General features: G+C 64.9%; 57 protein-coding genes, 1 tRNA gene and 1 riboswitch (2 of these 59 running past the window's edge). Of the genes, 26 read left to right on the top strand and 32 right to left on the bottom strand.

Going from position 1 to position 55,740, the window contains the following annotated elements; all coding sequences use genetic code 11:
- Window positions 1-1,170, bottom strand: partial view of a magnesium transporter gene (mgtE, locus tag K0P03_RS08765; RefSeq protein WP_023514263.1) — the 5' portion only. It extends 261 nt beyond the left edge of the window; 1,170 of the gene's 1,431 nt are visible here — the first part of the coding sequence; its start codon is at window positions 1,168-1,170; its stop codon lies off the left edge, out of view.
- Between the two features lie 304 nt (window positions 1,171-1,474).
- Here mgtE and K0P03_RS08760 point away from each other — a divergent pair, with 304 nt between their 5' ends.
- A complete protein-coding gene (locus tag K0P03_RS08760; RefSeq protein WP_272789380.1) occupies window positions 1,475-1,969 on the top strand; it encodes a peptide deformylase in 495 nt (164 codons plus the stop codon).
- Between the two features lie 34 nt (window positions 1,970-2,003).
- Here the strand turns inward: K0P03_RS08760 and K0P03_RS08755 are convergent, their stop codons facing one another.
- Window positions 2,004-2,627: a hypothetical protein gene (locus K0P03_RS08755; protein ID WP_024271054.1), complete on the bottom strand. Its 624-nt coding sequence runs from the start codon at window positions 2,625-2,627 to the stop codon at window positions 2,004-2,006.
- 264 nt (window positions 2,628-2,891) lie between these two features.
- A tRNA-Leu gene (locus K0P03_RS08750) sits at window positions 2,892-2,976 on the bottom strand.
- Window positions 2,977-3,169: 193 nt separating this feature from the next.
- On the opposite strand from K0P03_RS08750, the gene lipB reads away from it, so the two are divergent.
- The gene (gene lipB / locus K0P03_RS08745) at window positions 3,170-3,916 is read left to right on the top strand and encodes a lipoyl(octanoyl) transferase LipB (RefSeq protein ID WP_023515314.1); all 747 of its coding nucleotides are present in this window, start codon (window positions 3,170-3,172) and stop codon (window positions 3,914-3,916) included.
- On the opposite strand, the gene K0P03_RS08740 is transcribed toward lipB, so the two are convergent.
- Both K0P03_RS08740 and K0P03_RS08735 read right to left on the bottom strand, forming a co-directional pair.
- Entirely contained in the window at window positions 3,889-5,133 is a 1,245-nt protein-coding gene (locus K0P03_RS08740; protein ID WP_272789379.1) for a hypothetical protein, read from the bottom strand. The two genes, lipB and K0P03_RS08740, sit on opposite strands and share 28 nt — an antisense overlap.
- 89 nt (window positions 5,134-5,222) lie before the next feature.
- Window positions 5,223-6,173 carry a DMT family transporter gene (locus K0P03_RS08735; protein WP_272789378.1) on the bottom strand — a complete coding sequence of 317 codons (951 nt, stop codon included), beginning with the start codon at window positions 6,171-6,173 and terminating at the stop codon, window positions 5,223-5,225.
- A gap of 142 nt (window positions 6,174-6,315) precedes the next feature.
- Between K0P03_RS08735 and K0P03_RS08730 the strand changes: the two genes are divergently transcribed.
- From K0P03_RS08730 to K0P03_RS08700, 7 genes are all read left to right on the top strand, one after another.
- Window positions 6,316-6,720, top strand: a complete 405-nt coding sequence (locus tag K0P03_RS08730; protein ID WP_023515310.1) for a helix-turn-helix domain-containing protein — start codon at window positions 6,316-6,318, stop codon at window positions 6,718-6,720.
- Window positions 6,721-6,803: 83 nt separating this feature from the next.
- Complete coding sequence (locus K0P03_RS08725; RefSeq protein ID WP_023515309.1) at window positions 6,804-7,931, top strand: S-(hydroxymethyl)glutathione dehydrogenase/class III alcohol dehydrogenase; 1,128 nt, start codon at window positions 6,804-6,806, stop codon at window positions 7,929-7,931.
- Window positions 7,932-7,966: 35 nt separating this feature from the next.
- Window positions 7,967-8,392: a GNAT family N-acetyltransferase gene (locus K0P03_RS08720; protein WP_272789377.1), complete on the top strand. Its 426-nt coding sequence runs from the start codon at window positions 7,967-7,969 to the stop codon at window positions 8,390-8,392.
- Window positions 8,393-8,432: 40 nt separating this feature from the next.
- Window positions 8,433-8,894 (top strand): YaiI/YqxD family protein, encoded by a 462-nt coding sequence (locus K0P03_RS08715; protein WP_272789376.1) that lies wholly within the window; start codon window positions 8,433-8,435, stop codon window positions 8,892-8,894.
- Complete coding sequence (locus K0P03_RS08710) at window positions 8,891-9,535, top strand: DUF1345 domain-containing protein (RefSeq protein WP_023515306.1); 645 nt, start codon at window positions 8,891-8,893, stop codon at window positions 9,533-9,535. The genes K0P03_RS08715 and K0P03_RS08710 overlap by 4 nt, the downstream gene beginning before the upstream one ends.
- Before the next feature lie 18 nt (window positions 9,536-9,553).
- On the top strand, window positions 9,554-10,387 hold the full coding sequence (gene fghA, locus K0P03_RS08705; RefSeq protein ID WP_272789375.1) for an S-formylglutathione hydrolase: 834 nt from the start codon (window positions 9,554-9,556) through the stop codon (window positions 10,385-10,387).
- Between the two features lie 153 nt (window positions 10,388-10,540).
- The gene (locus K0P03_RS08700; RefSeq protein ID WP_050743953.1) at window positions 10,541-10,855 is read left to right on the top strand and encodes a DMT family transporter; all 315 of its coding nucleotides are present in this window, start codon (window positions 10,541-10,543) and stop codon (window positions 10,853-10,855) included.
- Here the strand turns inward: K0P03_RS08700 and K0P03_RS08695 are convergent.
- The 6 genes from K0P03_RS08695 to K0P03_RS08670 all read right to left on the bottom strand — a co-directional run bounded on the left by K0P03_RS08695 (window position 10,852) and on the right by K0P03_RS08670 (window position 14,777).
- Window positions 10,852-11,235, bottom strand: coding sequence for a DoxX family protein (locus K0P03_RS08695; protein ID WP_023515303.1), 384 nt, complete (start codon window positions 11,233-11,235; stop codon window positions 10,852-10,854). The two genes, K0P03_RS08700 and K0P03_RS08695, sit on opposite strands and share 4 nt — an antisense overlap.
- 90 nt (window positions 11,236-11,325) lie before the next feature.
- A complete protein-coding gene (locus tag K0P03_RS08690) occupies window positions 11,326-11,976 on the bottom strand; it encodes a hypothetical protein (protein WP_272789374.1) in 651 nt (216 codons plus the stop codon).
- A gap of 71 nt (window positions 11,977-12,047) precedes the next feature.
- On the bottom strand, window positions 12,048-12,833 hold the full coding sequence (locus K0P03_RS08685; RefSeq protein ID WP_023515301.1) for an ATP12 family chaperone protein: 786 nt from the start codon (window positions 12,831-12,833) through the stop codon (window positions 12,048-12,050).
- Window positions 12,826-13,491, bottom strand: coding sequence for an HAD-IA family hydrolase (locus K0P03_RS08680; RefSeq protein WP_272789373.1), 666 nt, complete (start codon window positions 13,489-13,491; stop codon window positions 12,826-12,828). The genes K0P03_RS08685 and K0P03_RS08680 overlap by 8 nt, the downstream gene beginning before the upstream one ends.
- Window positions 13,491-14,483 carry an RluA family pseudouridine synthase gene (locus tag K0P03_RS08675; protein WP_050743949.1) on the bottom strand — a complete coding sequence of 331 codons (993 nt, stop codon included), beginning with the start codon at window positions 14,481-14,483 and terminating at the stop codon, window positions 13,491-13,493. The genes K0P03_RS08680 and K0P03_RS08675 overlap by 1 nt, the downstream gene beginning before the upstream one ends.
- A 57-nt stretch (window positions 14,484-14,540) precedes the next feature.
- Window positions 14,541-14,777, bottom strand: a complete 237-nt coding sequence (locus K0P03_RS08670; RefSeq protein WP_024271053.1) for an Lrp/AsnC ligand binding domain-containing protein — start codon at window positions 14,775-14,777, stop codon at window positions 14,541-14,543.
- A 211-nt stretch (window positions 14,778-14,988) separates the two neighbouring features.
- On the opposite strand from K0P03_RS08670, the gene K0P03_RS08665 reads away from it, so the two are divergent.
- From K0P03_RS08665 to gcvP, 4 genes are all read left to right on the top strand, one after another.
- Complete coding sequence (locus K0P03_RS08665; RefSeq protein WP_023516894.1) at window positions 14,989-15,276, top strand: hypothetical protein; 288 nt, start codon at window positions 14,989-14,991, stop codon at window positions 15,274-15,276.
- A gap of 153 nt (window positions 15,277-15,429) precedes the next feature.
- Window positions 15,430-15,531, top strand: a riboswitch (glycine riboswitch).
- Between the two features lie 158 nt (window positions 15,532-15,689).
- Window positions 15,690-16,829 (top strand): glycine cleavage system aminomethyltransferase GcvT, encoded by a 1,140-nt coding sequence (gcvT, locus tag K0P03_RS08660; protein ID WP_023516893.1) that lies wholly within the window; start codon window positions 15,690-15,692, stop codon window positions 16,827-16,829.
- Between the two features lie 34 nt (window positions 16,830-16,863).
- A complete protein-coding gene (gene gcvH / locus K0P03_RS08655) occupies window positions 16,864-17,226 on the top strand; it encodes a glycine cleavage system protein GcvH (RefSeq protein WP_050743947.1) in 363 nt (120 codons plus the stop codon).
- Window positions 17,226-20,096 (top strand): aminomethyl-transferring glycine dehydrogenase, encoded by a 2,871-nt coding sequence (gene gcvP, locus K0P03_RS08650; protein WP_272789372.1) that lies wholly within the window; start codon window positions 17,226-17,228, stop codon window positions 20,094-20,096. Before gcvH ends, gcvP begins: the two co-directional genes overlap by 1 nt.
- Window positions 20,097-20,183: 87 nt before the next feature.
- On the opposite strand, the gene K0P03_RS08645 is transcribed toward gcvP, so the two are convergent.
- From K0P03_RS08645 to K0P03_RS08600, 10 genes are all read right to left on the bottom strand, one after another.
- Window positions 20,184-20,591, bottom strand: a complete 408-nt coding sequence (locus tag K0P03_RS08645; protein WP_023513104.1) for a response regulator — start codon at window positions 20,589-20,591, stop codon at window positions 20,184-20,186.
- Window positions 20,575-22,440: an ATP-binding protein gene (locus K0P03_RS08640; protein ID WP_272789371.1), complete on the bottom strand. Its 1,866-nt coding sequence runs from the start codon at window positions 22,438-22,440 to the stop codon at window positions 20,575-20,577. The genes K0P03_RS08645 and K0P03_RS08640 overlap by 17 nt, the downstream gene beginning before the upstream one ends.
- Window positions 22,441-22,568: 128 nt before the next feature.
- Window positions 22,569-22,961, bottom strand: a complete 393-nt coding sequence (sufA, locus tag K0P03_RS08635) for a Fe-S cluster assembly scaffold SufA (RefSeq protein ID WP_050743944.1) — start codon at window positions 22,959-22,961, stop codon at window positions 22,569-22,571.
- A gap of 130 nt (window positions 22,962-23,091) precedes the next feature.
- Complete coding sequence (locus K0P03_RS08630; protein WP_023513107.1) at window positions 23,092-23,472, bottom strand: SUF system Fe-S cluster assembly protein; 381 nt, start codon at window positions 23,470-23,472, stop codon at window positions 23,092-23,094.
- Between the two features lie 11 nt (window positions 23,473-23,483).
- The gene (locus tag K0P03_RS08625; protein WP_272789370.1) at window positions 23,484-24,722 is read right to left on the bottom strand and encodes a cysteine desulfurase; all 1,239 of its coding nucleotides are present in this window, start codon (window positions 24,720-24,722) and stop codon (window positions 23,484-23,486) included.
- A 124-nt stretch (window positions 24,723-24,846) separates the two neighbouring features.
- Window positions 24,847-26,121, bottom strand: coding sequence for a Fe-S cluster assembly protein SufD (gene sufD, locus K0P03_RS08620; RefSeq protein ID WP_272789369.1), 1,275 nt, complete (start codon window positions 26,119-26,121; stop codon window positions 24,847-24,849).
- A 23-nt stretch (window positions 26,122-26,144) separates the two neighbouring features.
- Window positions 26,145-26,900 (bottom strand): Fe-S cluster assembly ATPase SufC, encoded by a 756-nt coding sequence (gene sufC / locus K0P03_RS08615; protein WP_023513110.1) that lies wholly within the window; start codon window positions 26,898-26,900, stop codon window positions 26,145-26,147.
- A 48-nt stretch (window positions 26,901-26,948) separates the two neighbouring features.
- Complete coding sequence (locus tag K0P03_RS08610; RefSeq protein WP_023513111.1) at window positions 26,949-27,110, bottom strand: hypothetical protein; 162 nt, start codon at window positions 27,108-27,110, stop codon at window positions 26,949-26,951.
- 115 nt (window positions 27,111-27,225) lie between these two features.
- Complete coding sequence (gene sufB / locus K0P03_RS08605; protein WP_023513112.1) at window positions 27,226-28,695, bottom strand: Fe-S cluster assembly protein SufB; 1,470 nt, start codon at window positions 28,693-28,695, stop codon at window positions 27,226-27,228.
- Between the two features lie 139 nt (window positions 28,696-28,834).
- Window positions 28,835-29,992 (bottom strand): cysteine desulfurase family protein, encoded by a 1,158-nt coding sequence (locus K0P03_RS08600; RefSeq protein WP_272789368.1) that lies wholly within the window; start codon window positions 29,990-29,992, stop codon window positions 28,835-28,837.
- Between the two features lie 213 nt (window positions 29,993-30,205).
- On the opposite strand from K0P03_RS08600, the gene K0P03_RS08595 reads away from it, so the two are divergent.
- The gene (locus K0P03_RS08595) at window positions 30,206-30,883 is read left to right on the top strand and encodes an alpha/beta hydrolase (RefSeq protein ID WP_023516508.1); all 678 of its coding nucleotides are present in this window, start codon (window positions 30,206-30,208) and stop codon (window positions 30,881-30,883) included.
- Between the two features lie 73 nt (window positions 30,884-30,956).
- Here the strand turns inward: K0P03_RS08595 and K0P03_RS08590 are convergent, their stop codons facing one another.
- Together K0P03_RS08590 and K0P03_RS08585 are read right to left on the bottom strand one after the other, a co-directional pair.
- Window positions 30,957-32,078 (bottom strand): GGDEF domain-containing protein, encoded by a 1,122-nt coding sequence (locus K0P03_RS08590; protein WP_336314285.1) that lies wholly within the window; start codon window positions 32,076-32,078, stop codon window positions 30,957-30,959.
- A gap of 149 nt (window positions 32,079-32,227) precedes the next feature.
- Window positions 32,228-33,361 carry an anhydro-N-acetylmuramic acid kinase gene (locus K0P03_RS08585; RefSeq protein WP_272789366.1) on the bottom strand — a complete coding sequence of 378 codons (1,134 nt, stop codon included), beginning with the start codon at window positions 33,359-33,361 and terminating at the stop codon, window positions 32,228-32,230.
- Between the two features lie 128 nt (window positions 33,362-33,489).
- On the opposite strand from K0P03_RS08585, the gene tyrS reads away from it, so the two are divergent.
- Window positions 33,490-34,743 carry a tyrosine--tRNA ligase gene (tyrS, locus tag K0P03_RS08580; RefSeq protein WP_023516511.1) on the top strand — a complete coding sequence of 418 codons (1,254 nt, stop codon included), beginning with the start codon at window positions 33,490-33,492 and terminating at the stop codon, window positions 34,741-34,743.
- 48 nt (window positions 34,744-34,791) lie between these two features.
- Here tyrS and K0P03_RS08575 read toward each other — a convergent pair whose 3' ends face one another.
- The gene (locus K0P03_RS08575) at window positions 34,792-38,178 is read right to left on the bottom strand and encodes a YhdP family protein (RefSeq protein ID WP_023516512.1); all 3,387 of its coding nucleotides are present in this window, start codon (window positions 38,176-38,178) and stop codon (window positions 34,792-34,794) included.
- A gap of 149 nt (window positions 38,179-38,327) precedes the next feature.
- On the opposite strand from K0P03_RS08575, the gene K0P03_RS08570 reads away from it, so the two are divergent.
- The 5 genes from K0P03_RS08570 (at window position 38,328) to K0P03_RS08550 (ending at window position 43,127) form a co-directional block, all read left to right on the top strand.
- On the top strand, window positions 38,328-38,795 hold the full coding sequence (locus K0P03_RS08570; RefSeq protein ID WP_024271050.1) for a peroxiredoxin: 468 nt from the start codon (window positions 38,328-38,330) through the stop codon (window positions 38,793-38,795).
- A 22-nt stretch (window positions 38,796-38,817) separates the two neighbouring features.
- On the top strand, window positions 38,818-39,645 hold the full coding sequence (locus K0P03_RS08565) for a ferritin-like domain-containing protein (protein ID WP_050743936.1): 828 nt from the start codon (window positions 38,818-38,820) through the stop codon (window positions 39,643-39,645).
- A 95-nt stretch (window positions 39,646-39,740) separates the two neighbouring features.
- A complete protein-coding gene (locus tag K0P03_RS08560; RefSeq protein WP_272789365.1) occupies window positions 39,741-41,027 on the top strand; it encodes a peptidoglycan DD-metalloendopeptidase family protein in 1,287 nt (428 codons plus the stop codon).
- A gap of 192 nt (window positions 41,028-41,219) precedes the next feature.
- A complete protein-coding gene (locus K0P03_RS08555) occupies window positions 41,220-42,707 on the top strand; it encodes a DEAD/DEAH box helicase (protein ID WP_023514218.1) in 1,488 nt (495 codons plus the stop codon).
- Window positions 42,708-42,716: 9 nt separating this feature from the next.
- Complete coding sequence (locus K0P03_RS08550; RefSeq protein ID WP_023514217.1) at window positions 42,717-43,127, top strand: NUDIX hydrolase; 411 nt, start codon at window positions 42,717-42,719, stop codon at window positions 43,125-43,127.
- A 30-nt stretch (window positions 43,128-43,157) separates the two neighbouring features.
- Here the strand turns inward: K0P03_RS08550 and K0P03_RS08545 are convergent, their stop codons facing one another.
- The 8 genes from K0P03_RS08545 to K0P03_RS08510 form a co-directional block, all read right to left on the bottom strand.
- A complete protein-coding gene (locus tag K0P03_RS08545; RefSeq protein ID WP_272789364.1) occupies window positions 43,158-45,272 on the bottom strand; it encodes a TonB-dependent receptor domain-containing protein in 2,115 nt (704 codons plus the stop codon).
- Window positions 45,273-45,380: 108 nt separating this feature from the next.
- Entirely contained in the window at window positions 45,381-45,698 is a 318-nt protein-coding gene (locus K0P03_RS08540; RefSeq protein WP_272789363.1) for a TfoX/Sxy family protein, read from the bottom strand.
- Window positions 45,699-45,701: 3 nt separating this feature from the next.
- A complete protein-coding gene (locus K0P03_RS08535) occupies window positions 45,702-47,312 on the bottom strand; it encodes a molybdopterin-binding/glycosyltransferase family 2 protein (protein ID WP_272789362.1) in 1,611 nt (536 codons plus the stop codon).
- Entirely contained in the window at window positions 47,309-48,007 is a 699-nt protein-coding gene (locus K0P03_RS08530) for an XdhC family protein (RefSeq protein WP_272789361.1), read from the bottom strand. The genes K0P03_RS08535 and K0P03_RS08530 overlap by 4 nt, the downstream gene beginning before the upstream one ends.
- The gene (locus tag K0P03_RS08525) at window positions 48,007-48,333 is read right to left on the bottom strand and encodes an XdhC family protein (RefSeq protein WP_023516916.1); all 327 of its coding nucleotides are present in this window, start codon (window positions 48,331-48,333) and stop codon (window positions 48,007-48,009) included. The genes K0P03_RS08530 and K0P03_RS08525 overlap by 1 nt, the downstream gene beginning before the upstream one ends.
- Window positions 48,334-48,343: 10 nt before the next feature.
- Window positions 48,344-49,582: a vWA domain-containing protein gene (locus K0P03_RS08520; RefSeq protein ID WP_272789360.1), complete on the bottom strand. Its 1,239-nt coding sequence runs from the start codon at window positions 49,580-49,582 to the stop codon at window positions 48,344-48,346.
- Between the two features lie 3 nt (window positions 49,583-49,585).
- Complete coding sequence (locus tag K0P03_RS08515; protein ID WP_443020575.1) at window positions 49,586-50,461, bottom strand: AAA family ATPase; 876 nt, start codon at window positions 50,459-50,461, stop codon at window positions 49,586-49,588.
- A 78-nt stretch (window positions 50,462-50,539) separates the two neighbouring features.
- Entirely contained in the window at window positions 50,540-51,022 is a 483-nt protein-coding gene (locus K0P03_RS08510; protein ID WP_081870678.1) for a flavin reductase family protein, read from the bottom strand.
- A 187-nt stretch (window positions 51,023-51,209) separates the two neighbouring features.
- On the opposite strand from K0P03_RS08510, the gene K0P03_RS08505 reads away from it, so the two are divergent.
- The 6 genes from K0P03_RS08505 to purB all read left to right on the top strand — a co-directional run.
- Complete coding sequence (locus K0P03_RS08505; RefSeq protein WP_443020538.1) at window positions 51,210-52,286, top strand: ABC transporter substrate-binding protein; 1,077 nt, start codon at window positions 51,210-51,212, stop codon at window positions 52,284-52,286.
- On the top strand, window positions 52,283-53,287 hold the full coding sequence (locus tag K0P03_RS08500; RefSeq protein WP_272789358.1) for a P1 family peptidase: 1,005 nt from the start codon (window positions 52,283-52,285) through the stop codon (window positions 53,285-53,287). Before K0P03_RS08505 ends, K0P03_RS08500 begins: the two co-directional genes overlap by 4 nt.
- A gap of 69 nt (window positions 53,288-53,356) precedes the next feature.
- Window positions 53,357-54,034, top strand: a complete 678-nt coding sequence (gene rpe / locus K0P03_RS08495) for a ribulose-phosphate 3-epimerase (RefSeq protein WP_023516398.1) — start codon at window positions 53,357-53,359, stop codon at window positions 54,032-54,034.
- Entirely contained in the window at window positions 54,031-54,765 is a 735-nt protein-coding gene (locus K0P03_RS08490) for a DUF2259 domain-containing protein (protein WP_130515995.1), read from the top strand. Before rpe ends, K0P03_RS08490 begins: the two co-directional genes overlap by 4 nt.
- A gap of 2 nt (window positions 54,766-54,767) precedes the next feature.
- Window positions 54,768-55,298, top strand: a complete 531-nt coding sequence (locus K0P03_RS08485; RefSeq protein WP_272789357.1) for a hypothetical protein — start codon at window positions 54,768-54,770, stop codon at window positions 55,296-55,298.
- 64 nt (window positions 55,299-55,362) lie between these two features.
- Window positions 55,363-55,740, top strand: partial view of an adenylosuccinate lyase gene (purB, locus tag K0P03_RS08480; protein WP_023516395.1) — the beginning only. 930 nt of this gene lie beyond the right edge of the window; only the first 378 of its 1,308 coding nucleotides appear in the window; the start codon lies at window positions 55,363-55,365; its stop codon lies off the right edge, out of view.

Raw genomic sequence — 55,740 nt, 5'->3', positions numbered from 1 at the left:
CAGCAGGCCGACACCCGCCTCGCGCCGCACGACACGCCAGGCATTGTGGATGTCGAGGTTGCGCGTGGCGAGCGCCCGCACGGTGACGGTCATCGTCTGCGATCCCGCATTGCCGCCCATGCCGGCGACGATCGGCATCAGCACGGCGAGCGCGACGATCTCCTCGATCGTCGCCTCGAAGAGCGAGATGACCGAGGCGGCGATAAAGGCCGTCAGGAGATTGACGAGCAGCCAGGGCGCGCGCGAGCGCACCGTCTCGATGGTCGTGTCGGAGAGTTCTTCGTCGCCGACGCCGCCGAGGCGCATAAGGTCCTCCTCGGCCTCTTCCTGGATGACGTCGACCACGTCGTCGATGGTCAGGACGCCGACGAGGCGGCCGTTCTCGTCGACGACGGCCGCGGAAAGAAGGTCGTACTGCTCGAAGAGCTGGGCCGCCTCTTCCTGGTCCATCTCGGCCGGGATCGGATGGTTCGTCTCGCGCATGATCGCTTCGATCTTCTCGCCGCGCTTGGCGCGCAGCACGCGGTCAAGATCGATGGCGCCAAGCAGACGGAAGGTCGGGTCGATGACGAAAATCTGCGAAAAACTCTCCGGCAGGTCCGCGTCCTCCCGCAGGTAGTCGATCGTCTGGCCCACCGTCCAGAACGGCGGCACGGCGACGAACTCGGTCTGCATGCGGCGCCCGGCCGTGCTTTCGGGATAATCCAGCGAGCGGCGCAGGCGGATCCGTTCGGTGAACGGCAGCTTGGAAAGGATCTCTTCCTGGTCTTCCTGGTCGAGGTCCTCAAGGATGTAGACGGCGTCGTCCGAATCCATCTCGCCGAGTGCGGCGGCGATCTGCTCGTTCGGCATGTGCTCGACGATGTCGAGACGGATCGCCTCGTCGACCTCGGTCAGCGCCGCAAGGTCGAAATCGTCGCCGAGCAGGGAGACGAGCTGGCGGCGCTGCTCCGGCTGGATCGCCTCCAGCAGGTCGCCCATTTCCGATTCATGCAGCCGCGCCACATGCCTGCGCAGGAACAGGAGGTCGCGATCGGCGATCGCCGCGCCGACATGCATGAGGAAGTCCGAGCGGATCGAACCGTCCTCGGCATAGATGTCCTCGCCATCGAAGGTACTGTGGTCTGTCTGCCCCTGATGGATACGGTCATCGTCGCCGGTGTTGTCCATCGGGCCGCTCCTTGTATCGGGCTCGTCCCGCCCGGCATGTAGGCGGCGCTGGGACGGCAGGGATTGCGTAGAGGATTCGGGCGCAACGCCCCCTCTGGGGGGCGCGTTGTCTTACCTCGTGCTAACGCAAAGAGCGCAGCCGGTCCATCGCCGAACGCGGCAAAAGCCGGCCGGATGCAAAAAATTCGCAAGCTGTTGCAACATCACGATAATAACGCGATTCGCGATATCCCGGACGGACCCGGCATTTTCCCCCTGCCGCAAACAGGCTAGGAAGGACGCACAACCGGCACCCGGAGGCCCCATGGCGATCCTTCCCATTCTCAGCTACCCCGATCCGCGCCTGCGCCAGCCCTGCCGGGCGGTCGAAGTCTTCGATACGCGGCTTGCCACGCTCGCCGAGGATCTCGCCTCCACGATGCGGGCCGCCCCGGGCATCGGCATTACCGCCGCCCATGTCGGTATCCTCGAGCGGTTGACGGTGATCGAGCTCGACGGGCCGGGGTCGCTGAGGGTCTTTGTGAACCCGCATATCGAATGGTTTTCGCCGGAAGGGCAGCGCCACGCCGAAGGCAGCGTCTCCATGCCGGGCGTGACCGACGAGGTGGAGCGCCCTGCCCGTATCCGCCTCACCTACCAGGATCTTTCCGGCGCCCGGAAGACCGAAGAGGCCGACGGGCTGCTTTCGGTCTGCCTGCAGCACGAGATCGATCAGCTCGACGGCATCTTCTGGATCGACCGCCTTTCGCGGCTGAAGCGCGAGCGCATCGTCAAGAAGTACAACAAGAGCAAGGCCTGAACCGCGCAAGCTCTTCTGCGCGAAGCGGAATCGCCTATTTTTTGCGGACGGCAACGCACAGGCCCGTGAACACGTAGCTGTGCTTGCCTGAATTTGCCTTGTCCAGGCGCTTCCAGCCGTGATTGTTCATCGTCCACACCGGCTTGGTTTCGTTCGAATTGTAATAGTAGACTTGGCCGCCGCTGCTGGTGACGAGGATATTGTGAAGCCCGTCCAGACCGGAACTGGAGGGATCGCCACCATCCATCATCATATAGCTGCAGTTGTAGTAGACGTCGTCGGCAGGAAGAAGCGTTTCGGTCTGGCTCTGTCCTTTTATGAGGTTGTAGAGCCCCTCCAGTCCCCGTTTAACGTCATTGTCCGGAAGGTAGGCCAGCGCGTTCGCCTTCTCGGTATCGTCGAATTTGATGACGGCGGACAGGTTTGTCGCATAGTTTTTCTCGACATATTTCAGGATTCTTCGTGGGTCCGAATTCTTCTTTGCCACAAGTGCTTTGATAGCCTTGCTTCCGTCATCCTTGAAAAGGATCTTGTTCCAAATGGTGCTCTCCGCGTCCTTTTGAGTGATCGTCGAGCCTGTCAGCTCCATGATCGTGATCGCGGTGCAGTGTGCGGCACACGAATTTCCGGTTTGCGTCGGCAATGTTTTAAGCGGCATCACATCCCCCTGTCTTTGGGTAGTTGTCTACCGCAGAACTAACCCAAAAGTTGTTTCGCATTCAACTGCAACAAGGGGATATCAAGCGGCCGGGACCAGCTATCGTTAAACGCTCCTAGCGCTCGTCCGGATCTGAAACGATCTTCGGCGTCAGACAAGGTTACGAGATGAACGCAAACAGCCCAACGTTTGGTCTGAACGTGGAGTGGCTCGAAACGCTCAATGCCTGAAAACAAAAAACCCGGCTTTTCAGCCGGGTTTTTTTGGTGCGGTCGAGAAGACTCGAACTTCCACGGGTTGCCCCACAGCGACCTCAACGCTGCGCGTCTACCAATTCCGCCACGACCGCATCGTGGTAGGTGTCGTCTTGCGGCGACGGGGGTCATGTAGCAAAAGGATTTTGGGTGCACAAGGCCGTTGCGAAAGAAAAATGACGAAAAGCGAACTATTTCAACAGCGCCTGTGCAAACACACTGAAACCCCTGAAATCCTTGCAGGATCGCGCCTATATCTGGCACAACGGAACGAAAAGGACGGCCCTCATGCAGCGTCAGGACATTTCCACCTCTCTTCACGCCCTCCCCGGCTCGCCGCCGGTGCGCTGGCGCGTTGCACAGGACCTCGTCGGCTACGATGAAGCCGTCGAAACCATGGAAAAAGAGGCCACGGCGATCGCCAACGGCGAGGCAGACGAGCTTGTCTGGCTGGTCGAACATCCCCCGCTCTACACGGCCGGTACCAGCGCGGATGCAGCCGACCTCATGACGCCGGATCGCTTCCCGGTGTTTTCCACAGGCCGCGGCGGCGAATACACCTATCACGGCCCCGGCCAGCGGGTCGTCTATGTCATGCTGGATCTCAAGCGGCGGCGCCAGGACGTGCGCGCCTTCGTGGCGGCACTTGAAGAGGTCGTCATCGATACGCTGTCCTCGATGAACGTGCGCGGCGAGCGGCGCGAGGACCGGGTCGGCGTGTGGGTGCGCCGACCGAACCGTCCGCCGCTGCCGGACGGTTCACCGGCGGAGGACAAGGTGGCGGCCATCGGCATCCGCCTGCGACGCTGGGTGAGCTTTCACGGCTTCTCGCTCAATGTCGATCCGGATCTCGACCATTTTTCCGGCATCGTGCCCTGTGGTATCCGTGGTTACGGGGTGACCAGCCTCGTCGATCTCGGCCTGCCCGTCATGATGAGCGATGTGGATGTGCGCATCCGCGATTCCTTCGAGCACGTGTTCGGACCCACCGTTTCGGATGCGCACTGTCAGCCGAGCAGCCTGTCGCAGGCATAGACGATCGCATAGCCGTGCAGGACGATGGCGGCGTAGAGGCCGAATCCGGCGAGCAGGCGCTGCGGCGCAGTCATCGGGTCGAGCGCCGCCTTGGGCTTCACTCCGCCTGCGCCGATGAGGCTCAAGGCCGTGAAGACCGCAAGGCCGGCCATCAGCAGGCCGACCGGCAACCCGATCCGCCAGCCCACCCAGACAATCGCGAGCGTCACCAGGAAACTCGCTGCCAGAAGGCTGCGCCGGGTCGAAAAGACCTGCCGCAGCACCTGTCCACCGTCGAAACGGTGCATGGGCAGGAGGTTCAGGAGATTGAAGGCTCCGAGAATCAGCAGGAAGATCAACAGTATCGCGCCCGTGGGGCGACCCGCCGCATCGTGCAGCGCAATGAGCGGCGGCACGAGAAAGGCCGGCATGCCGGCGCCCATCAGGGCGCACACCGCGACCTCGAAGCGCGAATTGTACGGCCGCCCGCCGACGGCGATGCCGCCGAGCAGCGGTACGAAGATCATGCGCACCCGCTGGTGCCCGAAGGCGCGGTAGGCGGCCATGTGGCCAAGCTCGTGGAGCACGATCACCACCGTCAAGAGGGTCGATAGCAGGAGGCCACGGGCATTCAGCCCGAAGAACGGCCAGAGCAGCAGTGTGGAAAGCACCGCAAGCCCCGCCTGCGTCACCGGTCGCTCCAGCACGCCGCGCACCTCGCCGCTCCCCGTCTCCAGCCACTGTTCGAGTGCCTTCATCTCCCGGCGGAGCTGGATGTAGCGGTAAAGCAGGAAGGCGACACCGCGATAGCGGTCGGTCTGCTCGACGGTCAGGGCCGTACCGCCCGCCACCGGACGTAGCGTGCGCCGCTCCACAAAATGGTGCCAGAAGGCGGCGTCGAGCGCACTGTCCTCGATCACCCGTGTTTCGCAAGCGATGGTTTCCGCCTCCGCCGCCTCGTTCACCGCCAGCATGCGGGTGATCGGGTTTCCGCGGCGGTCGGGATGGGAGAAGGTCTGCCGGACCCGTTCGGCCGACAGCCGCTCGCTGGAGAGGATCGAGGGATGCCAGTCCGCCTCTCTGCCGAGCGGACTGACGAGCGCGGCGATCCGCGGCGGGGAAGCCTTGAAGGTGCGGGTGATCTGCAGCGTCCGGCGACCGATTGGCGCCGCGATCAGCAGCCAGATCAGGCCGAGGTTGATCGCAAGAAGCAGGATGACCGAAACCGATGTCGACATGCCGTCCTCCCCGGCCGTCATGGCAGGCAGGATCAGGCTAGTGGCAATATCCTAACAAATATTAAGGTTCGGCCCGCATCGAAGAACCATCACTCGAAGGCGATGTCGGCCTTGAGCTTGCGGCTCCTGTGCTCGCGCCAGATGATGAAGAGGCCGGAGGCGACGATGATCGCGATGCCGAGCCATTTCGACGGCGTCGGGAAGTCGCCGAAAATGGCGTAGCCGAGCACGGTGGCGGAGATGATCTCGAAATACTGGAACGGGGCGAGCAGCGAGAGCGGTGCCATGCGGAAAGCGCGCACGACCAGCATATGGGCATAGCCGGAGAGCGCACCGAGGATGACGAGCAGGATAAGGGCGAAGAGCGACCCCGGCAGCGAGAGCTCGAAATCGGCGATGCCGGCGGAATTGCCGAGGAACAACGCCGCGCCCATGAAGATCGTGCCGCCGAAGCCGGCGATGGTCTGCATGGTCAAGGGCGAATCGGCATCGCCGATCGCCCGGTTCATGAAAAGATAGATGGAGTAGAGGAAGGCGCAGGCGACCGGCAGCAGCGCCGTCCAGCCGAACAGCACGAAGCTCGGCTGGATGACGATCAGCGCGCCGCCAAAGCCGACGACGATGGCGAGCCAGCGCCGCCAGCCGACCTTGTCGCCGAGGAAGGCCGCGGACATGGCGGTCAGGATGAAGGGCTCGACGAAGTAGATCGCGAAGACGTCGGCAAGCGGCATGTATTTCACCGCCGCGAAGAACAGGAGGCTTGCCGCCCCGTGGATCGCGCCGCGCAACAGGTTGAGCCAGGGCCGCTTCGGCCGCAGCATGGCGCCGCCGGCGACCGTGAAGATCAGCGGGATCGTGCAGACCACCTGGAAGAAGAAGCGGTAGAACGTCACCTGGCCCGGCGACATGCCCGCGAAGGTCGACATATATTTGGCGATGGCGTCCATGCAGGGGAGCAGCAGCATGGCGACGGCCATCAGTGCCACGCCCTGCATCGTGCCGGCGCCGGGCTGGTCGTTGGTGCTGGTCGTGGTGTTCATCCGCGTCTCCTTCGTTCGCCCTTGCATATTCCTTTTCCGCACGCTGGCAATGCCGGAAATCGCGTCATCGGCGCGGCGCATTTGGGGCAGCCTGCCGGCACGCCTTGCCTGTAGACTGGCGGCAAAGACAATGGAGGCCGCGATGACCTTTCCCGGCGAGAGCAACACCATCCCCTTCCCTTCGGGCCGCGCCGACGGCGATACGCTTGGTGGGCGCATCTGGCGGGCGCGTGATGCGCTGGGGCTCAGCCTGGAAGACCTCGCCTCCCGCCTCGGTCTGCCGGAGGGCACGGTGAGCGGCTGGGAGCGCGACCATGCCGAGCCCGAGACGAAGGCGCTGTTCATGCTGGCCGGCGTCCTCTCGGTCTCACCCTCCTGGCTGATCGCCGGCATCGGCGAGGCGCCGGCGGACCCTTCCGGCGAGGAGCACCTGCATCCGCTGCTGCGCCAGCTGCAGGAAATCCACCAGCTGCACGACCAGACGGGCAAGGCGATCGCCGCGCTCGAAACCGAGGTCGCAAAATTGATCAAAAAAGATCAAGGCTGACATTTTTCCATATACCGCACTTGAGAGGCCGGACCCGCTCTGCAATGGTCGGCCCGACACAGAATCCGCATAGGGAGACGAAGATGGACGTACGCGCCGCCGTTGCCGTTCAGGCTGGAAAACCACTTGAGATCATGACCGTACAGCTCGAAGGCCCGCGTGCCGGCGAGGTTCTGGTCGAGGTGAAGGCGACGGGCATCTGCCATACGGACGACTTCACCCTGTCGGGCGCCGATCCGGAAGGCCTCTTCCCGGCCATCCTCGGCCATGAGGGTGCCGGCGTGGTCGTCGATGTCGGCCCGGGCGTCACCTCCGTGAAGAAGGGCGACCATGTCATCCCGCTCTACACGCCCGAATGCCGCGAATGTTACTCCTGCCTGTCGCGCAAGACGAACCTGTGCACGGCCATCCGTTCGACCCAGGGTCAGGGCCTGATGCCCGATGGCACCTCGCGCTTCTCCATCGGCAAGGACAAGATCCACCACTATATGGGCTGCTCCACCTTCGCCAATTACACGGTCCTGCCGGAGATCGCGCTGGCCAAGGTCAATCCGGACGCGCCCTTCGACAAGATCTGCTACATCGGCTGCGGCGTGACCACCGGCATCGGCGCCGTCATCAACACGGCCAAGGTCGAAATCGGCTCGACGGCCATCGTCTTCGGCCTCGGCGGCATCGGCCTCAACGTGCTGCAGGGCCTGCGCCTTGCCGGCGCGGACATGATCGTCGGCGTCGACATCAATCCCGACCGCAAGGCATGGGGCGAAAAATTCGGCATGACGCATTTCGTCAATCCGAAGGAGGTCGAGGGCGACATCGTGCCCTATCTCGTCAACCTGACGAAGCGGAACGGCGACCTGATCGGCGGGGCGGACTATACGTTCGACTGCACGGGCAACACGAAGGTGATGCGTCAGGCGCTGGAATCGGCCCATCGCGGCTGGGGCAAGTCGGTCATCATCGGCGTTGCCGGCGCGGGACAGGAGATCTCGACGCGTCCGTTCCAGCTCGTCACCGGCCGCCAGTGGATGGGCACGGCCTTCGGCGGCGCGCGCGGGCGTACCGACGTTCCGAAGATCGTCGACTGGTACATGGACGGCAAGATCCAGATCGACCCGATGATCACCCACACCATGCCGCTCGACGAGATCAACACAGGCTTCGACCTCATGCATGCCGGTACGTCCATCCGCGGCGTCGTCGTCTATTGACGGGCATGGCACCCTATCTGATCGACGTGCGGAGGATGGCAGCATTCTCCGCCGTCGAGCTTTATGCCCTCCTGAAACTGCGTGTCGACGTCTTCGTCGTCGAGCAGGCCTGCGTCTATCCCGAACTCGACGGCAAGGACGAAGATGCCCGGCATCTGCGGCTGCTGATCGACGGCGAGACGGCCGCCTATGCCCGCCTGTGGCAACCGGAAAACGGGGCGCCGCGCATCGGCCGCGTCCTCGTTTCGCCTAAGCATCGCGGCAGGGGCATCGGCGAGGCCCTGATGCGCGAAGCGATATCGGCCTGCGAGGCGCATTTCCCCGGGCAACCGATCGCCCTGTCCGCGCAAAGCCATCTGGAACGCTTCTACCGGTCCTTCGGTTTCGTGCCGACATCGGGAGAATATGTCGAGGACGGCATTGCCCATATCGACATGCAGCGTCCCGCCGGCCATTCTTGAACCTGCGCAGAGCCACCGAAATACAGGAAATTGCGGCGCCATGATCTACGTTGACGCGGATGCGTGCCCGGTAAAGGCCGAAATCCTCAAGGTGGCGGAACGCCATGGCATGGAGGTGACCTTCGTCGCCAATTCGGGCCTGCGCCCCTCGCGCGACCCGATGGTGCGCAACATCATCGTCTCCGGCGCCTTCGACGCCGCGGACAACTGGATCGCCGATCATGTTGGTGCAGACGACATCGTCGTGACGGCCGACGTGCCGCTTGCCGTGCGCTGCGTCGAGAAGGGCGCGCATGTCACCGGCCCCACCGGCCGGCTCTTCGACAAGACGAATATCGGCATGGCGAGCGCGATGCGCGATCTCGGCGCGCACCTGCGCGAAACCGGCGAGAGCAAGGGCTACAACGCCGCCTTCTCCCCGCGCGACCGGTCCGCCTTCCTCGAAATGCTTGACCGGCTTTGCCGCCGGGCGAAGAGCGCGCAGGCTGGGCCCTCCCCATGACACGTTCGCCGGGGCCGAGGATCTACGGCAGGCACCTGCCCTTCTATGTCGGCGCCGGCGCAGCCGCTGTCAGCCTTCTCGTTGCACTCTGGTTCAAGCCGGATTTTTCGATCGACATCGCGGCTGTCGTCTTCTTCCTCTGCTATCTCCTCCTGACCGCATGGCGCGTGCCGCGCCTGACCGCCGCCCATCTCGAACATTATGCGACGGACACCGACGAGCCGATCGCGGTCATCTTCGCGGTCACCGTTGCAGCCGTCGCCGTTTCCACGGGCTCGCTCTTCGTGGTGCTCAACCGACCGGCCGCCTCCCTCGGGGAGTTCGCACTCGCCTTCGCCTCCGTCGCGCTCGGCTGGCTGACCATCCACACCATGGCGGCCATGCACTATGCCCATCTCTACTGGCGTCCCGGCAATCTTGACGAAGGGAACGGCCTCGATTTTCCCGGCAAGGCCGAGCCCGGCGCCTACGACTTCCTCTATTTCGCCTTCGTCATCGGCATGACGGCACAGACCTCGGATGTCGCGATCACCTCCACGGCGATGCGCAAGGTCAACCTGCTGCACGCGGTCGTTTCCTTCTTCTTCAATACGGTGCTGGTCGCCGCCGCAGTCAATGCGGCGGTGTCGCTCGCGTCCTGAACCATACGGAGTTTCCAGATGAAAGTGCTTTCCCAGAACACGGCCTTCGGCGGCATGCAGGGTGTGTTCGCCCATGATTCGGAGGCCTGCAAATGCGAGATGACCTTTGCCGTCTTCGTGCCGCCGCAGGCGATCCGGGAGCCGCGCCCGGTGCTCTGGTATCTGTCCGGTCTGACCTGCAGCCACGCCAATGTCATGGAAAAGGGCGAATACCGGCGCATGGCCGCCGAACTCGGCCTCATCGTCGTGTGCCCGGACACCAGCCCGCGCGGCAATGACGTGCCGGACGAGATCACCAACTGGCAGATGGGCAAGGGCGCCGGCTTCTATCTCGACGCCACCGAAGCGCCCTGGGCAGAGCACTACCAGATGTACAGCTACGTGACGGAGGAACTGCCGAACTTCGTCAGCCAGCATTTCCGCATGGACATGACACGCCAGGGCATTTTCGGCCATTCGATGGGTGGCCATGGCGCCATGACGATCGCGCTCAAGAACCCGGACCGCTTCAGGAGCTGCTCGGCCTTCGCGCCGATCGTCGAGCCTTCCACCGCCGACTGGTCGGTCCCGGCCTTCGAAAAGTATCTCGGCGCCGACAAGGCGGCATGGCGGGAATACGATGCCTGCGCCCTTGTCGCCGATGGTGCCCGCTTCCCGGAATTCCTCATCGACCAGGGCAAGGCGGACGGTTTTCTGGAAAACGGCCTGCGCCCCTGGCTGTTCGAGGATGCGGTCAAGGATACGGACATCGGGCTGACGCTGCGCATGCACGAGCGCTACGACCATTCCTATTACTTCATCTCGACCTTCATGGACGACCATCTGAAGTGGCATGCCGAACGCCTCGGCTGAGCCGGCGTCATGGCGGGGGCGCATGGCTGGCATGCCGCCCCCAACCTTGCCCTTCGCTGTCCCCCGCGTATAGTCCGCACCGGTAGACGGCTGCCGCCGGAGCCATCCGGTCACGGCTGCGGGGACGGCCTCGCTCCCTTCATGGAGTGGGCTATGCCCTGGATCTATCTCACGCTCGCCGGCCTGTTCGAAATCGGCTGGGCGATTGGCCTCAAATACACTGACGGCTTCACCAAGCCGCTGCCCACCGCGCTCACCGCCGGCTCGATGATCATCTCCATCGTGCTGCTCGGCCTTGCCGTGAAGACACTGCCGATCGGCACCGCCTATGCGATCTGGACCGGCATCGGCACGGTCGGCACCGTGATGCTCGGCATCATCCTCTTCGCCGAGCCGGTAACCGCCGTTCGCATGGGCTGCATCGCCCTCATCGTCACCGGCATCCTCGGCCTGAAATTTGCGGCCTAACGGCGGTTGTCGAGGGCGAAGGCGCCCGGCCCCGCGGCTGTCAGATACAGGAAGACGAAGCAGAACAGGATCGCGGCATCGCCGCGATTGTTGACGGGGAAGAAGTCCTGCGGCGCATGCGCCATGAAATAGGCGACCGCCATGAAGCCGCAGAGCACGAAAGCCACCGGCCGCGTGAAGAGGCCGAGAAGGATGAGAACCCCGCCGACGATCTCCAATGCGCCGGCCGCGCCGATCAGGTTCATGAGGTCGCCGAAAGGCTGTTCGGCTGGCGGAAAATTGAAGAATTTCTGCGTGCCGTGCTCGATGAAGAGCAGCGCCGTCATGATGCGCAGCGCCGCCAGCGCTTGCGGCCGGTAGGCGGATAGTCCGTCGAGCATGCGGTTCACCCCTCTACATTTTTCCGAGAGAGGGAGGCTAGCATGCTTTGTCCGTGGTTTCGCCTGGCGGATGGACCTTTTGCCTTGGGATCAGTCGCAGCTGATCGCCTGCGTGACGACGCAGGGCGCGATCTTCTTCGTGGAGCCCTCCGGCAAAGCGCGCGAGCGCACGCTGAGCGCCGCTTCGGTGGGAATGACGAGCGGTCGCTTCTGTCCACCCGAATAGGCCTGGACGGAGGTCGTCGCCGCCGTGCGCCGCTTGCCGCCGGCATATTTGCGGCCCTTGCCGGGACGCTTGCCATGCGGCGCCTTGGCGTTTGCGACGGGTGCGAGGTGATAGGCCAGCGCCACGCGTTTGGCGATCGCATCGCCCAGCGCCGCCTCGCGGCCCTTGCGTTCCGGCATGAAGCTGTTGATCGTCAGCGTCCGGCTCGCTGCAGCCCCGGGCCCGCTCAGCGTGACCGTGACACGCGCCGTGCTCTCTCCGTCGCGGCCCTGCCTGACGCCGGAAACCCGCACATCCATCGTCGCGCGGTCGATCGCGACAGCGCGGCGCGTAGCCCTAGCGGCCCGTTTCAGGTGCTCGCCGGTGCGCTTCAGCACCGTGGCGGATGCACTGTCGTCACCGCTGACGACGACCTTGCGGATATCGCGGACCGGAAAAGCCTCATCGGCGCTTGCGGCAAGGGGCATGGAAAAGAGAAAGCTTGCGGAAAGAAGCGTGCGAACGAGGAACTGCATGAAAATACCGGTATGCGATGTCGGATTTCGGCCGCGTGCCAAAATGGTGCGAACCTCTTAACAAAGTCTTTTCAGCGCGGAATTTCCGCAAGAACGGCGGCGGCGACGTCCATTTCCGCCCGGCGCAGTTCACGGCGGCGGAAGGCTTCCTCGTCCGTGCCCCAATGTTCGATCTGCCAGTCCTCGTCGACATGGGCGAGCGCCCAGGCCCTGTCGGCGTCGATGACACCCTCCGCAAGCGCCAGCGCCAGAAGCGCCGAACCGGTAAGCGTCGTCACGGTGTGCAGGCAGGCAAGCGCCAATGGATCGCGGAAGCTGGAAAGCGCCTCGGAAAAGGCCTCGATCGCCGGCGCTGGCTGTTCCTGGTGCATCACGCCTTCGATGAGAATGAAGCGCGCGCCCCGGTTATCGGCCGCCCAGCGGAGGATCGGATCCCAGCCCTCGCGCTGCCGTTCGACGAGCCCGGCCGGTGAATCCGCGCGATAGCAGAGCATGTCCGTGCCGGCAAAGCGCACGATCTCGTCGAAGACCGCGTCGAAGTTCTCCGCGACACCGTCGACGGCCGTGTTGACGAGGCGGGTCACCGGCATCTTCGCCGGATCGATCTCCTCGCCCTGCCCGTCCCATTCGGCGACGAGACGCGTAGCGATCGGTTGTGTCGGCACGGCAAGGAGTTTCTTACCGGGCGTACGCACCGGGCGGCCGTCGAGCAGGATGCGATGGCCCTCCTCCACTTTGTCGGTCGAGACCTCCTTGTAGAAGCGCTTCGGCAAAGGGCGCTTCATCTGGATCTGCGCGCGGCGCACCGGATCGGGATCGCTCATCGCATCGGAAAGGTCGCTCAGAATGTCACGCATCGGAAATCTCCAGCCATTCGAGGAGGTCGGCGGGCGTGCGCAGGATATGGTCCGCGCCGGCCTCGACCAGTTCGGGCACACTGGCATAGCCCCAGGAAACGCCGATCGCCTTCGCGCCCGCCGCTTTCGCCATCTGCATATCGTAAATCGCGTCGCCGATGACAACCGTGCGGGTCGCATCGATGCCCGCCTCGCTGCAGCATTCGGTCACCATGGCCGGGTGCGGCTTGGAGGGGCAGTCGTCCGCCGTGCGCGAGACGAAGAAGGTCTTGTCGAAGCCGTGCGCGGCGCGGATGAGGTCGAGGCCGCGGCGGGATTTGCCGGTGACGGCACCAAGGATCAGGTCGTCTTGCCGTTCGAGGCGCGCCATCATGGCGGCGATGCCGGGAAAGAGCGGCTCCTGGAAACCGGGTTCGGCGCGCACGCCGGAATAGGCCGCCTTGTAGTGTGCGGTCATCGCCAGCGCCTCGTCGTCGACATGCGGCTTGCCCTGCATGCGGGCAATGGCGATGTCGAGCGTCAGGCCGATGATCGCCTTGGTCTCGGAAACATCCGGCCGCGCATGGCCGAAATCGACGAAGGTGCGCGCCATGACCTCATGGATCAGGTTGACGCTGTCGACCAGCGTGCCGTCGCAATCAAAGAGAACGAGCCGCATCAGTCTTCCTCGTCCGCCGCGTTCTGGTCGAAGCCGAAGAGGTTCCAGGTCTGCACCATATGCGGCGGCAGCGGCGCGGTGACGCGCAGGCGCCCGCCATTGGGGTGCGGAATGTCGATGCGGCGGGCATGGAGGTGCAGGCGGTTCTGTACGCCGCCGGGGAAATTCCAGTTGATGTCGGCCTCGAAATATTTGGGATCGCCGAGGATCGGGTGACCGATATGGGCAGCGTGGACGCGCAGCTGGTGCGTACGGCCGGTATAGGGCTCCATTTCCAGCCAGGCAAAATTCTGGGCGGCCTGCTCGATGACCCGATAGAAGGACACGGCATGATCGGCGCCGTCCTCGCCGTGTTTGGCGATGCGCATCCGGTCGCCATCCGGCGTTTGCTCCTTGACGAGCCAGGTCGAGATCTTGTCCTCATGCTTCTTCGGCACGCCCATCACCAGCGACCAGTAGGTCTTCTTGGTATCGCGCTCGCGGAAGGCGGCCGTCAGCTTCTGCGCCGCACCGCGCGTGCGGGCTATGACGAGCACGCCCGACGTGTCGCGGTCGAGCCGGTGCACGAGGCGCGGCTTTTCGCCCTTCTGGTTGGTCCAGGCCTCGAGCATCTGGTCGATATGGCGATTGACGCCGGAACCACCCTGCACGGCGATGCCGGCCGGCTTGTTGAGCACGATGACCTTGTCGTCCTCATGCAGCAACATGCGAGAGAGCAGTTCGTGATCGGAGGAATGCTTTAGATCGCGGCCGGCTATGGGTCCGCCCTTCGCAGCCTTGGCATCGACCTCCATCGGGGGGATGCGGATCATCTGTCCCGGCTGTACGCGGGTATCGCTCTTGACGCGGCCGCCATCGATGCGCACCTGGCCGGAGCGCAGCAATTTCTGGAGCGGGCCGAAGCCGAGGCCCGGATAGTGGATCTTGAACCACCGGTCGAGCCGCATGCCCGCCTCGTCGTTCTCCACCTGCTTGTGTTCGATGCCTGCCATGTCAGCCTTCTTTCGTTGCGCCGTGCTTTAGCGCAAGAACCGGCTGAGGGGAACCGTCTAGAATGCGCGGAAGGTCAGCGTCGTCAGCGAGCGCACGATGCCCGGAATGGAGGCGACGTGATCGTTGATGAACTTGCCGATATCCTCCTCGCTGTCGACATAGATTTTCAGGAGCAGATCGTAGTCGCCACTCGTCGAATAGAGCTCCGAAATGAGTTCCGTAGCGTAAAGCGCATCGGCAACTTCGTAGGTTTTGCCCGGAGCGCATTGCAATTGCACGAAAATCGGCTTCATCGGTCCTCCCGCGCCATCGGCGGCATGCTTGTTGCCGCCCGATTCCGGCGGCCTACAGTGCTTCTTATGACGGAATTCCGCCGGCAAAGGCAAGGCCGGCCGAAATTCGTACAGACCGTTAAAATTCGATGAAAATGCAACCCTTGCGGTTCATGTCTCGGAAAGGCGCAACTGTTAAATTGCGAGAACGAAACCAACACCGTAGAACGCCATGACACAGATCGTGACAGTTTCGCCGGCAACGGCCGCCTATGCATCACAAGGGATGCGGCTGCAGACGCGCGCGAACACGCTTTTCGAGGAACGCATCCACGCCTGGAGCCAGGACGCCAAGGTTCGGGGTGACGCCCGCGCGATCGCCGCGCTCAATGTCATCCAGCCGCCGGCCCTCGCGCTCGCGCTGATCACGGCGCCCGGAGGCACGCCGCAGGTAACGGTCGCCGAGGCGCAACGCCTCTATGACGAGAACGAACTGCCCGCCCTCCCGGAATCCGCCTGATCCTCCCCACAGAAACAGCCGTCCTCCGACCTCTGGCCCCCTCGGGGGCCTTTTCTTTGCAGCCCTCTCCCGGCCCTTTCCCGCTACGACAAAAATTCGCTTGGGAGCGACGCAACGCTCTTGCCAAAGCGCAGGCAACGCCGTTATCTGGAGGCAACCTCGCTGGGAGAAGCTGGCCGTCCGACCACGGGCATGGCCGGTGCCGAAGGAGCAACCGCCCCGGAAACTCTCAGGCAAAAGGACCAGCAAGGTGCCGTCGTAACTCTGGAGAGAAGCGTTTTTCGAGCGCTCGCCGAAGGGATAACAATCTCAGGCGAAGGGACAGAGGGGGCTCAGGAGAGCGGCGCGAGAGCGCCGGGATTGTGAGCCGGTGCCCGTTAAATCGTGGGCGCCACAAGACTGGAGGGCGCCTTTTGGACGAAACGTCTGAACTCAAGAAAACCCCGCTTCATGCGCTGAACGTTTCGCTCGGCGGACGCATGGTGCCGTTCGCCGGCTATGAGATGCCGGTGCAATACGCTGCCGGCGTGATGAAGGAGCATCTGCACACCCGCGGGGCCGCCGGCCTCTTCGACGTGTCCCATATGGGCCAGGTGACTGTGCGCGCCCGCTCCGGCGACAATGCCGACGCCGCTCGCGCGCTGGAGACGCTGGTGCCGGTCGACGTGCTCGGCCTCGGCGAAGGCCGCCAGCGCTATGCCCTTTTCACCAATGACGAAGGCGGCATCCAGGACGACCTGATGATCGCCAACCGCGGCGACCATTTCTACGTCGTCGTCAATGCTGCCTGCAAGGACGCGGATTTCGCCCATATGCAGGCGAAGATCGGCGATGTCTGCGAACTGACATTGCATGACGACCGCGCCCTCATCGCCCTGCAGGGCCCGCATGCCGAGGCCGTGCTTGCCGAACTCTGGGCGGACGTCTCCTCGATGCGCTTCATGGACGTGCGCGCCTGCGACCTGCACGATGCCGACTGCATCGTCTCGCGCTCGGGCTATACGGGTGAGGACGGTTTCGAGATTTCCATCCCCGCCAGCCTCGCCGAAGCGGTCTGTCGCCGCCTGCTCGACCATCCGGACGTGTTGCCGATCGGCCTTGGCGCGCGCGATTCGCTGCGTCTTGAAGCCGGCCTCTGCCTCTACGGCAACGACATCGACACGACGACGACGCCGGTGGAAGCCGGTCTCGAATGGGCGATCCAGAAGGTGCGCCGCACGGGTGGCGAGCGCGCCGGCGGTTTTCCGGGCGCCGCTGTTATCCTCGACCAGCTTGAGAACGGTGCCTCGCGCCGTCGTGTCGGCCTGAGGGCGGAAGGCCGGGCGCCGGTGCGCGGCGGTGCGGTGCTTGCCACCGACGCCGAGGGCGAGGATGTCGTCGGCACCGTCACGTCTGGCGGCTTCGGCCCGAATGCCGACGGCCCGGTGGCCATGGGTTACGTCACCAAGTCCGCGATCGCGCCCGGCACCCAGCTCTATGCCGGCGTGCGCGGAAAATTCCTGCCCGTCACCGTCGCGGCGATGCCCTTCGTCAAGAACACCTTCAAACGCTGACCAGCGAACAGATTTTCCCAGGAGAGGAACGAACATGCTGAAATTCACCGAAGAACACGAGTGGCTGAAGATCGAGGGCGGCGTCGCGACCGTCGGCATCACGCAGCACGCAGCCGAACAGCTCGGCGATCTCGTCTTCGTGGAACTGCCCGAGGTCGGCGCGACCTTCGAAAAAGGTGGCGATGCCGCGACCGTCGAAAGCGTCAAGGCCGCCTCCGACGTCTATTGTCCGCTTGACGGCGAGATCGTCGAGGTCAACGAAGCAATCACCGCCGATCCCTCTCTCGTCAACAGCGACCCGCAGGGCGCCGGCTGGTTCTTCAAGCTGAAGCTCGCCAACCCGTCCGATGCGGATGCGCTGCTCGACGAAGCCGCCTACAAGGAGCTTGTCGGCTGATGTCTCTCCCCAAGGATTTCGCCTTTACCGATTACCAGCCCTACGATTTCGCCAACCGTCGCCATATCGGCCCCTCGCCGAAGGAGATGGAGGCGATGCTGAAGGTGATCGGCTATGACAGCCTCGACGCGCTGATCGACGACACCGTGCCGAAATCGATCCGGCAGGAAAAGCCGCTCGAATGGGGCGCGGCGATGACCGAGCGCGAAGCGCTCGACAAGCTGCGCGAGACCGCCAACCGCAACAAGAAGCTCGTCTCGCTGATCGGCCAGGGCTACTACGGCACGATCACCCCGCCGGTCGTCCAGCGCAACATCCTGGAGAACCCCGCCTGGTACACGGCCTATACGCCCTACCAGCCGGAAATCAGCCAGGGCCGTCTTGAAGCGCTGCTCAACTATCAGACCATGGTCTGCGACCTGACCGGCCTCGATGTCGCCAACGCCTCGCTGCTCGATGAAGCGACGGCCGCCGCCGAAGCCATGGCCATGGCCGAGCGCGTCTCGAAGTCGAAGGCAAAGGCCTTCTTCGTCGACGAGAACTGCCACCCGCAGACCATCGCGCTCCTGAAGACCCGTTCCGAGCCACTTGGCTGGAGCGTCATCGTCGGCGACCCCTTCACCGATCTCGACCCCGTCGACGTGTTCGGCGCGATCTTCCAGTATCCCGGCACCTACGGTCATGTGCGTGACTTCTCGGGCCTCATCTCGCGTCTGCACCAGACCGGCGCCATCGCCGTCGTCGCGGCCGATCCGCTGGCCCTCGCCCTCCTGAAATCGCCCGGCGACATGGATGCGGATATCGCCATCGGCTGCACCCAGCGTTTCGGCGTGCCGGTCGGTTACGGCGGGCCGCATGCGGCCTATATGGCGGTCAAGGACGCCTACAAGCGCTCCATGCCCGGTCGCCTCGTCGGCGTTTCCATCGACGCGCGCGGCAACCGCGCCTACCGCCTGTCGCTGCAGACCCGCGAACAGCACATCCGCCGCGAGAAGGCGACGTCGAACATCTGCACCGCGCAGGTGCTGCTCGCCGTCATGGCCTCCATGTATGCCGTCTTCCACGGCCCGCAGGGCCTGAAGGCGATCGCGCAGAGCGTGCACCAGAAGACCGTGCGCCTCGCCAAGGGCCTCGAGAAGCTGGGTTACACGGTCGATCCCGAGGTCTTCTTCGACACGATCACCGTGCATGTCGGCAAGTTGCAGGGCATCATCCTGAAGACCGCTGTCGCGGAAGAGGTCAACCTTCGCAAGATCGGTGACGACCGCATCGGCATCAGTCTCGACGAGCGCTCGCGCCCCGTCACGCTGGAAGCCGTCTGGCGCGCCTTCGGCGGCGATTTCGAGGTGGCGGAGTTCGAGCCGGACTACCGCCTGCCGGAAGACCTGCTGCGTACCAGCGAATACCTGACGCATCCGATCTTCCACATGAACCGCGCGGAAAGCGAGATGGTGCGCTACATCCGCCGCCTCTCCGACCGCGACCTCGCGCTCGACCGCGCGATGATTCCGCTCGGTTCCTGCACGATGAAACTCAATGCGACAGCGGAAATGCTGCCGATCACCTGGCCGGAATTTGCAGAAATCCATCCCTTCGTTCCGGCCGACCAGGCGCAGGGTTATCGCTACCTCATCGAGGACCTGTCGCAGAAACTCTGCGACATCACCGGCTACGACGCCGTTTCCATGCAGCCGAACTCCGGCGCGCAGGGCGAATATGCCGGCCTGCTGACCATCCGCGCCTACCACCTCGCCAACGGCAACACGCACCGCGACGTCTGCCTCATCCCGACCTCCGCGCACGGCACCAATCCGGCCTCCGCCCAGATGGTCGGCATGAAGGTCGTCGTCGTGAAGGTGTCTGACAACGGCGACATCGACATGGACGATTTCCGTGCGAAAGCAGAGCAGTACGCGGAAAACCTCTCGTGCTGCATGATCACGTACCCCTCCACGCACGGCGTCTTTGAGGAGAATGTGCGCGAGATCTGCGAGATCGTCCACAAGCACGGCGGCCAGGTCTATATCGACGGCGCCAACATGAACGCCATGGTGGGCCTTGCCCGCCCCGGCGATATCGGCGGCGACGTCAGCCACCTCAACCTGCACAAGACCTTCTGCATCCCGCATGGCGGCGGCGGTCCCGGCATGGGCCCGATCGGCGTCAAGGCGCACCTTGCGCCGTACCTGCCGGGTCATCCCGATATTCCGGGTCTCGGCGGCACCGGTGCGGTCTCGGCAGCGCCCTTCGGCTCTGCCTCGATCCTGCCGATCTCGTGGAGCTACTGCCTGATGATGGGTGGTGCTGGCCTGACGCAGGCGACGAAGGTGGCGATCCTTAACGCCAACTACATCGCCGCCCGTCTCAAGGGCGCCTATGACGTGCTCTACACGTCCTCCAGGGGCCGCGTGGCGCACGAGTGCATCATCGACACGCGCCCGCTTGCCGAAAGCGCCGGCGTCACCGTCGACGACGTCGCCAAGCGGCTGATCGACTGCGGCTTCCACGCCCCGACCATGAGCTGGCCGGTGGCCGGCACGCTGATGATCGAGCCGACCGAATCGGAGACCAAGGCCGAGATCGATCGTTTCTGCGAGGCGATGCTGGCGATCCGCGAGGAAGCCCGCGCCATCGAGAACGGCACGATGGACAAGGTCAACAACCCGCTGAAGAACGCCCCGCATACGGTGGAAGACCTCGTCGGCGAATGGGACCGCCCCTATTCGCGCGAACAGGCCTGCTACCCGCCGGGCGCCTTCCGGGTGGACAAGTACTGGTCGCCGGTCAACCGCGTCGACAACGTCTACGGCGACCGCAACCTCGTCTGCTCCTGCCCGCCGCTCGAGGACTACGCGGAAGCCGCCGAGTAAGCATCGCAAGACTTTGAGTCCCCGGCCGATCCTATCGGCCGGGGCTTTTCGTTGCGGGCAGGGAAAGATTGGCGGTGGGGCGAGCCCTTACGGGGAGACTGCAACGTCCACCCAGAAGCGGGTAAAGCCTTCTGCAAAATCACGGTAGCCGCTCAGCGTGGAAGGCTTGACCGCATAGGCATTGGCACCGTTTTCATAGGCGCGGTTGACGTCGGTGGCGCTGGACGACGAGGACAGCATGATGACGGGCGTCACCGCCGTGCGGGCGCGTCCGCGCAGCCGCTTGAGCAGCTCCATGCCGCTGGTGCCGGGCATGTTGATGTCGAGAAGGATATAATCGAAGGCCTCGCGGTCGAGCCGGTCGCTCGCCAGTTCCGCATCGGCGACATGGGTGATTTCGAGCGCACTGCCGGTATCGCTGAAGGCACGCATGACGAAGCGCACGTCCACCGGGTCGTCGTCCACGACGATCAGCTTTCTAGCCGAGCCTCCCACGATCGTTCCCCTTTGACTTTATGGGTTGCGGAAACGTCACGACGAAGCGTGCCCCCGGACCATACTGCGTGTCAAGCGCTATCACACCGTTGTGGCTCTCGACGATCCGGCGCGCCAGGGCAAGTCCGACGCCGGTGCCCTGATACACCGTCTCATCGCGGTGAAGACGCTGGAACACCTCGAATATCCGCCCGACATGCTGCGGATCGATGCCGATACCGTCATCCTCGACGACGAATTCAGTGCCGTCAGCCCCCTCGCGGCAATAGACCCGCACGACGGGCGCGTCGCCCGGCCGGCGATATTTCAGCGCATTGCCGATGAGGTTTTGCGCCAGCCGCTTCAAGAGCTCGGGATCGCCCATCACCTCGGGCATCGGTGCGGTCTCGACATGTCCATCGGCCTCCCGCACATGGCTTTCCAGGAGCGCCAACGCCTCACGCACCACGTCGGAGAGCGAAACGGGCTTCGGCGCCGAGATCCGGTAGGCGATCTGCGAGTATTCCAGCAGGCTGTCGATGATCCGGCGCATGCGCGCGGCACTCTTGCGGACGTGGTCGGCATAGTGCGGCAATTCGGTCATGTCGCCGCGATGCAGGTCTTCCGAGATCATCTCGGCAAACATGGACAGATGGCGCAGCGGCGCCTTCAGGTCATGCGAGACGGTGGCGGTGAACTGGTCCAGCGCCTCGTTCTTGCGGCGCAGCTCGTTCGTCTGGGCCTCCACCTGCTGCTGCTGGCGCTTGGCCTCGGTGATGTCGCGGCCGACGCAGACAATCTCGCAGGCGCCGTCCTCGTCGAAGATCGCGACGGTCGTCCACAGAAGCCATGTCTCCTGCCCGCCGCGCCCCTCCATGCAGACTTCCAGCGTCTTCATCGGCTCGGCGCGCGTGTAGCTGCCGATGTCCATCAGCACCGCCGTGTGCTCCGGCGCGCAGGACACGTCCGGCAGGTACCGCCCGATCAGCTCGTCGGTCGTCGAGCCGACGAAATGGGCGTATTTGTCGTTCGCAAAACGGATCGTCAGGTTCCGGTCGAAACGCAGGATCATGTCGGGCAGGATCTGCAGCAGCGAGAGATACTCGCGGCGTTTCGCCTCCAGCGCCGCTTCGGTGCGCTTCAGCTCCGATATGTCGACACGCAGCGCGACGATGTCGCCGGTCTCCGACACATGGCTCTCACCGCGGATCCACCGGTCCTTGCCGAACTCGAAGATGGCGCCGCCGCTGCCGGTGTTGCGATGGCTTTCGAGACGCTCGCGCACCATCGCCTCGGCCTCTGGCGTGCCCTCGCGAATGCCAGGAAACATGCCGACGCGGATGTTGGCACGCGCAATGCTTTCCAGCGTCACGCCGACACGCACGGCATCGCGGGCAAGGCCGCAACGCTCCTTGTAGGAACGGTTGAACAGGACGAGGCGCTCCTCCCGGTCGAAGATTGCAAAACCCTCCGTCATGGTGTCGAGCGCCGCGGCGATGCGCTGGCCCAGCAGGATCTGCTCGCCATGGCTGCCCCCGCTCAAAAGACTGCGCAGGAGAAGCGCATAGGACGGGCCGGCTGCCTCATCCGGCAGCGCGATCACATGGGCTGACGCTTCGAAGATGTTGCCGTTGTCGTGGCGAAAACCGAGGGCATGGGTGTTTTCACGGCCGGCCGCGGCCTGGCCGGCAAGAAGCGCCGCCGCGACCTCCCCGGCGAGAACAACCATGCCCGCAGGCCGCCTGTCGTCGCGATTCCAGCCGAATGTGCGGGCGGCCGCGTCGTTGTGGGAGACAAGGCGCGCCTCGGCGTCGACGATGACCACAGGAAAGGGCAGGTTCTGGTACAGTGTCGCGGTAAAGCCGTCCATCGCTCGCGCCCCTCCCGCTGGCAATCACGCCGGCACCGGATTCGCGCGCCGCGCGTGGGAGACTAGGCAAAACTGCCAGAGAAGAAAAGCCGCAAGGATTGGCAGTCCGCGCCGGCCTGCCGGCAAGTTTAGCCCGCCCGTACGGTCGGCTGGCCGGAAGCGGCAAGGGCCGCAAGATCGGCAGGCTTCAGCTCGACCGATTCGCCGCAGCCGCAGGCCGACGTCTGGTTCGGGTTGTGGAAGGTGAAGCCGGAGCGCAGCGTCGTCACCTCGAAATCCATCTGCGTGCCGAGAAGGTAGAGCACCGCCTCCGGCGCAACCCAGACCTTTGCACCATTGTGCTCGATCAGGTCGTCCTTGGCATTGGGTTCGGTGACGAGGTCGATGGCATATTCCATGCCGGCGCAACCGCCCTTCTTGATGCCGACGCGAATGCCCTTGGCATCGCTGCCGGCATTGTCGACGATCGCCTTGACGCGGTCTGCCGCCGCATCGGTGAGTGTCATCACTGCAAAGGCCATGGGCCGTTTCTCCTTCGCCGACCGGGTTCAAGGCCCGGCGGTCTGTGATTCCGAATCTAGTGACGACGGGTTAACGGATCAAGTCACGGAAAGCACAAGTGCCTTGCCCTATCCGGCTGCGTTGCCGAAATCAGTACCAGCCGACGGCGACCTGCGCCTCTTCCGACATGCGGTCCGGCGTCCACGGCGGATCGAAGGTCATCTTGACCTCGACGCCGGATACGCCTTCGACCGCACTGACCGCATTCTCGACCCAGCCCGGCATCTCGCCGGCCACGGGGCAACCGGGTGCCGTCAGGGTCATGTCGATCTTGACCATGCGGTCGTCTTCGATGTCGATCTTGTAGATCAGGCCGAGCTCGAAGATATCGGCCGGGATTTCCGGATCGTAGACCGTCTTCAGCGCGGAGATGATGTCGTCGGAAAGGCGCGCCAGTTCGTCGTCCGGGATCGCCGAATGGACGATACCGTCGCGGACGTCGATCTTGTCTTCCGTTGCGTCGAGGGACATGGGCCTACTCCTCAGGCGAAAAACTTGCGGGCATGGTCGAGCGCGTCGGCCAGGACATCGACTTCGGCACGCGTGTTGTAGAGGCCGAACGATGCCCGGCATGTGGAGGTGACGCCGAAGCGTTTCAAGAGCGGCTGGGCGCAATGGGTGCCGGCGCGCACCGCCACCCCTGCCCGGTCGATGACCATCGAGACGTCATGGGCGTGGATGCCTTCCAGCTCGAAGGAGAAGATCGAGCCCTTGCCCGGTGCCGAACCGAAAATCCTTAGCGCGTTGATCGACGACAGCCGCTCATGGGCATAGTCGCGCAGCTCCGCCTCGTGGGTGGCGATCGCCGCGCGGCCGATCTTTTCCATGTAGTCGAGCGCATAGCCGAGACCGATCGCCTGCACGATCGGCGGCGTGCCCGCCTCGAAGCGGTGCGGCGGGTCGTTGTAGGTGACGATGTCCTCGGTGACGTCGACGATCATCTCGCCGCCGCCCTGGAAGGGGCGCATCTCTCTAAGGCGATCCATCTTGCCATAGAGCACGCCGATGCCGGAGGGGCCGTAGAGCTTGTGGCCAGTCATCACGTACCAGTCGCAATCGATGTCGCGCACGTCGACCGGCATATGCACCGCGCCCTGCGAACCATCGACCAACACCGGAATGCCGCGTTCACGGGCGATGCGGCAGATTTCCTTGACGGGCACGATGGTGCCGAGCGCATTCGACATATGCGTGATGGCGATGAGCTTGGTGCGCTCCGTCAGGCACTTTTCGAACTCTTCGATGTGGAAGGCACCCGCATCGTCCACCGGGGCCCAGACGAGCTTAGCGCCCTGCCGCTCGCGGATGAAATGCCACGGCACGATGTTGGAATGATGCTCCATGATCGACAGAACGATCTCGTCGCCCGCCCCGATCTTGGGCATGCCGTAGCCGTAGGCGACGGTGTTGATCGCCTCGGTCGAGGATTTGGTGAAGATGATCTCGTCGACCGAGGAGGCGTTGAGGAAACGGCGCACCTTTTCGCGTGCCGCCTCGTAGGCATCGGTGGCGGCATTCGACAGGAAGTGCAGGCCGCGATGCACGTTGGCATATTCGTTGGAATAGGCGTGGGCAATCGCGTCGATCACCGACTGCGGCTTCTGCGCCGACGCGCCGTTGTCGAGATAGACCAGCGGCTTGCCGTAGACCGTCTTCGACAGGATCGGGAAATCCTTACGGATCGCCTCGACGTCATAGGCCAGTGCAGGGGCGTGTTCCATCTCGTTCGTCCTATGTCAGGCGTGCCCTGGAGCGTTCCCGTTCCTTCGAACCGCGAGCGCCCCTTTTCTTGTTTGCGCAACCCCGGGCCGACCGTCCTGCGGTCCAGCCCGGGATAGCGCCTGATCAGGCGTGCTTGTCGAGCCAGTCGGCGATGACGCCTTCCAGCGCCTCGACCAGCGGCTCGTCTTCCAGCTCCTCGACGATCTCGGCGACGAAGGCGTTGACCAGCATGGCGCGCGCCTTGTTTTCCGGGATGCCACGGGCCATCAGGTAGAAGAGCTGCGTGTGGTCGATGTCGATCACGGTCGCACCGTGGCCGCACTGCACGTCGTCGGCGAAGATTTCGAGCTCCGGCTTGGCCGAGAAATCCGCTTCGTCCGAAAGCAGCAGCGTGTTGCACGACATCTTGGCGTCGGTCTTCTGGGCATCCGGCGCAACGCGGATCTGGCCCTGGAAGACGCCGCGCGCGCGATCGAAGATCACGTTGCGGATCACTTCCGTCGAGGTCGTGTTCGGCACATCGTGACCGACCGTGAAGGTCACGTCGTTGTGCGTCTCGCCGCCGAGCAGGTTGATGCCGCGCAGGATGAGGTCGGAGCCTTCGCCCGCCACCACGACATGGATTTCCTGCCGCACGAGCTTACCGCCGGCATTGATCACGTAAAGGCGGAGCTTTGCGTCCGTGCCGAGCGTGATGCGGATCTGGCCGAGATGGGTGTCCGCCGCACCCTGCCCCTGCAAAATGACCCAGGTGATATCGGCACCGTCGGCAAGCGACAGGTCGCTGACCGTCGTGACGAAGGCCGCGGTGTCGCCGACCGCCGCATGGCGCTCGATGACGGTCGCCTTGGTATTCGCGCCGAAGCTGACCGGGAAGCGCGTATGGGCCTGGCCCGCATTCTGGACCGTCTGGATTTCGAGAGGTGCTGCCAGCTCGGTGCCCGCGGGGAAATCGAGCACGAAACCGTCCCGAACGAAAGCGCCGTTGATGCGGCCGATCGCGTCGTCGCGGTCACGGGCAGCAAGGCCGTCCGCGGCCGTGCCGTCGGCCAGCGCATCGGCAAAGGTGCGCAGCGTCACGCCCTCGACCGAGCCGCGGGCCTCCGCAAGGCCGTTGACGACGGACAGCACCGTCGCCCCCTCGACCAGCGGCCCGATCCGCGCGGCGGAGGCTGCGGGATCGAAGGCCGGAACGGCGCGCAGCAGCGCCTTGAGGTCCGTATAGTGCCAGGCCTCGATGCGGCGCGTCGGAAGGCCGGCATCCTTGAAGTCGCTGATGAGGACGTCGCGGGCAGCGAGCACGGCACCATCACCCGGTAGTTCGCCGAGCGCGTGGTCGTAGGCTTCGCAAAGCGCCGTCTCGGCGACGGAGAGCTTCATGCCTGTCTGCATGTTCATGAGATCACTCCTTCGCCAAGCCGTCAGGCGGCGGCGCCGATAATGTCGGCGTAACCGTTTGCTTCCAGCTCGTGCGCCAGCGTCTTGTCGCCGGACTTGATGACCTGGCCCTTGTAGAGAACGTGCACCGTATCGGGCACGATGTAGTCGAGCAGGCGCTGGTAGTGCGTGATGACGATGACGGCGCGGTCGGGCGAGCGAAGCGCGTTGACGCCGTCGGCGACGATCTTCAGCGCGTCGATGTCGAGGCCGCTGTCGGTCTCGTCGAGGACGCACAGCTTCGGCTCGAGCAGCGACATCTGCAGGATTTCAGCGCGCTTCTTCTCACCGCCGGAAAAGCCGACATTGAGCGGACGGCGCAGCATTTCCGGGGCGATCTTCAGCTCGGCGGCAGCTTCCTTGACGCGACGCATGAAGTCCGGCGTCGTCAGTTCCGCCTCGCCGCGCGCCTTGCGCTGTTCGTTCATCGCAACCTTCAGGAACTGCATGGTGGCAACGCCGGGGATTTCGACCGGGTACTGGAAGGCGAGGAAGATGCCCTTGGCGGCGCGCTCGGCCGGGTCGAGTTCCAGAATGCTCTCGCCGTTGTAAAGGATGTCGCCGTCGGTGACTTCGTAGTCCTCGCGGCCGGAGAGGATGTAGGAGAGCGTCGACTTGCCCGAGCCGTTCGGGCCCATGATGGCGGCGACTTCGCCGGCCTTCACGGTGAGATTCAGGCCGCGGATGATCTCGGTGCCGTCTTCGGCGATGCGGGCGTGCAGATTCTTGATTTCAAGCATGGTTTCTCGGTCCTGCGTTCGGAGCGGTCAAACGCTCCCGTCTTGGTTTCAGAAGCCGAGGAAGAAGTGGACCAACGGGAGCATCGCGGCGGACAACCCGCCAAGGCCGAGCCCCAAAACCGTGCGTATCGCCACGTTCCGAACGTTGGGCGCATACGCTGCCAGTCCACCGCATACCACGGCGTAATACGTCAGATTGACCGGATCCATGTCGTGTCTCCCGATGAGAACCGCATCCCGCTAATATAACGGATCACACGGAAACTTCATCGAAGGACCTGTCCGGTCCCCCCGGCGGAAGCCGCCGGGACATTCCTTCACCCGATCAGCCGACCGAGCCTTCCAGCGAGATGCCGATCAGCTTCTGCGCCTCGACGGCGAACTCCATCGGCAGTTCCTGGATGACTTCCTTGACGAAGCCGTTGACGATCAGCGCGATCGCCGCCTCGGTCGGGATGCCGCGCTGCAAGCAGTAGAACAGCTGGTCTTCCGAGATCTTCGAGGTGGTCGCCTCGTGCTCGAAATGGGCCGTCGCGTTCTTCGCCTCGATATAGGGCACGGTATGCGCGCCGCACTTGTCGCCGATCAGCAGCGAGTCGCACTGGGTGAAGTTGCGTGCGTTCTCCGCCTTGCGGTGGGCCGAGACCTGGCCGCGATAGGTGTTGTTGGAGAAGCCCGCGGAAATGCCCTTGGAGACGATGCGGCTCGACGTGTTCTTGCCGAGATGGATCATCTTGGTGCCGCTGTCGATCTGCTGGTGGCCGTTCGAGACGGCGATCGAATAGAACTCGCCGCGCGAACCATCGCCGCGCAGGATGCAGGACGGGTACTTCCAGGTGATGGCGGAGCCGGTCTCGACCTGCGTCCACGAGATCTTGGAGTTCTTGCCCCGGCAATCGCCGCGCTTCGTCACGAAGTTGTAGATGCCGCCCTTGCCTTCCTTGTCGCCCGGATACCAGTTCTGGACGGTGGAATACTTGATCTCGGCATCGTCGAGCGCGACCAGCTCGACGACGGCAGCGTGAAGCTGGTTCTCGTCGCGCTGCGGCGCGGTGCAGCCTTCGAGATAGGAGACGTAGGCGCCCTCTTCCGCGATGATCAGCGTGCGCTCGAACTGGCCGGTGTTCTTCTCGTTGATGCGGAAGTAGGTCGACAGCTCCATCGGGCAACGAACGCCCTTCGGCACGAAGACGAAAGAGCCGTCGGTAAAGACCGCGGAGTTCAGCGTCGCGTAGAAATTGTCGGTCGTCGGCACAACGGTGCCGAGATACTTCTTCACAAGCTCAGGATGCTCGCGGATGGCTTCCGAGATCGACATGAAGATCACGCCGGCCTTCTTCAGCTCTTCCTTGAAAGTGGTGACGACGGAGACCGAATCGAACACGGCGTCGACGGCGATCTTCGACGTCTGCACGCCGGCAAGGATTTCCTGCTCGCGCAGGGGAATACCGAGCTTCTCGTACATCTTCAGAAGCTCGGGATCGACCTCGTCGATCGACTTCGGGCCGGTCTGGTTCTTCGGCGCGGCATAGTAGTAGAGATCGTTGAAGTCGATCTTCGGATAGTCGACGCGCGCCCAGGTGGGCTCTTCGAGCGTCAGCCAGCGGCGATAGGCGTCGAGGCGCCATTCGAGCATCCAGTCGGGCTCGCTCTTCTTGGCCGAGATGAAACGGATGATGTCCTCGGAAAGCCCCTTCGGAGCCTTCTCCACCTCGATGTTCGTCTCGAAGCCGTATTTGTACTGGTCGACGTCAATCTGACGGACCTGATCGATCGTTTCCTGCACCGCAGGCATATCGTTCTCCAATCTCGCCGGATCCAAGGTCCGGCAGTTTGTCAACGTCTGGCGGGGCCTCCCGCCGCTTATGTAAGCGCCAAAGGCGGTTTTTCCCACCTTTTGGCAAGCGAAAACTTGCGTTCCCGCAAGATTCCCGTCAGGCCGCCCGTCGCCGCGCCATGACGCGCGAAAAGGCAGCCAGAAAACGCGCGACATCCGCCTCTGTCGAGGCCGGACCGAGCGACACGCGAAGCCCGCCGAGCGCCGCGTCGAACCCCATGGCGGTCAGAACGTGGCTCTGCCCGACCTTGCCCGAGGAGCAGGCCGAGCCGGCCGAAAGCGCGATACCCTCGAGATCGAAGGCGATTTGCCCGGTCTCCGATTTCAGGCCGGGCAGGCTGAAGAACGAGGTGTTGGCGATGCGCTCGACGTCCGCACCATGGATGACGACGTCGTTCGTCGCCGCCCGCATGCCGCTCTCCAGTGCGTCGCGCAGCGCACCTATTCGTGCGTTGCGCCCGGCAAGATCCGCCACCGCCGCGCGGGCGGCTGCGGCAAAGCCGGCAAGCGCCGCCGGGTTCTCCGTGCCGGAGCGATGGCCTTTTTCCTGGCCACCGCCGCGGATCAGCGGTGCGGGCATCAGAACCTCGCCGCGCGAGATCAGCGCGCCGGCGCCCTTCGGGCCGCCCAGCTTGTGCGAGGAGACGATGAGGAAATCGGCGTCGAGTGCCGCAATGTCGATGGACACGCGGCCGGCGGCCTGCACCGCGTCGACGACGAGAAGACCACCGTGACGGTGCACGACCTCGGCGACGCTCTTCACGGGCTGCACGATGCCCGTCTCGTTGTTGGCGAGCATGACCGCCACCATCGGCAGGCCCTTCGCCTTGTCATGGCCCGCAAGAAGCGTTGTCAGGGCCTCGAGATCGACGAGGCCGGCGCGGGTGACGGGGATCGTCGTCACGGCATCGCGCGCAAAACGCCCGCCCTCGCGGATCGCCGGATGCTCGATCTCGGAAACATAGAGACGGCCGATGGCAAGCGGCGTGCGGCCCATGCGGTAGTCGGGAGTCAGGGCGAGGTTCGCCGCCTCGGTGGCGCCGCTCGTGAAGATCACATGGGCCGGCGCCGCATTGAGCAGCGCGGCGACGTCACGGCGCGCGGCCTCCACCAGCATGCGCAGCGCCCGGCCCTCGCCATGCACGGACGACGGGTTGCCGACGCTGTCGAGCGCAGCAAGAACGGCCTCGCGCGCCGCCGGCAGCAGGGGTGCCGTGGCGTTCCAGTCCAGATAAGTGCGCTCCGTCTTCGTCATTTCTCACCCATGCGCGCACGATACATTCGATACGGCGTGCATTTTCCTTGAATTTTCCGTCGGGCTTGCCTTATGACACCAAGCTCACGGCGTCCCGTGGGCGCCTATACAGTTTCGAATGGTTCTAAACTAGGTTCTAGAAAAGCTGACTGGTTTCGTCAAGACTTCAGTTGACAAGAATCCGTTCCAGAACGCGAACTTGCCGGAGTAAGAATGCCCGAAATCATCTTCAACGGACCCGCCGGTCGCCTTGAGGGCCGTTACCAGCCGTCCAAGCAGAAGAACGCCCCGATCGCCATCGTGCTGCATCCGCACCCGCAGTTCGGCGGCACGATGAACAACCAGATCGTCTACCAGCTGTTCTACATGTTCCAGAAGCGCGGTTTTACGACGCTGCGCTTCAATTTCCGTGGCATCGGCCGCAGCCAGGGCGAATTCGACCACGGCGCAGGCGAATTGTCGGATGCGGCCTCCGCACTCGACTGGGTGCAGAGCCTGCATCCCGATTCGAAGAGCTGCTGGGTCGCCGGCTATTCCTTCGGCGCCTGGATCGGCATGCAGCTGCTGATGCGCCGCCCGGAGATCGAGGGCTTCATGTCCATCGCCCCGCAGCCGAACATCTACGACTTCTCGTTCCTCGCCCCCTGCCCGTCGTCGGGTCTCATCATCAACGGTGATTCCGACAAGGTGGCACCGGAGAAGGACGTCAACGGCCTCGTCGAGAAGCTGAAGACGCAGAAGGGCATCCTGATCACGCACCGCACGGTGCCGGGCGCCAACCACTTCTTCAACGGCCAGACGGAAACGCTGATGGCCGAGTGCGAAGACTACCTCGACCGCCGCCTTGCCGGCGAACTGACCCCGGAGCCGGCCGCCAAGCGCATTCGCTGACCGGCGGAGAGAGACAAAGGAAAAAGCCCGGCGACATCTCGCCGGGCTTTTTCTTTGCCATATGTTCGCCTGATCAATTCGCGCGCTTGACGACCTCGAGCACCACAGCGGGCGGCTCCGCCTGGCGCACGCAGTCACGTCCGGCGTTCTTGGCGGCATAGAGCGCATCGTCCGCCCGGCGCATGGCAAACCGCAGCGGCTCGCCGCGCGTCACCTCGGCAACGCCGAAGCTGGCGGTGATGCGCACGGCCGGCGGCAGGCCGGGAATGGGCGCGACGGCGCGGGTTGCGCGCAGGGTCTGCGCGAAAAGCAGCGTCGCCTCCTTGCCGGTGTTCGGCAGGAAGAGCGCGAATTCCTCGCCGCCGATGCGCGCGACCAGCGCGGCCACCGGCGCCGCGACACGCAGTGCCTCGCCGAAGGCGCGGATGGCGTTGTCGCCGCCCTGGTGGCCATGGGTGTCGTTGACCGACTTGAAGTGATCGATATCGCACAGGATGAGGCCATGCGGACCCGCGCCCGCAAGAAGCGCATCGATGCGGTTGTCGAAACCACGGCGGTTGAGGAGACCGGAGAGCGGATCGACCTCCGCATTGCCCTTCTCCTCCGCGACGATCTCCAGCACGAGCACACAGAGCAGCATCAGGCCGACGGTAACGATCAGCACTGCGCCCATGCTCTGCGAGACGAGCGCAAACTGGCTGGCGAGATAATCCTTTGCCGTGTTGCCTGCCCCGGCGAGCACTGCGGCATAGGCCTTTGCCAGGAAATGCACGCTGGTCAGCGCAAGAAGCACGATGAGCGCCCGGTCGACGAAGCTTGCCGGGCGGGCGCGCCAGACCGCGAAGGCGCTCATCCCGAGCGCCACCGCGAAGGGGGTCTGGTAAGGCAACGCATGGGCGAGCGTACCACGCGGCAGGTCGTAGATGACATAATCGAGCGCGACGAAGGCGACGAAGATGGCGGCAAGGACCCAGCGATTCGTACGGAGGCCGTAGAGATGGCCGACACCGATGCGCAGCATCAGCATGCCGCCGAGCATGGCGGCAAAGGCAAGGATCGCCCAGAGCCTTGCCGGCGGCGCATAGGCGACGAGGAATTCGAAAAGGGTGGAAAGCGAGGCGACGGCATAGGTGCCGGCAAACCAGCGGGCTGCGACGCGATTGCGGCTCCGGGCGGACACCGCGAGGAAAAACATGCAGAAACACTGCGCGATGAGAAAGTTCACCGCCAGCAGGAAGCCCGCGCCACTCATTGGCCACCTTACGCAAGACAAAAAGGCCGCTCCGTGCAAAAGCGCCCCGGAGCGATCCGGACGAATCCTAGAAGGCGCCCGCGAAGAAAGCGTTAATCGCCGGTTGCGTGTTTCTGGAGTACGCCGCCGGAAACAGGCGTCTTCACGCCCGTCGTGCCTGGGAAGGTGAGCGGCAGGCCACGCAGCGAGCGGACGGCAAGATAGGCCCAGGCCTCCGCCTCCATGCTGTCGCCGTCGAGATCGACCGCCTCGGCCGTCACCACCTCAGCCGCTTCCGTCTCGGCAAGCGCCGCCAGATCCCCCATGATCACCCGGTTGAGCCGGCCGCCGCCACACACGACATAAAGTTTCGGCCTCTCCGGCAGGTGGCGGGCGGAGCGCAGGATGGCGGCGGCGGTGACATGGGCGAGCGTGCGCGCACCGTCTTCAAGACTTGCGTCCGGCCCCTCGGGCGGGCGGAAATCGTTGCGGTCGAGCGAGCGGCGCACCGGATCGGTGAAGAAGGCATGGTTGAGATAACGCTCCGCAAGGCCGGGATCGACGCGGCCCTCCGAGGCGATCATGCCGCCCTGGTCGTAGGGAATGCCGGCATGGGCCTCGACCCACTGGTCGATCAGCGTGTTGCCGGGACCGCTGTCAAAGGCGACGATCGCCCCGCCGGCGCCGATGAAGGTGATGTTGGAGATGCCGCCGATATTGACGAAGACGACCGCCTTGCCGGTGGCGCCGGAAAGGCCGGCGGCAAGCGCGGCGTGATAGGCGGGAATGAGCGGCGCCCCCTGCCCGCCATGCACCATATCGTTCGCCCGCATGTCATAGACCACATCGATGCCGGTTTCACGGGCGAGCAGCCCGCCGTCGCCAAGCTGCACCGTCAGGCCGGCATTCGGCCGGTGCAGCACGGTCTGGCCATGGAAGCCGATGACGTCGATGTCGGATGCCGTCAGGCCGTTCCCATCCAGGAAGGCGCGCACGGCTTCGGCGTGGCGCAACGTCAGCTCCCGTTCGATCTCGGCGAGATCGCCCGGCCGCTGGCTGCGAACGTCGATCGCCTTGGCGGCCTCCAGCGCGCCCTGCAGACGGCGGCGGAAGGCGGCGTCGTAGGGTCGCGCGAGACAGGGGCCGCGCTCGACGACGGCCTCGCCGTCCGTGCGCAGCAGCGCGACATCGATGCCGTCGAGGCTCGTGCCACTCATCAGACCGATCGCCGTTTGCAGTCCATTCATGCATCCGCTCCAGAATCACTTTTGAAGTGATTATGCGGCGAAACAGTGCTAAACGCCCGGCGGTCCGCCGGAAAATTATCTCCGGCCGCCCCATCCCGCCCAAAGCATTCCGGCAAGAGAGACAGGCCATGTCCGAATTCAAATCCGATTTCCTCCGCACGCTGAAAGAGCGCGGTTTCATCCATCAGATCTCCGATGAAACCGGCCTCGACGATCTTCTCGCCAAGGAAACCGTGACGGCCTATATCGGCTTTGATCCGACCGCGCCGAGCCTGCATGCCGGCGGCCTCATCCAGATCATGCTGCTGCACTGGTTCCAGAAGACCGGCCACCGGCCGATCTCGCTGATGGGCGGCGGCACCGGCATGGTCGGCGACCCGTCCTTCAAGGATGAGGCACGCCAGCTGATGACGCCGGAGACGATCGACGGCAACATCGCCAGCATCAAGAAGGTCTTTTCGAGCTATCTCGCCTATGGCGAAGGCCCGAAGGATGCGCTGATGATCAACAATGCCGACTGGCTGCTCGGCATCAACTACCTCGAGTTCCTGCGCGACGTCGGCCGCCATTTCTCGGTCAACCGCATGCTGTCCTTCGACAGCGTGAAGATGCGGCTCGAGCGCGAGCAGTCGCTGTCCTTCCTCGAATTCAACTACATGATCCTCCAGGCCTACGACTTCGTTGAGCTCAACAAGCGCTACGACGTGCGCCTGCAGATGGGCGGCTCGGACCAGTGGGGCAACATCATCAACGGCATCGACCTCGGCCACCGCATGGGCACGCCGCAGCTCTACGCCATGACCTCGCCGCTTCTGACGACCGCGTCGGGCGCCAAGATGGGCAAATCGCTCTCCGGTGCCGTCTGGCTGAACCCGGACATGCTGTCGGCCTATGATTTCTGGCAGTACTGGCGCAACACAGAGGATGCGGACGTCTCGCGCTTCCTGAAGCTCTACACGACGCTGCCGATGGACGAAATCGCCCGGCTTTCCGCACTCGGCGGCGCCGAGATCAACGAGGTGAAGAAGATCCTCGCCACCGAGGTGACGGCGATGCTGCACGGCCGCGAGGCGGCCGAACAGGCCGCCGAGACCGCCCGCAAGACGTTCGAGGAAGGCGCGATCGCCGAAAACCTGCCGTCCATCGACGTTTCCACCGGTGAGCTCGAAGCCGGCATCGGCCTCCTCAGCCTCGTCGTCAAGGCCGGCCTTGCCGCCTCGAACGGCGAAGCCCGCCGCCACGTGCAGGGCGGCGCGGTGCGCATCAACGACACCGCCGTTTCCGACGAGCGCCGCGTCATCGGCACCGCGGACGTTTCCGCCGATGGCGTCATCAAGCTGTCGCTGGGCAAGAAGAAGCACATCCTCGTCCGCCCGGCCTGAGAGCGGGCAAACGAAACCGAGATCAAGGCCGCCTCCGGGCGGCCTTTTTCATTGGAATTCGAAAATGTTGCGGAAGACGCCGGGGGCGATGATCGACAGCGGGTTGATCGTCAGCTTCGGCTTGTCGAAGGGGCCGGAGAGCTTGAAGGTGATGCCGATCAGGCCACGATCGTTGCCGTTGCCGAGGATGATGCCGATCAGCGGCAGCTCGGCGAACAGCCGGTTGAGGCCATAGGCCGGCATGAAGGTGCCGGTCATGTCCGTCCGGCCGTTGGCATCGCGCACCGTGCCCTGGAAGGTGGCGCCGACGGTTTCGCCGCGCACCACGCCGTTTTCAAGGCTCAGCGCACCGCCACCGGTGCGCACCTGGGCAAAGCCGCGGGAGAATTTCACGGCGCTGACGTCGATCTCGCGGCGCACCGCATCGTTGAGGCTGCGCCCGCTTTCTCCGGCCGGCGTCGAGACCAGCGAGCGCAGCCGCTCCTCGCCGACAAGCGCGAAGTTTCTGACATCGACGGATCCGCGCCAGATGCTGCCTGCCGTCTCGCGCAGGCGGACATTCAGGAGGCCGCCGCGCATGTGGCCATAGATATCGGCAAAGCGCGCGACGGCACCGGCATCGCCGCTGGTGAGCTGAATGGCATCCGAGGCGCCATTGCTGGCAAGCTGCGCCACGACCGGCGCACCGCTCTTCGTCACCGCCGAAAGATCCACGCCGGAAATGCGGCTGCCTGCCGTGCTGTAGCGGAAGCTGACATTGGAGAGCGTTTCGCCATTGAAGCCGACAGCACGCGCGAGATCGGCCCGGATGGTAACGCTCTGTTTTTCGCCGCCACCGCCGGTCGGGTTCTTGAGACGCGCCAGCACGGCGCGCACATCGGCCGCCTCGCCGTCTGCCACGATCGTATAGCCGGACTTTCCGCGCTCCACCTTCACGCGAAAGCGGTCGTCCGCCGAAAGCCGGACGGTGGAGAAGTTTGCCGCATCGAGCCGCGCACCCCGGAAGGTGAGATTGCCCGCCACGCTGAAACCGTCGCCGGCAAAGCGGAAATCGGAGACGCGGGTGACACCCTCCTTCTTGTCGGCCGTCAACGTGATCTTGCCGCCGATGCCCGCGCCCTTGGTCCAGCCGATCCATGGAATGGAGACCGCGGCCGCACCGACATCCGCCTCCGCCGCCATAGGACCGTCACCATCCTGTTCCAGCCGCACCCCGACCGGGCCTTCCACCACGTCGTCGAGGCCCGGCAGCAGCTTGCGACGGTCCCTGTTGTCGAGCGTGCCCGACAGCACCGTCTTGCGCTTGAAGCTCGCCGCCTTGCCGACGGGCTCGACCAGTTCGATGTCGAGCGTCACGCCGTCGATATCCCCCTTTGCCTTGAGGTCGGCCTTCTGCGGATCGATGGCGAGAAGGCCGCGCAGGCCGGTGACAGCGCGCCCTGCAATCGGCTTGGCCACGTCGACATTGTCGAGCGTCAGGGCGGCCGTCCATTGCGGCGGCGGCGGATTGTGGGCGGAGATGACGCCGAAATGCGCCTTCACCTTCGCCTTCACCTGGCCGCTGAAATCGTCGGGCGCAAAGCCCGTCGCCGGCAGGGCGCGGATTGGCCGATAGGTCACAAGTTCGGCAATCGCGTCGGCATTGCCGGCGACATCGATGTCCATGTCCGCCATCAGCGGCTTGGTATAATTGTCCGGCAGCACGAAGGTGCCGCCGGTCAGCGCGACGGAACGGCCGGACGGGAAGTAGGCTGTACCGCCGTTGATTGTGATCTCCGTGCGCGGGCCACGGAGGCGGAATTTTCCCGACGTGTCGCGCAGCGGCGGGATTTCGCCGGCGACATTCATGCGCGCACCCTCGATGTCGAAGTCGATCTTCAGCTCCTCGGGGCCGAGATGCATCGGCACGCCCGGCAGACGCTCGCGGCCTTCGGCAAGATAGAATTCGATCCGGCCGTTGGTGACCGTGCCGCCGAAAATGTTCTTGATCACCCAGCTGCGCGCCGTCTTGGCCATCCAGAACGGCCAGAACTGCTTGACGGCAGCCGATTCCAGCTCGCTGGCGATCATGACGAAGCTGACCTCCGGCTCCCGGTCGCCGAACCGCATGGCGAGCGAGCCGGCAACATTGCCTTTCTCGCTGGAGACGGCCATTTCCTCGAACAGCAGGTTCTTCGTCTTCGGGAGATAGTAGCCGTTGACCTTGGCATCGAAATGGATCGGCGCCTCGCTGGAATCGACGGGACGGCTTACCGCATTGCTGAAGACGAGGTCGATGGCAAAGCCCTTGTCCGGCCGGTCGGAGACCCGATCAAGGTCGATCAGTCCGCCGGTGAATGGAAACCGCGACTGGCCGACGCCGGCATCCTGCGAGGCGAGCTCGATCGACCCCTTGTCGAAATTGTAGCCGACCTTGAGGGTGGACGGGCGCAGCTCCGCGGCAACGCCATCGCCGTAGACCGAGCCTGCGGCAAGCGCGACGTCGAGGCCGAGCACCGGCTTCGTATTGTCGGTCTCACGCACCGCATGGACCGAGACGTCCGCCGACGTGTCGACCCCAGCATGCACATTGCCGTTGACGTCATTGCCGAGCAGGAATTTTCCGAGCGCCACGTTGCGGATCGAGCCGTCCAGCGTGCGCACCGATCCCGCGCCGCCCGAGGCGGTCAGGTCGATCTCCCCCTCGGCCCCGTCCATCGTGAAATGCCCGTCGATCGACATGGTGCCGTCGTCATCGCGGGTGAACTGCAGGCTGGCGATGGCCAGCGTCACCGGCTTGCCGCCCGGCCCCTGGAAGGTCGCGCCGAGGTCGGAAATCTTGACGGTCTCCATGCCGTTCGTGTCGATGAGGCGGCTGACACCGTCGAGGCGTTCGAAGGTCGTTTCGAGATAGTCCGGCACGTCGGAAATGCGCAGCGCCGCCAGGTCGAGCGGCTTGCTCTTGGGCAGAAGCGCGGCATTGAACATCGCCCCGTCCACGTCGAGCCGCGAGACGGCGATACGGCCTGAGGCAAGCCCGAGCGGATCGAGCACGATGCCGATCGATTCGGTCGTCGCCAGTTCCTTGCCGGATTCGATCTCGACGATGCGGACATTCTCCGCCTTCAGCGCAAAGCCGCTGAACCCGGCAAGCCGCAGCACGGTGTGGTCGACAGAGACACGGTACCGCGCGCCGAGCGCCTGGTTGAGCGCGGCGACGGCGCGTGCATTCAGCGTGTTGTCGAAAAGACCGGTCTCCACCAGGCCGATGATGACGGCGCCGAGAAACAGGACGAGCGCGATCGTTGCGGCAACGATACGGCAGGCGATACCGGTGCGGCTCGCCTCGACCGCGTGCAGGACGATGGGCTCGTGCGCCTGCGCGGACGGCAGTTCGTGCAGCGGAACGATGTCCTTCCTGCGGAACACGACCTTCTCGTCGCGGAGTTCTGCCATCGCGCGCTGGTTTCCTTTGCCCTTTGCGCAGCGTTATCCCATGGAATCGCTGCCTGCCGTCCGCTCGCCGCTGGACGATTCTGCCTGCCACTATATATGCGGGAGGCCGGCTCCCTGACTCAAAAAGCCGGCCAAAGAAAGGAAATCCCATGGCAGAACTGGCCCCGGGCGCCGTTGCCCCGGACTTCACCCTTCCGCGCGATGGCGGTGGAAGCATTTCCCTCTCGGCGATGCGCGGCCGGCCCGTCGTCCTGTTCTTCTACCCGAAGGATGACACGGAAGCCTGCACGACGGAAGCGAAGGATTTTACCGCCGCAAGGGCGGATTTCGAGGCGGCCGGCGTCGCCCTCGTCGGCCTTTCGCCCGATCCCGTGAAGAAGCACGACAAGTTCGTCAAGAAGCATGAACTCGGCGTTCCGCTCGCCTCGGACGAGAGCCTCCAGACGCTGGAAGCCTATGGGGTCTGGAAGGAAAAGAGCATGTATGGACGCACCTATATGGGCGTGGAGCGCACGACCATACTCGTTGATGCCGAAGGCGTGATCGCCGAGATCTGGCACAAGGTGAAGGTCAAGGGCCATGTCGAGGCCGTACTGGAAGCCGCTAAAAAGCTTTAGATTTTCAAGGCAACAATTTGAAATGACGGAACTTCCCCACATTGAAAGCCTTCGGGGCGGCACCACGGCGGCCATCGTGGCCGCCGACCTCGACCTGAAGACGGCGCTGGCGCAGGAGACGGCGCGCCGCTGGTTCGCCCGCACGCTTTCGATGCGCTCGCCGCTTGACCCGGCCCTGCCGGCGCGGCCGGGCCGACCGGAAAAGCCGGAACTCATTCCACCGAAACACATGGAAAAGCGTTCGTTGCACACGTTGAAGGGCCGCATCGCGCTTCTCCATGCCCTTGCCCATATCGAGCTCAACGCCGTCGACCTCGCGCTCGACATCGTCGCGCGCTTCACCACGGAGCGCGTGCCGCATTCCTTCTTCGACGGCTGGATGCAGGTGGCCTTCGAGGAGGCCAAGCACTTCCGCCTCATCCGTGACCGCCTGCGCGATCTCGGCGCCGACTATGGCGACCTGCCGGCCCATGACGGCCTCTGGCAGGCCGCGCACGACACGCGCAACGACTTGACCGCGCGCCTTGCCGTCGTGCCGCTTATCCTGGAAGCGCGCGGGCTCGATGTGACCCCGACGCTGCAGGCCAAGATGCGCGAGACCGGCGACGATGCCAGCGCCGATATCCTCGACATCATCTACAATGACGAGAAAGGCCACGTCGCGGTGGGCGCCAAATGGTTCCGCTTTCTCTGCGCCCGCGAGAAGAAGGATCCGTCGGCCACCTTCAAGGAACTGGTGCGCACGAATTTTCGCGGGCCGCTGAAGCCACCGTTCAACGATGTGGCCCGCGCCGAGGCAGGGCTGACACCCTCCTTCTATCGCGCGCTCGTTTCCGTCAGTCAAAGCTGATATTCCGGGGGCACGCCACCTCTGGGAAAGGCTTTGTTAACCCTAACAATGTGTAATTCCTCGCACGAGACCTTAAAGAATCGGTCGGGGAGAAAATGGTGGCGGAGCGTCCTGAAAACCGCATCTTCGGAAAACGCGCGCAGCAGCATGTCGTGATCCTTGCGAGCGGCGACCGGATCCGTCACATGACCATCCGCCCCTGGATGGCCGCTGTCACCTTCTGCTTTGCCGGCATGTTCACCGTCGGCTATCTCGCCGCCACGTCCTATCTCGTGCTGCGCGACGACCTGATCGGCGCCACCATGGCGCGCCAGGCCCGCATGCAGCACGACTACGAGGACCGCATCTCTGCGCTGCGCGCCCAGGTCGATCGCGTCACCAGCCGCCAGCTGCTCGATCAGCAGGTCGTCGAGGAAAAGGTCGAGAAGCTGATGCAGCAGCAGCTCGCTCTCTCCACGCGTCACGGCAAGCTCGACGCACTCCTGAACCGCACAGACAATGCCGGCACGGCGGCAACCGACACCGCCCCCCTCACCGGCGAGACGCCGGTCGTGGACGGGCGGCGGGCCGATGCGGCAGGCGCCGTCAACGCCGTCATGGGCATGACCGGCGCATCGCAGAAGACGACGCAGCTCGCCTATGCGGCGACCGGCGAATCAGTGGCCGATCGTGCCGACCGGCTCTTCTCGAAGGTCACGCTTTCGCTGAAGGACCTCGAACATGACCAGATCAGCCGCATCCAGTCTTTGACGACAGGCGCCTCGCAGACTGCGGATGCCATCCAGACCATCGTGCGCCGCACCGGCCTGGATGTCACCGAGGAGGCAACCGGGGGCGATTCGGAAACGGCGATCGGCGGCCCGTTCGTCGAGCCGGTGGACGTCACCGATCCGTTCGAGGCCTCGATCAACGATCTCGACACGGCGCTGGATCGCCTCGATACCGCGCGCCGTAGCGTGCGGAAATTGCCTTTCGGCAACCCCTCGCCCGCCAGCAGCATCACAAGCCGTTTCGGCAACCGCACCGACCCGTTCCTCGGCCGTCTCGCGCTGCATGCTGGCATCGATTTTCGCGCAGGCACGGGCACGGAAATCGGCGCAACCGGCGCGGGCACGGTCGTTGTCGCCGGGCGCAACGGTGGTTATGGCAACATGGTTGAAATCGATCACGGCAACGGCCTGAAGACGCGCTACGCCCACCTGTCCCGCGTTCTTGTCAAGATCGGCGACCACGTTGAAGCCTCCGCGCCCATCGGGCTTTCCGGCTCGACCGGCCGCTCCACCGGCCCGCATCTGCACTATGAGGTGCGCCGCGACGGCAAGGCGCTCGACCCGATGCGTTTCCTCACCGCCGGCATGAAGCTGACGACTTATATGGATTGACGTTACGCGAGACGAAGCGGCTCCGCATGGCAAAAATATCGGCCATGGGCTTCAAATCGCTCGCCGATTTACCAAATTCGCTGAATTCCTTGACTTTCCGGCACTTTCGGCATATCTGCGCTGCATCCTCGCGGCGATAGGGCCGCTGAACCCATTGCGTTCGCAAGAACCGGAACGGAAACTGTTTTCCCTTTGACCACTTTTGCTGATCTTGGCCTGAGCCCGAAAGTCCTGTCCGCCGTCACCGATGCCGGGTACACGATCCCGACCCCGATCCAGGCTGGCGCCATTCCGCCGGCCCTCGCGCGGCGCGACATTCTCGGCATTGCCCAGACGGGCACCGGCAAGACCGCCTCCTTCGTTCTGCCGATGCTGACGCTTCTGGAAAAAGGCCGCGCCCGCGCCCGCATGCCGCGCACGCTCATCCTGGAGCCGACACGCGAGCTTGCCGCCCAGGTTGCAGAGAACTTCGAGAAGTACGGCAAGAACCACAAGCTGAATGTCGCCCTCCTCATCGGCGGTGTTTCCTTCGACGAGCAGGATCGCAAGCTGGAGCGCGGCGCCGACGTGCTGATCTGCACCCCCGGCCGCCTGCTCGACCATTGCGAGCGCGGCAAGCTGCTGATGACCGGCGTCGAGATCCTCGTCATCGACGAAGCCGACCGCATGCTCGACATGGGCTTCATCCCCGACATCGAGCGCATCGCCAAACTGATCCCCTTCACCCGCCAGACGCTGTTCTTCTCGGCCACCATGCCGCCGGAAATCCAGAAATTGGCCGACCGCTTCCTGCAGAACCCGGAGCGTGTCGAGGTGGCCCCGCCGTCTTCCACGGCCAAGACCGTGACGCAGCGGCTCGTTGCCACCCACAGCAAGGATTATGAGAAGCGCGCGACGTTGCGCGATCTCATCCGCGCCCAGCAGGATCTCAAGAACGCGATCATCTTCTGCAACCGCAAGGTCGATGTGGCGGATCTCTTCCGTTCGCTCGATCGCCACGGCTTCTCCGTCGGCGCGCTGCACGGCGATATGGACCAGCGTTCGCGCATGACCATGCTTGCGAATTTCAAGGACGGCAACATCAAGCTGCTCGTCGCCTCCGATGTCGCCGCGCGCGGCCTCGATATTCCGGACGTGAGCCACGTCTTCAACTTCGACGTTCCGATCCATGCCGAGGACTATGTCCATCGCATCGGCCGCACCGGCCGTGCCGGCCGCTCGGGCGCCGCCTTCACTTTGGTCTCAAGGCGCGACACCAAGTTCGTCGACGCCATCGAAAAGCTGATCGACCAGAAGGTCGAGTGGCTGAGCGGCAATCTGGAAGAGCTGCCGCAACAGGTCGAAAGCGAGGAACGTCCTCGCAACGGCCGTGAACGCGGCGGTCGTGATCGCGACCGCTCCCGTGGCCGCAAGGGGGAAACCCGTTCGGCCGAGCCCCGTATCGAGACCAGCGAGACTGAAGAGAAGGTGGAAGCCGTGAAAGCTGAACGCAAGGCGGAAGGGCGGCCGCAGAATCCCGCTCGCAATCCGCGTGCCGCAAACCATAGTGCGCCGCGTCCGGCCAATGACGACAGCCGCGATCGCCGCAACCGCTACCGTCGCGACGAGGATGACGGCCCGACGCCGCTCGGCTTCGGCGACGAGGTTCCGGCCTTCATGCTGATCGCCGGCAAGGCCTGATCTTCCAGAATGTCCATTCCAGGCATCGATGTGCCAGGCCTCGGTTGCGGCCTGGCCATTTTGCGTGAGGGCAAGCTCCTGCTCTACCGGCGCCTGCGTGCGCCGGAAGCCGGCGCGTGGAACATCGTCGGCGGCAAGGTCGATCACATGGAACGCGCGCTCGATTCCGCCCGCCGCGAGGCGGAGGAGGAATCGGGGCTGACGATCGGCGCCGTCGATTTTCTCTGTGTTTCCGAACAGATCATCGTCGAGGAACGCCAGCACTGGCTGTCGCTTATCTATGTGACCGAGGACTTTTCCGGCGAGCCGCGCGTCATGGAGCCGGAAAAGCTGCCGGAATTCGGCTGGTTCGCTCTCGACGCCCTGCCCGAGCCGCTGTCGCGCTTCGCCAGAGATGCGGTGGCCGCGCTCCGCCGCTAACGGGTTTTGCCTGCCGGAGACCGGCCCGGATCAGAACCGGGCCGTCGCGCCGATGATGAAGGTACGGCCGCGGCCGTTCTTGACGCCGCCATAATTGTCCATCAGGCCGGAATTCGCCTTCATATAGGTCGTGTCGAAGACGTTCTCGACATTGAAGAAGACTTTTGCATTCTCGTTGATCTGCCAGGAAGCGTGCGCGTCGAACAGCGTATAGGCGTCGACGTCGAAAGCCCTGTCCTGATTGATATAGGCCTGGCTGCTCTTGCCGACATAGCGCATCCGGCCGCCGACCGTGAGCGTTTCCTCCAGGAAGCGCATGCCGGCATCGATCGTCAGGAAATCGTCCGGCAGCCGTCCCGTATCGCTGCCGACGCCGGCGGCGGAGCCTTCCGGCTGGTTGGTGTCGGCAAGCGTCAGCGAGAAACCGGCATAGTAGCGGCCGGCATCGTAGCCGCCCTCCACTTCCAGCCCTTTCATCACGGTCGTGCCATCCACATTGACCCAGCGCGCCGCGCCGTCCGTATCGATGGCATAGGTGATGTAGTCGCGGACGCGGTTGTGGAAATAGCCGATCTTCAGCCAGGCGGAATCGCCGGGTGTCAGAAGGTCATCCGTCGTCATGTTGACGCCGAGCTCCCAGCCTCTGCTCTTTTCGGGCAGGAGGTTCGGGTTGTTGTTGACCGGGTCGGAAGAGCCGTCGAAGCTATGGCCACCGGGATAGAACATCTCGGCCGCCGTCGGCGGGCGGGCGGTGTGGGCGTAGGTCACGTAGGGCTGCAGCCATTCGAGCGGGCGGGCCGAAAGGGTGATCTTCGGGTTGAGGTCGCCGCCATCGCGCGACAACGTGTCCATCGGGCACGGATCGCCGCCGGCAGCACAGCCGTTCGTGCCCGGCGCGTCGTAGCCGCTGATGCCTTCGAGAGACCAGTAATCGTAGCGCAAGCCTCCGGTCAGGTCGAAGATACCGTGGGAGATCGTCGCCTCGCTGAAAACGCCCGCCTTCACCAGCGTTCCGTCCGGATTGGCGCCGCGCTTGGCGTTGCCCTCGTAGCGGTCGCGGCTGTAGGCGCCGCCATAGGTGAGCTTCAGCTCCGTTTCCTCGCCAAGGTCGAAGCGCATGCGGTTGGAGATGTCGAAGCCGGTCGTCGTGTTGGTGCCCTTGCGGCCGTCGAAGGTGCTGACATTGCCGTTGGTGCCGTCGAATTCGAGATCGGTGATGTTGAGATAGGCGTTGATCGAGAGGTCGATCAGGTCGCTGCCGGGCTGGTAGCGGTATTTCGCCGTATAGGTCTGGTTCTCGACGATCCAGTTGTAGCCGGAGCTGCCCGGCAGGAACTCGTTGCCGTACCAGACGCCGCCGAGCGACAGCGTGTGATCGGAATTCGGCGACAGGTTGACCTTGAAGAGGCCCGACTTCGGATGCTGGTCGCCGGCATTCGGGTAGAGGATGCCCGAGCCGTTCTCGTAAGGGCTCTTCTTCGTGTCGCTGAGTGCGCCGACGATACCGATTTCGCCCTCGCCCATCCCGGTGCGTACGGCGCCGCTGACAAGGCGCGAATAATCGAAGCCGTTGGTGCCGGCGCGCACCGAAGTCATCACACCATAGTCCTTGCCGGGCAGCAGCACGTCGTCGACGTCGAGCGTGCGGAAATTGGCGGCGCCCGCCAGCGTACCCATGCCCTCGGCGCCCGAGACCGCGCCGCGCGTCACGTCGACGCCGACCAGCATGTTCTGTTCGACATAGAGCAGGCTATCGAAGGTACCGCCGTGACCGGAGAGGTTGCTGAAGGTCTGCGGCACGCCGTCGATCATGCTGTTGACACGGCCCATGCCCTGCATGCCGCGGATGTTGACGGTGATACCCGGCTGGTCCGCCGGTTCGCGCGTGAACGTTCCCGGTGCCGAGCGCAGGACCTGCATCACGTCGCCGGCATAACGATCCTGGATCTTCTCGCGGTCGGCGGTCGAGACACCGGCCGGAACATCGACGATGCCGTCGCCGTCATTGTCGCCTTCCACATTGATCTGCTCGAGGTCCGTCGCTGTCGCGTCCTGCGCGGCTGCGGGATTGGCGGCTGCCAGCAGCGCAAGCGCCATGGCCGTGCCCGCAAGAAGCGCCGACGCGTGGAAACGAACCTTTTTCATGGAGACCTCACCGCACACTGCCCGCGCAATTTTGACGCGCGGACAGACCGGTAATGGACAACATGACAATGTAAGTCAAGTTTGAATGCCGCGTTTCCCGGCCTGCCGTTATTTCGCGCGCAGTGCCGCCTCATAGGCCCGGCGAACCCAGAGCGCCATGAGGTCGGGATCGTCGAAGGCCGCGTCGGGAACGGACCAGTAAGGCATCTTCACCGGCTTGCCGCTCTTGCCGTCGTAGAACCATTGGCGGCAGCCGGCCGCCGCGAAATCCGGCGCACTGATTTCGTCGGCCTTGAGCAGGATCTCGTCGTAGACCTCCAGCGCCAGGATGCGGCCCTGGTGGTAGATGCCCTTGCCACCGAACATGCGCTTGATCGTCACCGGTCCCAGCACCTGGAACATTTCCTCGATTGCGTCCCGATCCATGCCCTACCCCTTCAGGACCCCGCCGGCGGCCAGCACCGCCTCCGGCGTGTCGACATCGATATGTGCCGCCGCGCCGATCTCCACATCGATGACATCGAGCCCGGCGCTCTCGACGATATGGCGCGCGCCGACATCGCCTTCAAGCTGCAGCATTGCGGCAAAGGTGGTGCGCGGCAGCACAACGGGATTGCCGCGCTTTCCGCCGGAGACCGCCCGCACGACGGCATGACCACCGGCCGCGGCAAAGGCGTCGAGCAGCCGTCGCACGTCCTCACCGGTGACATGCGGCATGTCCGCCAGCATGACGATGAGACCGTCGCAGCCCGGGCCGAGGGCGGCGACACCCGCGCGAAGCGATGTCGACATGCCCTGCGCATGATCGGGATTGCGCACGAGATCGACCTTAAGGCCGGAAAGCTCCGCCTCCACCTCCTCCGCCCGGTGCCCCGTCACCACCAGCACGCGCGCCGGCCGCGCGGCCAGCGCCGCCTCCGTCGAGCGGCGGACGAGCGCCTTGCCGTCGAAGGCGGCGAGCAGCTTGTGGCTACCGTTCATGCGGCTGGCGCGGCCGGCGGCGAGCACCAGTGCTGCAACGCAGAGCGGCCGCTCCGCTGTGCGGACATCGCGCGGCTGCGGCCGGCTCGGAATTTCGGCGAGCAGGCCGCCGACGCCCATGCCGGTGATCTCCATGGGACCGGGCGTCTCGCCAGCGAGGATGCGGGCGAGGATCCAGTCGAAACCGTTTTCCTTGGGGCTGCGCGCGCAGCCGGGTGCGCCGATGACCGGCACCGCGCCCAAGCGGCCGAGGACCAGAAGGTTGCCGGGATCGACCGGCATGCCGACATGCTCGACCACGCCGCCGGCAGCCCGAATGGCCGCGGGGATGACGTCATTGCCGTCGGTGACGGCAGAAGCGCCGAAGACCAGCACGAGGTCGTTGTCTGCCGCAGCCGTGCGGATCGCCTCGGCGACGCCGGCCGCCTTGTGCGGCACCCGCGCCTCGCCGGTCAGGCGGCTGCCGGAGGGATGGAGGCGCTGTTCGAGCAGCCGGCGCGTCTTGTCCATCACGGAGGGCTTCAGCGTCGGCAATTCCGTCGCGACCAGGGCGACGCGGCGGGGTGCGAACGGCTTGACCTCCAGCGCCCGGCTGGAGGCCATCACCGCCGCCGCCTTTCGCGCAAGGTCTCCGGCCACCGCCAGCGGAATGATCTTGATCGTCGCCACCATGTCGCCGGCCGCCACGCTGGCATGGTCCGGCAGCGTGGCGATGGTGATAGCCGGATCGACCCGGTTGAACCGGTCGATGGCAGCCCGGTCGGCGACAAAGAGCCCGTTGGCCGTGGCATGGAGGTTGATGCGCCCGGTTGTGGGCGGGCTGAAAGTCAGGTGATCCGGCGGGATCGCCCCGGCGACCAGCGCGGCCGCCGCGTCCTCGTCGAGGTCGCCGGCTTCGAGGCGCACGGCGATGACGGTCGCGACGCCGGCGGCCAGCAGCCCGTCGCAGTCCGCCTGCGTCATCCCATGCCCCTTGTGCAGCGACAGGCCCTCGACGCGCACGCCATGCGCCAGCCGCGCACCCACGGCCTCGGAAACCGGAACCTCCCCGAAGATCATGGGCGAGCCTCGGCGAGCGGCCGGCGGCGCAGGTGTGCCACGATGTCGGCCAGGATGGCGACGGCGATCTCCGCCGGGCTGGCGGCGCCGATGTCGAGGCCGATAGGCGCCGAGATGCGGGCGATCTCCGCCTCGCCATGCCCCAGCGCCGTCAGGCGCTCCACGCGCTTGGCATGGGTCTTCCGGCTGCCGAGCGCGCCGACATAGAAACAGCCGGTGGACAGCGCCTGCGACAGCGGGAAGTCATCGATCTTCGGATCGTGCGTGACGGCGACGAGGGCAGTGTAGGCATCCAGCGGACGGGCCGCCAAAACATCCTCGGGCCAATCGGCGACAAGGTCGATGCCGGCAAAACGCGCCTCCGTCGCAAAGGCGGTGCGCGGGTCGATGATGGTGATGTCGAAACCGGCGACACCGGCCATCTGCGCCAGCGCCTGGCTGATATGGACCGCACCGATGGCGACGATACGGGCGGGCGGCAGATGGACGTTGAGAAAGAATTTTCGGTCCTCGACCTCCACCAAAACGGACCGGCCGGAACGGAAAGCACCCGTGACCGCCTCGCCGAGCGGACCGGCGACCGGATCGCCCTCGCGAATCACCCGGTCGCGGCCGTCGCCGAGATCGGTGAGGTGGATGACGGCGCGACGGGCGGCACGTTCCATGTTCAGCTTGCGCAGGAGATAGGGGTCCATCAGCCGACGCGCTCCACATAGACCCGGATGCGCCCGCCGCAGGACAGGCCGACACGCCAGGCGGTCTCGTCGGCGACGCCGAATTCCAGGAGCCGCGGCTCGCCGTCCGCAATCACCTCCATCGCCTCGCCGATGACGGCGCCCTCGACGCAGCCGCCGGAGACCGAGCCGTGAAAATTGCCCTCGCCGTCGATCACCAGATGGCTGCCGACCGGGCGCGGCGCCGAACCCCAGGTCTCGATGACGGTGGCGAGCGCCACCATGCGCCCGTCGTCCATCCAGCGTTCCGCGATGGCCAGCGGATCGAGCACGTCGTTGGTCTCCATTTTCCCCTCCTCATGCCGCCGGCAGGAAACGCCGCGGATCGCCGGTGCCGCGCGGCGCCTCGCCGGAAAGCGCCGCCACCAGGTCGGCCATGGCCTCCAGATTGTGCACCGGCCGCAATTCGTCGACATGCGGCAGCATCGCCCGCACCCCGCGCGCCCGCGCCTCGAAACCCTCGAAGCGCAGGAGCGGATTGAGCCAGACGAGCCGCCGGCAGGAGCGGTGCAGCCGGTCCATCTCCCTTTCCAGGAGGTCGATGCCCTCACGCTCCAGCCCGTCGGTGATAAGCAACACGACCGCGCCCTGCCCCAGCACGCGCCGCGACCAGAGCCGGTTGAATTCCTTCAGCGTCTCGCCGATGCGCGTGCCGCCGGACCAGTCGCTGACCGACTGGCTGCACGCCTCCACCGCGACATCGGGATCGCGGTGCCGCATCTGGCGCGTGACATTGCTGAGCCGCGTGCCGAACAGGAAGGCATGCAAGCGGTGGCGGTGCTCGCTCAGCGCATGCAGGAAATGCAGGAAGATGCGTGTGTACTGGCTCATCGAGCCGGAAATGTCGGCCAGCACCACGAGCGGCGGATGCACCGTCTTCGGCTTCCGGTGGCGCGGCAGGATCAGCGCGCCGCCGGTGCGCATGGCGTGGCGCATCGTGGCGCGCGCATCGATCGCCACCGGCCGGGTAGACCGGCGAAAACGGCGCGTACGCACCTCGTCGAGAGGCAGCACGAGGTTCGCGATGGCACGCTTGGCGGCGGCAAGCTCCACCGCGGACATCTGCGCGAAATCCGTCTTGCGCAGCACCTCGTTGCCGGAGGCCGTGAACCGGGCGTCGATCTCGATATCCGGCTCGTCGCGCAGGCGCCGCTCGTCCTGCCGGCCACCGAACAGCGCATCGGAGACGCGCGTCTCGCCCGCCTTGCGTTTTTCGCGCTCTTCCTCGCGCCGCACCACCGGCGACATCAGCGCGATCATCTTGCCGACGAGATCGCGCGAGCGCCAGAACAGCCGGAACGCCTCGTCGAACACCGCGTCGTCCTCATGCCGCTTGACCAGCGTCGCGTGCAGCGCCGTATAGAACTCTTCGCGCTCGCCAATGCCGATCGCCTGCACCGCCTCGATGGCATCCGTCACCGCCGCCGGCCCGATGCGCAGGCCCGCCTTGCGCAGAACACGGGCGAAGAACACGATATTGTCGGCAAGCCGCCCATCGAAGGCGTTGCCCGGCAGGCTGTTGTCCGCCGCCACCATCGCTCAGTTCGCCGCCGCCAGATCGGCCCTTACGCCGTCCAGCAGCCTGCGCCCCTCCGCGCCCTCGATGCGGGCGATATCGTCCTGGTATTTGAGCAGGGTCCCGAGCGTGTCGGACACGGTTTCCGGGTCGAGCGCGACACGGTCGAGCTCGGTAAGCGCCGTCGCCCAGTCGATCGTTTCGGCGACGCCCGGATTCTTGAAGAGATCGAGCCCGCGCAGCTTCTGCACATAGGCGACGACCTCGCGCGAAAGCGCCGCGTTGCAGCCCGGCACCTTGCGACGGATGATCTCCAGCTCCTGCACGGCGGCGGGATAATCGACCCAGTGGTAGAGACAGCGGCGCTTCAGCGCGTCGTGCACCTCGCGGGTGCGGTTCGTCGTGATGATGACGATGGGCGGCTCTGCGGCGCGGATGGTGCCGAGCTCGGGCACCGTCACCTGAAAATCGGACAGCACTTCGAGCAGGAAGGCCTCGAAGGCCTCGTCTGTGCGGTCCAGCTCGTCGATCAGGAAGACCGGCGCCCGGCCATCCGGCGCGGACAGCGCCTGCAGGACAGGCCGGCGGATGAGATAGCGCCCGGAGAAGATATCGGCCTCGATGCGGCCGCGATCCGTGGTGCCGGCGGCTTCGGCAAGGCGGATCTCCAGCATCTGCGCCGGATAGTTCCACTCGTAGACCGCCGAGGAAATGTCGAGACCCTCGTAGCATTGCAGGCGGATCAGCGGGCGGTCAAGCGCGGCCGCGAGCACCTTGGCGATCTCGGTCTTGCCGACGCCGGCCTCGCCCTCCAGGAAGAGCGGTCGCTTCATGCGCAGCGCGAGAAACAGCACGGTTGCCAGCGACCGGCCGGCGAGATAGTTGCCCGTCGCCAGCATGTCCAGGGTTTCGTCGATGGATTGCGGTATGTTTCCGCGCTGATAGGCCACGCCATTCCTCCGTCTGGAAGAACGAACTTATAGCGTGTGGTAGCCCCGGTCCATATAGAGAAGGGCCTGTCCGGGCTCCCCGAAGGAGACGCCCATCACCTCGCCGATCAGCACCATATGCGTCGCCATGACCTTGAGCTCGACGAGCCGGCAATCGAAGGCGGCCAGCGCATCCTTCAGAACGGGCGCACCGGTCACCAGATCCTGCCAGTTGCCCATGGCGAAGCGCTGCTCGGATGTCAGCGACGGATCCCGACCGGAAAAAGCGTTGGCAAGATCGACCTGACCGGCCGAGAGCGTGTTGAGCGCAAAATTGCCGCTCTTCGAAAAGATCGCGTTCTTCGGATTGGACGCGTTGACGCAGGCGAGCACCATGGCCGGACTGTCCGACACCGAGCAGGCGGCGGTGATCGTCACCCCGCGCTTTTCGCCCGCATGTGCCGTCGTCACGATCTGCACATGGCCGGCATAGCGGCTCATCGCATCACGGTAGAGCGACGGGTCCAGCATCAATCTGTCCAACACGGCATTCTCCTTCACCACAGGTGATACATGGCGAAAGTGAAGAAAAATGTAAGCCCCGTTCTCGAATTTTCCTGTCCCGTCAGAGACAAGGCCGCTCCCTGCATCGATATTTCTCTTTGACGCTGCCGGCCCGTTCCTTACAAAGAGCGTCATCGTGATCGATGGATTGAGAATGAGAGCCGCTTTCCTAGCCTGCCTGCTCGGCGCCTCGGTGCTTGCCGCCTCTCCCGCGGCAGCGGCAGGCCTCACCTTTGCCGTGGTCGCGCCGACGGAAGGACCGCTCGCCATTCTCGGCCAGCAGGTACGCGACGGCGCCCGCTTCGCCGCACAGGCGAACGGCGACACGGTGGTGGATATTCCCGAGGCCTGCGACGAGAGCGACGGCGCGGCGATCGGCAAGGCGATCCTTGCGGCAGACGCTGTCGCCGCTGTCGGCTTTCTTTGCACGGAGGGGCTTGCAGCCGCCCTGCCCGCCCTTGCCGAGGCGAAGGTGCCGGCAATCACGCTTTCCGTGCGCTCGGGCATCCTCATGGAGGATGCGCTGAAGAAGAAATGGCCGCTCTTCCGCCTCGCCCCGGGGCCGAAGGCGGAGGCAGACAAGGCGGTGGAGGTCATCGTCAGGGATTGGAAGGCCGAGCCGTTCGCGCTGATCGATGACGGCACGATCCATGCCCGCGAACTGGTCGAGACGATCCGGCTGCGGCTGGAGGAGGTCGGCATGAAGGCCGCCTTCGTCGATACCTACCGCCCGGCACAGGAACAGCAGCTCACCCTCGTTCGTCGCCTCGCCCAGACGGGGGTCACCCGCGTCTTCGTCGGCGGCGACCGGACGGATACCGCGGTAATCGCGCGTGATGCCAGGGCGGAAAAGGTGGCGCTGACGCTTATCGGCGGCGAAGCCCTTCTGGGCGCCGATCCGCTCGTGCCGATGACCGATGGCGTCGAGGCAATCGCGCTGCCGGATTACCAAGCCTTGCCGGAAGGCGAAGCCATCGCGGCGGCGATGAAGGAAAAGAACATTTTTGCGGAAGGCTACGTGCTGCCGGCCCATGCCGCCGTCACCGTCCTTGCGACGGCAGCGAGCCGGGGGGGTGATCTGGCAACGGCGCTTTCCGGCGAGCCTTTCCCCACGGCGCTCGGCACGGTCGCCTTCGGCGCCGACCATGAACTGCGCGAAAATCCCTATCGCCTGCTCGTCTGGCACGCCGGCGCCTTCGTGCCGGCCGAGGCGGCGCCGGAGAGCGAATGATGCGGCCCGGCCCGAACAACCGTTTGACGGACGTCGCCGGGCTCGCGGTCGGCAACGCCACGGATCATCGCCTTCGTTCCGGCGTCACCGTCGTCCTCTGCACCGAACCGGCGACGGCTGCCGTGCAGGTGCTGGGCGGCGCGCCGGGCACGCGCGAGACGGATCTCCTCGAGCCGCACAACACCGTCGAGACCGTCGACGCGCTGGTCCTGTCCGGCGGCTCGGCCTTCGGGCTCGATGCGGCATCGGGCGTTCAGGCCGGCCTTCGCGAAATGGGGCGCGGCTTTGCCGTCGGCCCCCACCGCGTGCCGATCGTCCCGGCCGCCATCCTCTTCGACCTGATGAACGGCGGCGACAAGGATTGGGGGCGCTACCCGCCCTATCGCGAACTCGGTTATGCGGCGCTTGCCGGGGCGGGAGCGGATTTTGCCACCGGTAGCGTCGGTGCCGGCACCGGCGCGCTGACGGCAACCGACAAGGGCGGGCTCGGCACCGCCTCCAGTGTGGTCGAGGGCGGCTTCACGATCGGCGCGCTCGTGGCGGTCAATGCGCTCGGCTCCGCCACCGTCGGCGATACGCGGCATTTCTGGGCAGCGCCCTTCGAGGAGGCGAACGAATTCGGCGGTCTCGGCCTGCCCTTCCCCTTCCCGCCCGAAGCCCGCACGCCGCGCACGAAGCTGTCCCGGCGGCCGACCGGCACCGAGAACACGACGATCGCCGTCATCGCCACCGATGCGATCCTTACCAAGGCCGAGGCGAAGCGGCTGGCGATTGCCGCGCATGACGGTTTTGCCCGCGCCCTCTGGCCGGCCCATACGCCGCTCGACGGCGACCTCGTCTTCGCGCTTGCGACCGGCGGGAGCGGCCGCCGGCCGGCACCGGAGGACTTCATCACGCTCTGCGCCGCCGCTGCCGCCACCATGGCGCGCGCCATCGCCCGCGGCGTGCACGATGCGACGCCGATGCCCGGCGACGCGCTGCCAAGCTGGGCCCTGCGGTAATTCAACCGTTGTTCGCCCCTGCGGGGAGTGGTATGGCGACGCCAAAATTCCTTGCTCACGGAGCCTGACATGACCCTTCCCATCCGGATCGCGCCCTCCATCCTCGCCGCCGACTATGCGAAACTCGGCCAGGAAGTGCGCGACGTCGTTGCGGCCGGGGCGGACTGGATCCACCTCGACATCATGGACGGCCATTTCGTGCCGAACATCTCCTTCGGCCCCGACGTCATCAAGGCGCTGCGCCCGCACACCGACGCCTTCTTCGACTGCCACCTGATGATCGCACCCGCCGACCCCTATCTGGAAGCCTTCGCGAAGGCCGGCTGCGACGGCATCACCGTGCATGCCGAGGCCGGTCCCCATCTCGACCGCTCGCTGCAGGCGATCCGCGCGCTCGGCAAGCGTGCGGGCGTTTCGATCAATCCGGCCACATCGGAAAGCGTGCTGGACTACCTGCTCGACAAGATCGACCTCATCCTCGTGATGACGGTCAATCCCGGATTCGGCGGCCAGAAGTTCATTCCCGCCATGCAGGAAAAGCTGCGCCGCGTGCGGAAAATGGTTGGCGACCGGCCGATCGACATCCAGGTCGACGGCGGCATTGCGGTCGATACGATCGCAATGCCGGCCGCTGCCGGCGCCAATGTCTTCGTCGCGGGCTCGGCCATCTTCAGCGGCGGTCATGTTGACGCCTATCGCAAAACCATCGACACTTTGCGCGGCAATGCGGAGGGAGCGCGGGCGTGACGATTTTCCGGAAAGCGGCAGGCGCGCTTGCAGCCTGCCTGCTGGCAGCGACGGCGGCCACCGCCGGCGACTTCTCGACCTTCCAGTCGCTCGGCTTTTCGCCTGACGGCAAAGTCTACGCCTTCGAGGAATTCGGCGTCCAGGACGGCTCCGGCTTTCCCTATTCCAACGTCTATTTCATCGACACGGCGAAGGACGCCTATCTCTCGGGCACACCGATCCGCGTGCGCATCGACGACGAGGCGGCCGACATCGCCACGGTGCGCGCGCAAAGCCGCGACAAGGCCAAGGCCCTGATCGAGACGCACAAGGTGCTCTCCAATCCCGGCGTTCTGGCCGCCTTCAACCCGATGGGGGAAGTCGGCGCCGACCGCAACCGTATCGAATATCTGCAATATGCGGTCGAACCGACGCCGGGCGGCAGTTTCGCCCTTGCGCTGGAGGAAATCCCGCTGGCGCTTTCCGACAAATGCCGCGACATCACGCCGGACGGCGGCAAGGGGTTTCGCCTGAAGCTCGTCAAGCGTGATGGCGAGACGGCCGACACGGTTGTGCACGAGGATACGCGGATACCCGACAGCCGCGCCTGCCCGCTCTCCTACCAGGTTTCCGGCGCGCTCACCTTCAATCCGCTCGATGGCGACCCGGTCCACGTCGCGCTCGTTCTGGTGCGCAGCTTCGGTTTCGAGGGCGCCGACGGCCGCTGGATCGCCGTGCCCTTCCGGCCCTGATCGTGGAGCTGGCCGCGGCGGCACGGGATGACACGGGCGCTGCGAGGCTGAAACCGTCCGCGCCGATCTTCCCGCCGTTGCCGGTCCTTCTCGGCGGCGCCCTTGGCTGGGGCGCCCTGATGGCGGCCGGTGCCTTTGTCTCGCTGACGCTGCAGGGCCGCGCGGAAAACTTCCAGCTTCTGCGCATCCTCGCGATCTATTTCGCGGGAGGCCTTGCCGCTTGGCCCATCGCCCTGCCGGTGGCCCGTGTCCTCACCCGCCACCGGCCGTGCGAAACCCGTTTTGCCGCCCATTTCGCGCTGCTCAGCCTCGGCACCATCGCCGTGACGGCCTTTTTCTTCGCCCTGGACTACCGGCTGTTCTACGCGCAATGGCACCACCCGCCCGGCACGCGCATCTGGCTCTACCAGTTCGTCTTCACCATAGCCGGGGCAGTCTACCAGTTTCTCGTCATGGGCCTCAGCCTCTATCTGCCGGTCGGATTGCCGGTCGTTGCAGGCGCCAGCCTGTGGCTCTCCCGATCCAAACGTTGAGCTTGCCGGCCATCTTTGCTAAAGCGGCGGCAATTCCCACCCTCCCAAGGAAAGCCTAGAGCCGATGATCCCTCGCTATTCCCGACCGGACATGGTCGCCATCTGGTCGCCCGAAACGAAGTTCCGCATCTGGTTCGAAATCGAAGCCTATGCCTGCGATGCGCTCGCCGAGCTCGGCGTCATCCCGAAATCGGCGGCCGAAACGATCTGGGAGAAGGGCGGAAAGGCCGAATTCGATGTCGCCCGCATCGACGAGATCGAGGCCGTCACCAAGCATGACGTCATCGCCTTCCTGACGCACCTTGCCGAGTTCGTCGGCCCGGACAGCCGCTTCGTGCACCAGGGCATGACCTCCTCCGACGTGCTCGACACGACCTTCAACATCCAGCTCGTGCGCGCCGCCGACATCCTTCTCGCCGACATGGACCGTGTTCTTGCGGCG

It is taken from the genome of Shinella sp. HY16, assembly GCF_028534175.1.
In the GTDB taxonomy this organism is placed as follows: domain Bacteria; phylum Pseudomonadota; class Alphaproteobacteria; order Rhizobiales; family Rhizobiaceae; genus Shinella.
The sequence above is the reverse complement of the archived record's forward strand: the minus strand, read 5'-3'. Positions and strand labels throughout refer to the sequence as shown.

Coding starts and splice junctions, on each gene's coding strand:
- K0P03_RS08760 (WP_272789380.1), top strand. CDS start 1,475: ATGGCGATCCTTCCCATTCTCAGCTACCCCGATCCGCGCCTGCGCCAG.
- K0P03_RS08755 (WP_024271054.1), bottom strand. CDS start 2,627: ATGCCGCTTAAAACATTGCCGACGCAAACCGGAAATTCGTGTGCCGCA.
- lipB (WP_023515314.1), top strand. CDS start 3,170: ATGCAGCGTCAGGACATTTCCACCTCTCTTCACGCCCTCCCCGGCTCG.
- K0P03_RS08740 (WP_272789379.1), bottom strand. CDS start 5,133: ATGTCGACATCGGTTTCGGTCATCCTGCTTCTTGCGATCAACCTCGGC.
- K0P03_RS08735 (WP_272789378.1), bottom strand. CDS start 6,173: ATGAACACCACGACCAGCACCAACGACCAGCCCGGCGCCGGCACGATG.
- K0P03_RS08730 (WP_023515310.1), top strand. CDS start 6,316: ATGACCTTTCCCGGCGAGAGCAACACCATCCCCTTCCCTTCGGGCCGC.
- K0P03_RS08725 (WP_023515309.1), top strand. CDS start 6,804: ATGGACGTACGCGCCGCCGTTGCCGTTCAGGCTGGAAAACCACTTGAG.
- K0P03_RS08720 (WP_272789377.1), top strand. CDS start 7,967: ATGGCAGCATTCTCCGCCGTCGAGCTTTATGCCCTCCTGAAACTGCGT.
- K0P03_RS08715 (WP_272789376.1), top strand. CDS start 8,433: ATGATCTACGTTGACGCGGATGCGTGCCCGGTAAAGGCCGAAATCCTC.
- K0P03_RS08710 (WP_023515306.1), top strand. CDS start 8,891: ATGACACGTTCGCCGGGGCCGAGGATCTACGGCAGGCACCTGCCCTTC.
- fghA (WP_272789375.1), top strand. CDS start 9,554: ATGAAAGTGCTTTCCCAGAACACGGCCTTCGGCGGCATGCAGGGTGTG.
- K0P03_RS08700 (WP_050743953.1), top strand. CDS start 10,541: ATGCCCTGGATCTATCTCACGCTCGCCGGCCTGTTCGAAATCGGCTGG.
- K0P03_RS08695 (WP_023515303.1), bottom strand. CDS start 11,235: ATGCTCGACGGACTATCCGCCTACCGGCCGCAAGCGCTGGCGGCGCTG.
- K0P03_RS08690 (WP_272789374.1), bottom strand. CDS start 11,976: ATGCAGTTCCTCGTTCGCACGCTTCTTTCCGCAAGCTTTCTCTTTTCC.
- K0P03_RS08685 (WP_023515301.1), bottom strand. CDS start 12,833: ATGCGTGACATTCTGAGCGACCTTTCCGATGCGATGAGCGATCCCGAT.
- K0P03_RS08680 (WP_272789373.1), bottom strand. CDS start 13,491: ATGCGGCTCGTTCTCTTTGATTGCGACGGCACGCTGGTCGACAGCGTC.
- K0P03_RS08675 (WP_050743949.1), bottom strand. CDS start 14,483: ATGGCAGGCATCGAACACAAGCAGGTGGAGAACGACGAGGCGGGCATG.
- K0P03_RS08670 (WP_024271053.1), bottom strand. CDS start 14,777: ATGAAGCCGATTTTCGTGCAATTGCAATGCGCTCCGGGCAAAACCTAC.
- K0P03_RS08665 (WP_023516894.1), top strand. CDS start 14,989: ATGACACAGATCGTGACAGTTTCGCCGGCAACGGCCGCCTATGCATCA.
- gcvH (WP_050743947.1), top strand. CDS start 16,864: ATGCTGAAATTCACCGAAGAACACGAGTGGCTGAAGATCGAGGGCGGC.
- gcvP (WP_272789372.1), top strand. CDS start 17,226: ATGTCTCTCCCCAAGGATTTCGCCTTTACCGATTACCAGCCCTACGAT.
- K0P03_RS08640 (WP_272789371.1), bottom strand. CDS start 22,440: ATGGACGGCTTTACCGCGACACTGTACCAGAACCTGCCCTTTCCTGTG.
- sufA (WP_050743944.1), bottom strand. CDS start 22,961: ATGGCCTTTGCAGTGATGACACTCACCGATGCGGCGGCAGACCGCGTC.
- K0P03_RS08630 (WP_023513107.1), bottom strand. CDS start 23,472: ATGTCCCTCGACGCAACGGAAGACAAGATCGACGTCCGCGACGGTATC.
- K0P03_RS08625 (WP_272789370.1), bottom strand. CDS start 24,722: ATGGAACACGCCCCTGCACTGGCCTATGACGTCGAGGCGATCCGTAAG.
- sufD (WP_272789369.1), bottom strand. CDS start 26,121: ATGAACATGCAGACAGGCATGAAGCTCTCCGTCGCCGAGACGGCGCTT.
- sufC (WP_023513110.1), bottom strand. CDS start 26,900: ATGCTTGAAATCAAGAATCTGCACGCCCGCATCGCCGAAGACGGCACC.
- K0P03_RS08610 (WP_023513111.1), bottom strand. CDS start 27,110: ATGGATCCGGTCAATCTGACGTATTACGCCGTGGTATGCGGTGGACTG.
- sufB (WP_023513112.1), bottom strand. CDS start 28,695: ATGCCTGCGGTGCAGGAAACGATCGATCAGGTCCGTCAGATTGACGTC.
- K0P03_RS08600 (WP_272789368.1), bottom strand. CDS start 29,992: ATGACGAAGACGGAGCGCACTTATCTGGACTGGAACGCCACGGCACCC.
- K0P03_RS08595 (WP_023516508.1), top strand. CDS start 30,206: ATGCCCGAAATCATCTTCAACGGACCCGCCGGTCGCCTTGAGGGCCGT.
- K0P03_RS08590 (WP_336314285.1), bottom strand. CDS start 32,078: ATGTTTTTCCTCGCGGTGTCCGCCCGGAGCCGCAATCGCGTCGCAGCC.
- K0P03_RS08585 (WP_272789366.1), bottom strand. CDS start 33,361: ATGAATGGACTGCAAACGGCGATCGGTCTGATGAGTGGCACGAGCCTC.
- tyrS (WP_023516511.1), top strand. CDS start 33,490: ATGTCCGAATTCAAATCCGATTTCCTCCGCACGCTGAAAGAGCGCGGT.
- K0P03_RS08575 (WP_023516512.1), bottom strand. CDS start 38,178: ATGGCAGAACTCCGCGACGAGAAGGTCGTGTTCCGCAGGAAGGACATC.
- K0P03_RS08570 (WP_024271050.1), top strand. CDS start 38,328: ATGGCAGAACTGGCCCCGGGCGCCGTTGCCCCGGACTTCACCCTTCCG.
- K0P03_RS08565 (WP_050743936.1), top strand. CDS start 38,818: ATGACGGAACTTCCCCACATTGAAAGCCTTCGGGGCGGCACCACGGCG.
- K0P03_RS08560 (WP_272789365.1), top strand. CDS start 39,741: ATGGTGGCGGAGCGTCCTGAAAACCGCATCTTCGGAAAACGCGCGCAG.
- K0P03_RS08550 (WP_023514217.1), top strand. CDS start 42,717: ATGTCCATTCCAGGCATCGATGTGCCAGGCCTCGGTTGCGGCCTGGCC.
- K0P03_RS08545 (WP_272789364.1), bottom strand. CDS start 45,272: ATGAAAAAGGTTCGTTTCCACGCGTCGGCGCTTCTTGCGGGCACGGCC.
- K0P03_RS08540 (WP_272789363.1), bottom strand. CDS start 45,698: ATGGATCGGGACGCAATCGAGGAAATGTTCCAGGTGCTGGGACCGGTG.
- K0P03_RS08535 (WP_272789362.1), bottom strand. CDS start 47,312: ATGATCTTCGGGGAGGTTCCGGTTTCCGAGGCCGTGGGTGCGCGGCTG.
- K0P03_RS08530 (WP_272789361.1), bottom strand. CDS start 48,007: ATGGACCCCTATCTCCTGCGCAAGCTGAACATGGAACGTGCCGCCCGT.
- K0P03_RS08525 (WP_023516916.1), bottom strand. CDS start 48,333: ATGGAGACCAACGACGTGCTCGATCCGCTGGCCATCGCGGAACGCTGG.
- K0P03_RS08520 (WP_272789360.1), bottom strand. CDS start 49,582: ATGGTGGCGGCGGACAACAGCCTGCCGGGCAACGCCTTCGATGGGCGG.
- K0P03_RS08515 (WP_443020575.1), bottom strand. CDS start 50,461: ATGCTGGCGACGGGCAACTATCTCGCCGGCCGGTCGCTGGCAACCGTG.
- K0P03_RS08510 (WP_081870678.1), bottom strand. CDS start 51,022: ATGCTGGACCCGTCGCTCTACCGTGATGCGATGAGCCGCTATGCCGGC.
- K0P03_RS08505 (WP_443020538.1), top strand. CDS start 51,210: ATGAGAGCCGCTTTCCTAGCCTGCCTGCTCGGCGCCTCGGTGCTTGCC.
- K0P03_RS08500 (WP_272789358.1), top strand. CDS start 52,283: ATGATGCGGCCCGGCCCGAACAACCGTTTGACGGACGTCGCCGGGCTC.
- rpe (WP_023516398.1), top strand. CDS start 53,357: ATGACCCTTCCCATCCGGATCGCGCCCTCCATCCTCGCCGCCGACTAT.